This is a genomic window from Streptomyces sp. NPDC002853 (assembly GCF_053591915.1).
Genome location: NZ_JBSFUS010000005.1, coordinates 171416 through 225655 on the forward strand (window position 1 = coordinate 171416; position 54240 = coordinate 225655).

Consider the following 54240-nt stretch of genomic DNA (forward strand, 5'->3'; position numbering starts at 1 on the left):
TTCTGCAGGATGCTCGGTTCGTTGAACAGCTGGAAGCTGCCGATGATCGAGAAGATCGTCGCGATGATCAGGGCGCCGCGGATCGCCGGGAGCTTGATGGCCGTGATCACGCGGATCTGACCGGCGCCGTCGATCTCCGCGGCCTCGTACAGGGAGTGCGGGACGACGCGGAGCGCGGAGTAGAAGATCAGCATGTTGTAGCCCACGAACTCCCAGGTGACGATGTTGCCGATCGACGCGAGGACCAGGCCGGGGGAGAGCGGGTCGGGCAGTGAGACGCCCAGGGCGTCGTTGATGTCGCTCACGAGGCCGAAGCGCGTGCCGTACATGAAGCCCCACATCAGCGAGGCCACCACGGCGGGGACGGCGTAGGGCAGGAAGACCGAGATCCGGAAGAAGTCCTTGCCGTAGAGGCGGCCGCTGTCCAGGGCGAGTGCCACCAGCAGGGCGATGCCCAGCATGATCGGGACCTGGACCGCGAGGAACAGTGACACCCGGCCCAGGGACGCCCAGAACTGGCTGTCGGTCAGGGCCTGCTGGTAGTTGTCGAGGCCCACGAACGTGGTGCCGCCGATGAGTTGGTCGCGGAAGAGGCTCAGATAGACCGAGTACGCGAGGGGGGCGAGGAAGACCAGGGCGAACACCGCCACGAAGGGGCCGATGAACCCCCAGCCCGTCCAGGAACGGAGGTTCCCCGGTGCCGGGGGCCGGGCGGGACGCCGCTCGGCGGACCGCTGCAGGTGAAGCGTCGTCATGTCGTTCCTCGCTCGTCCATCTCACTCGTCCATCTCGGAGCAGGCGGGCAGGTGGCAGGTGCCGGTGGCGCGATGTTTGCGTAAACATCGCGCTGCGGCAAGGGCATCAGCCGAGCATCGCGAGGTGTTATGTTTACGTAAACATTCGGTGGCGGAATGTCTACACTGCCCCGATGGCGACGGTCAAGGGTCGTCCGGGAAGACCGGGACACGCGGCGAGGGAGACAGTGGAAGCGACACGGAACACTTCGGCGAGCGGCACCCCGGGCGGACGCGAGCGGGCCACGCGCCGCGGGCAGAGCGCGTCCATGGCCGACGTGGCCCGGCTCGCCGGCGTCTCCTCACAGACCGTCTCCCGCGTCTCCAACGGGTTCCCGGGCGTCAACGAAGAGACCCGGCAGCAGGTGCTCGCCGCCATGAAGGAGCTCGGCTACCGGCCCAACAGCGCGGCCCGCGCCCTCAAACGCGGCGAGTTCCGCACCATCGGCCTGATCACCTTCACCCTCTCCACCACCGGCAACGTACGCACCATCGACGCGATCGCCACCTCCGCCGCACAGGAGGGGTACGCCGTCACCCTGCTCCCCGTCGCCGTCCCCACCCAGGACGAGGTGCGCGGCGCCTTCTCCCGCCTCGGGGAACTCGCCGTCGACGCCGTCATCGTCATCATGGAAAAGCACCTCCTCGACGCGGCGGCCCTCTCCCTGCCGCCCCATGTCCAGGTCGTCGTGGCCGACTCGGACGCCGGGGAGCGCTACACCGTCGTCGACACCGACCAGGCGGGCGGCACCCGCGACGCCGTACGGCACCTGCTCGACCTCGGCCACCGGACCGTCTGGCACCTCGCCGGGCCCGAGGACTCCTACGCCGCGCAACGCCGCGCCGACGCCTGGCACGCGACGCTCGAAGCCGCCGGATGCGCCGTGCCGCCCCTGGTGCGCGGCGACTGGTCGGCGGAGTCGGGCTACCGGGCAGGTCTGGGGATCGCCGACCAGGAGGACTGCACGGCGGTGTTCGCGGCCAACGACCAGATGGCACTGGGCCTGCTGCGCGCCCTGCACGAGCGAGGGCGCAGGGTTCCGCAGGACGTCAGCGTCATCGGCTTCGACGACATCCCCGAGTCCGGCTCCTTCCTGCCTCCCCTGACGACCGTCCACCAGGACTTCGCCGAAGTCGGGCGCCGCTGCGTCGAGGGTGTCCTGCGACAGATGCGGCAGAGCGCCCCGGAGCGCGGCACCACGCTGGTGCCCACGCGGCTCGTCCTGCGTGAGAGCACCGCACGGCCGCCCGCCGCACCCCGCCGAGTGTGCTGATCGCGCGCTACGGGCCACATCCGGGGGAAGGTGGGGAGGCGAGGACATCGTTCGAGGCCGGAGGCTCCCATGAACAGCGGCGACGGCGGCGCGAGTGGCGGCAGTGGCGCAAGTGGCGCCGGCGGCACGGGCGCGCGGGGGTTGAGCTGTCTGGTGACCGGGGCGACCGGGTACATCGGCGGGCGGCTCGTTCCCGAACTGCTCGACGCGGGGCACCAGGTGCGGTGCATGGCCCGCTCGCCGGGGAAGCTGCGCGACTACCCCTGGGCCGGGCGGGCCGAGGTGGTGCGGGGCGATGCCTCCGACGCGGAGTCGGTCGGCGAAGCCATGCGGGACATCGACGTCGCGTACTACCTCATCCACGCGCTCGGCACCGGATCCGGCTTCGAGGAGACGGACCGGAAAGCGGCCCGGATCTTCGCCGAGCAGGCCCGCGCCGCGGGCGTACGGCGCATCGTCTACCTGGGCGGTCTGACCCCTGAGGGCATCCCGGAGCAGGACCTTTCCCCGCATCTGCGCTCGCGGGCCGAAGTGGGCCGGATCCTCATGGAGTCCGGCGTGCCGACCACCGTGCTCCGCGCCGCCGTGATCATCGGCTCCGGCTCCGCGTCCTTCGAGATGCTGCGCTACCTCACCGAGCGCCTGCCGGTGATGGTCACCCCGAGCTGGGTGCGCACCAGGATCCAGCCGATCGCCGTGCGCGACGTTCTGCGCTACCTCGTGGGCAGCGCCACCATGCCCGACGACGTCAGCCGCACCTTCGACATCGGCGGCCCCGACGTCGTCACCTACCGCGACATGATGGAGAGGTACGCGGCCGTGGCGAAGCTGCCGCACCGCCTCATCCTGCCGGTGCCCATGCTTTCCCCGGGCCTCTCCAGCCACTGGGTCGGCCTGATCACCCCCGTACCGGCCTCGATCGCCCGGCCGCTCGCGGAGTCCCTGCGCCATGAGGTCATCTGCCACGAGCACGACATCGCCCGGTACGTGCCCGATGCCCCCGGCGTCCCGATGAGCTTCGACCGGGCGCTCTCACTGGCCCTCGAACGCGTGAAGGACGCCCAGGTCAGCACCCGCTGGTCGTCCGCGTCGGTGCCCGGCGCCCCCAGCGACCCGCTGCCCACCGACCCGGCCTGGGCGGGCGGCAGCCTCTACTCCGACAGCAGGGAACGGACCGTCGACGCCTCGCCGCAGGCGCTGTGGGGCGTCGTGGAGGGCGTGGGGGGCGACAACGGCTGGTACTCCTTCCCGCTCGCCTGGGCGGTACGCGGCTGGCTCGACCGGCTCGTCGGCGGGGTCGGTCTCAGACGGGGACGCCGCGATGCCCAGCGGCTGCGGGTGGGCGACTCGCTGGACTTCTGGCGCGTCGAGGAGCTCGAACCGGGACGGCTGCTGCGGCTGCGGGCCGAGATGCGGCTGCCGGGCCTCGCCTGGCTCGAGATGCGCGCGGACGAGGACGACAAGGGCCGCACGCGCTACCGGCAGCGGGCGCTCTTCCACCCGCACGGCCTCCTCGGTCACGCGTACTGGTGGAGCGTCTCACCGTTCCACGCGCTCGTCTTCGGCGGCATGGCCCGCAACATCACACGTACGGCCGAACAGCGCACCGCCAAAATCACCCAGAAATCGTGACCCACGGGCAATCCGGCGGCGCAACGGCTCCGAATCACCTCTGAAGGCGACCAGCGTCCAGGAGGATCACCGGGTGAACGAAGTGGTGCACATCAGCGGAGCTCCCTCCGCGGGTCCCGATCTCGCCGAGCTGCTCAGCAGGGTGGCACGCGGCGACCAACAGGCTTTCGCCTCGCTGTACGACGCGATCTGCTCCCCCGTCCTCGGACTCGTGCGCACGGTGCTGCGCGACCCCGCCCAGTCCGAAGAGGTCGCCCAGGAAGTGCTGGTGGAGGTGTGGCGGTCGGCCGCCCGCTACCGGCAGGAGCGCGGGAGTGTCATGAACTGGGTCCTGACGATGGCGCACCGCAGGGCGGTGGACCGTGTGCGGTCGGTCCAGGCGTCGGCCGCACGCGACCACAAGGCGGCACTGCTCGAACGCACCCCGGCTTTCGACGAGGTGAGCGAGCAGGTGGAGACGCGCCTGGAGCGCGAGCAGGTGCGCCGCTGTCTGCGCACCCTGACCGAACTGCAGCGGCAGTCGGTGACGCTGGCCTACTACCGGGGGCTGACCTACCGGGAGGTCGGCGAGCTCCTCGCCGTGCCCCTGGGGACGGTCAAGACCCGGCTGCGCGACGGGCTCATCAGGCTGCGCGACTGCCTGGGGGTGAGCGCATGAGCGCCGCCGACCTGCACACGCTGACGGGTGCGTACGTCCTGCACGCTCTCTCGGACGAGGAGCGCACGGAGTTCGAGCGGCACCTGGAGGTGTGCGAGGCCTGCGCCCAGGAGGTGCGGGAACTGGCCGCGACGGCGGGGCGGCTCGCCCGCGCCGTCTCGGTCGCCCCGCCCGCGGACATGAGGGCCGATGTGCTGCGGCGCATCGCCACGGTCCGCCAGCAGCCGCCGCCCACGTCCGCGCCGGGAAAGACCACCGGCGGCACGAACACCGGCCGGCGTCTGTCCCGCTTCGCCCTCGCCGCGTGCCTGGCGGCCGCCGCGGGGTTCGGCGGCATCGCCGTATGGCAGCACGAGCGGGCCGACGAGGCGGGCCGACGCGAACAGGAAGCGAGGCGCCAGACCGAGCAGCTGGCCCAGGTGCTCGCGGCGCCGGACGCCAAGGCCTCGACCAAGCAGCTCTCCGACGGCGCGACCGGCACGGTCGTGGTGGCCAAGAGCAGGAACCAGGCCGCCTTCGTGGCGGCCGGGATGCCCGAGCCGCCGTCGGGCAAGGTCTACCAACTCTGGTTCAACGACGACGGATCGATGCGTTCGGCCGGTCTGATGAGTCCGGCCCGCAGCACCGAGGCGGTGCTCCTGGACGGCCCGGTCGACCAGGCGTCCGGCATCGGCATCACCGTGGAGCCGACGGGCGGCTCCGAGGAGCCGACGTCCGACCCGGTGGCCCTGATGAACTTCCCCACGGCATGAGGAGCCGCAGAAAGTGACTGTGTCGATCGTCCTGTTCACCTCCGACCTGCGCCTGCACGACCATCCGCCGCTGCGGGCGGCCCTGAACGAAGCGGACCGGATCGTCCCGCTGTTCGTGTACGACGAGGGGGTGCGGACCACCGGCTTCGCGGTGCCGAACCGGCGTGCCTTTCTCGCGGACTGCCTGGAGGACCTCGACTCGGGGCTCCGCAAACGCGGTGGCCGCCTCGTGGTCCGCAGCGGTGATGTCGTCGACCAGGTCCGCCAGGTGGTGAAGGAGACCGGGGCACGGCGGCTGCACGTCTCGGGAGGTGTGAGCCGGTACGCGACGCGGCGCGAGGAGCGGCTGCGGTCCGCGCTGGAGGACACCGACTGCGAACTGGTCGTGCACGACGCGGTCATCACGGCCGTCGCTCCGGGGGAGGTGCTCCCGACGGGCAAGGACCACTACGCGGTGTTCACCCCGTACTTCCGGCGCTGGGCGTCGGAAGGGGTACGGGACCCCCTGGGCGCCCCGCGCAAGGTGCGGGTCGCCGACGTGGAGTCGGACCCGGTGCTGCCGCGTGCGGAGATCACCGGCGTCTCGCCGGGGCTGGGCACCGGTGGCGAGGACGCCGGACGACGGCTGCTGCGGGCCTGGCTGACCGGCGGCATCGAAGGGTACGAGGACGGCCAGGACGACGTCGCCGGTGACGCGACGTCGCGGCTCTCGCCCCACCTCCACTTCGGCACCGTGTCGGCGGCCGAGGTCATCCACGGGGCGAACCGTGAAGGCTCCCCGGGGGCGCAGGCGTTCGTACGGCAGCTGGCCTGGCGGGACTTCCACCACCAGGTCCTCGCGGCCCGCCCGGACGCGGCGGGCAGGGACTACCGCCCGCACGGCGACCGGTGGCGCACGAACGAGAAGGAGATCAACGCCTGGATCGAGGGGCGCACCGGCTATCCCTTCGTGGACGCGGCGATGCGACAGCTGCGCCACGAGGGCTGGATGCACAACCGGGGGCGTCTGGTGGTGGCCAGCTTCCTCACCAAGACCCTCTACGTCGACTGGCGGGTGGGCGCCAGGCACTTCCTGAGCCTCCTGGTGGACGGCGACATCGCCAACAACCAGATGAACTGGCAGTGGGCGGCGGGCACCGGCACCGACACCCGCCCCAACCGGGTCCTCAACCCCGTCATCCAGGGCAAGCGTTTCGACCCGGGCGGCGGTTACGTACGCCGTTGGGTGCCCGAACTCGCGGAGGTGCCCGACCGGTTCATCCACGAGCCGTGGAAGCTCCCGGACCGCGACCGGGCGGATCTCGACTACCCCGACCCGGTCGTCGAACTGGCCGAGGCCCGCGCCCGTTTCGAGCAGGCCCGCGACGCCTGAGGGCCGCGGGCGCCCGGCAACCGGAGGGGTCTGACCGCCCGATCGGGTGAACGTCGATCTGTGACCAATCCCCGGCCCGCGCCGTGCCGAATTCCCTGTGTGAGCGAAGAACGCAGGACGTGGGGACGGCGCGCGGGGCCGGTGCGCCCGGAGCTCGGCGCCCGGCCCGCCGGCACCGCTCACGACGGCGCGCCCGGCCGGGCGGTGGTCCCCATGCCCTGATGCCGCCTGCCGCCCCGCCACCCCCATGCACGCACGAATCAAGGAGAAGACCATGTCCATGTACTCCACCCGAATCCGCCGTGCCGCGGTCGTCGTCGCCGCCGCGGCGGTGCTGCCGGTCGCCCTCACGGCCTGCTCGGACAGCGGTGACAAGGACACCAAGGCCGCGGACTCCACGCCCAGCGCCAAGCAGACCGAGGCGGACGACGCCATGACGGCGAACGAGCCGTTCGGGCCCGCCTGTTCGTCGGTCCCGAAGAGCGGCGCGGGCTCCTTCGACGGGATGGCGAAGGACCCGGTCGCCACCGCGGCGTCGAACAACCCCGAGCTGTCCACCCTGGTCACGGCGGTCAAGAAGGCCGGTCTGGTGGACACCCTCAACAACGCCGAGAACATCACGGTGTTCGCGCCCACCAACGACGCCTTCGCCAAGATCCCCAAGGCCGACCTGGACAAGGTGCTCAACGACAAGGCCCAGCTGACCAAGATCCTCACCTACCACGTGGTGGGCGAGAAGCTGACGCCGCAGCAGCTGGAGAACGGCTCCTTCGAGACGCTGGAGAAGAGCAAGCTCACCACCGCGGGCTCCGGCACGGAGTACAAGGTCAACGACACGTCGAACGTCGTCTGCGGCAACGTCCCGACGGCCAACGCCACGGTCTACATCGTCGACACGGTCCTGATGCCGAAGAGCTGACGAGGACCGCTGCCCCGATCGCCTCCGCCGCCCCTGCCCCGGGGCGGCGGAGGCTTCCGTGCGGCGGAGGGCTGACGTCGCTCACAGGGACGGGAGCTCAGGCCAGCGAGAGGAAGAGCTTCTCCAGGCGGGCCCGCATCTCGTCGCGGTCGCCGGGGGACTGCCCACCCTCGGCCATGCAGTGCTGGAGTCCGGTCGCGATGATCGCGAAACCGGCCCGGTCCAGCGCGCGGGAGACCGCGGCCAACTGCGTGATCACGTCCTCGCAGTCCCTGCCGTCCTCGATCATCTTGATGATGCCGGCGATCTGTCCCTGTGCCCGGCGCAGCCGGTTCAGCACGGACCTCAGCTCGTCGGCCGCCATCTCAAGCTGCACGCTGCCACCCTCCGTTAATACCCCCGGGGGTATTGTAGCCTGCGAGGGTGAGAGCCTTGGCTCAACGAAAGGACAGCACCACATGACTCCCCCCACCGATCTGGCGCCCGCGCAGGCGGCCGCACGCCTGGACCGCTACACCGTCATCGACGTGCGCACCCCCGGCGAGTACGCCTCCGGTCACCTCCCCGGCGCGCACAACATCCCCGTCGACCACCTGCACATGGCGCTGCCCGAGCTCAAGGCCGTCGCCGCCCGTGGCGAGCTCCTGATGGTCTGCGCCTCCGGGAACCGCTCCGCCTCCGCGTGCGACGAGCTGGCCGCCGCCGACATCCCCGCCGCCACCCTCGCCGGCGGCACCACGGCCTGGGCCGCGGAGGGCCACCCCCTGCACCCCTCCCAGGGGGCGCCGACAGCCTGGCCGATGGAGCGCCAGGTGCGGCTCGCCGCCGGGTCCCTGGTCGTGCTCGGGCTCGCCGCGGGCAGCCGCTTCGGGCCCGCGCGCTGGCTGGCCGCGGGTGTCGGCGCCGGCCTGGTCTTCTCCGCCGTCACCGACACCTGTGGCATGGCCGCCGTCCTCGCCAGGCTTCCGCACAACCGTCCGCGCGCCGGGGACCTCCGGACCACACTGGAAGCCCTGTAGTCCGCTCAGTGGATGCGGCGCGCCCGGTGCGCCCGGGTCGTGAGGCGCACGTCGGCCTCCAGGACGCGGGGTGCCGCCGCCGCACGTGCCTCGGCGACCGTGCCCCCGGCGAGCTCGCGCAGCACCGCCTCCGGGGAGCCGTCGGGGTCCAGGACCAGCGTGATGCGGGCGCGCAGCCGCCGGGGGCGCCCGAGCAGCCGTACGTGGGCACGGGCCACGCCGTCCACCGCTCGGGCGCGGTCGGCCATGACGGAGGCCAGCGCCTTGGCCGAGAGCGTGACGCCCGGTTGCCCGAGCGGCAGTTCGCGCGGGCGCCCGGTGCGGATCTGGGCCGCGGCCCAGCAGAGGAACAGCACGGCGCCGACCGCGAGCGCGGCGATCACGACGGGCGTCCACCAGCCATGATCGCGCCAGCGGCCGAGCACCTCCTCGTCCAGCCACACCCGGTCCGCACCGACACGGGGCACAGCCGCCGGCAGCCGCTCACGGACGGGCTCCGCCGCGGACGCCAGCGCGGCTCCCGCGAACAGCGCAACTGCCGCCGCACAGAACAAAGCTGAGCGGTTCGTGCTGTTACGGAGTCGGCTCATCGGGGGTGCTCCTCTCCGCCTCGTCGGGCCTGCTCGTGGGCTCCCTCGGGGCGCGCCAAGTGGGTTCCGGCGTCAGTCGTACGCGTAGCCGCAGTGGTCGCGCGAGGCCGAGGCCGGTGGTCGCCGTCTCGGCTGCCTCGGCCACCGCCCGCCGTGCGCCCGCCACTTCGCCGAACCCGAGCCCGGCACGCACCCGTGCCGTACGGCGGCCGACCCTGACCCGGATCCGGCCGACGCCCGGTACGTCGGTCACGGCATCCCGCAGGAGGACCGCGACCGCCCGGCGGTCCAGGACCGCGCGTACCCCCGTCAGCGGCGGCCGCATCGGCAGGACGCCTCGCCTGCCCGGTGTGACGGCGAGGACCAGCAGCCACACACCGAGCGCGAACACACCGACCGCCGCGAGAACGCCGGTGGTCGCGGCGCTGTCCGGACCGTGCGTGGAAAGCCATTCCATCGCGTCGGTCCGCCACCGCGCGGGAGCGTTCCCGGCGGCGTGCACCGACACCACGTCGTACAGCAGCACCCCGCAGACCGAGGCCGCTAGCAGTGCCAACATCCCTACGGGCAGACGGCGTTGGGACCACGGCCGGTGCGCACGAACCCCGGCGGCCTCCACCGGCTGCGCGAGCTGCCCGGCGGACAGTTCGCTGCGCGAAAGTCCCCGGACACGGATACGCGCCGAGGACACGGTGAGACCGGTGAGCCGGGCGGTGCGCTCGGCCACGTGCGAACGCACGCTTTCGCCCGACTCGTCGAGCACGGCGGGGTAGGGCAGCGTCACGGTGACGTCGACCCGGGCACGGCGGCCGCGTACGGCCGCCGACCCTTTGCCGACCTCGACCGCGCCGGGTACCCGCGCCTCCGTCGCGGCGCGCTCCGCGATGCGGCGCACCGCGCGGTCCGCGACGGTCGTCGTGCCCCGCTGCGCCGCGGGCGTGGTCATCGGCGCTCCCGGTCACGGTCGCCGATGAAGGCGCGGATGTCCGTGCCGTCGTCGACGAGACGCCCCAGGACGAAACCGACCGCGCCGAGCGCGGCGACCAGCAGGAACGCGCCGAAGCCGCCGAACCACCCGGCGAATCCCAGGGCCATGCCCGCCATCAGGCCGACCAGAGCTGTGCTCACCACTCACCTCACACCACAGAAGGGGATGTCCTGGACCACCGGCGTGTTACTCGACGCGCGTCTCGGCGCCGGATTCCGCGCTGTCGTCCTCGGGCAGATGGACGTCGTTGACGGCGACGTTCACCTCGACCACCTCGAGGCCGGTGATGCGCTCCACCGCCGAGATGACGTTCTCGCGCACGTCGTGGGCGACGTCCGTGATGGGCACGCCGTACTCCACGACGATGTCGAGGTCGATCGCCGTCTGCCGCTCGCCGACCTCGACCTTCACCCCGCGGCCGACGTTGGGGCGCCCGCCGGGCACGCGGTCGCGCACGGCGCCGATGGTGCGCGACAGGCCGCCGCCCATGTCGAACACGCCGGGGATCTCGCGGGCCGCCATGCCGGCGATCTTCACCACCACGACATCGGCGATGGACGTCTTGCCCCGCGTCGCCGCCGGCTCGGCCGCGCCGGTGACTCCGCTGACGGTGATGGCTCCCGGCGTGCTCCTGCGGGCCTCGCCGGTGAGTTCCTTCTCGGTGTTGCCGGGCGCGCCCGTATTCGAAGTGAGGTCCTGCGTCGTCATGGTGGCATCTCCTCGGAGTCGTCGGGATCGTCGGGCTCTTCTTCTGCTCCGACCCGAGTACCCCGGGTCCGTTACGCGCCTCACGGGATTTTCCTCGCCCGGGAGGTAGCTTTCCTGGGCCGCGTAACGCGGTGGGCCCTTCGTGTGTCGTACGAGCACGACCGAAGTGAGAGGAGCCGCGTGTGCCGGGCGACCGGGGCGGAACAGCCGACGAGGCGGACGCGTCCGCCAGACGTGACGACGGACTGCTCGCGGTGCGGGCGGCGGAAGGTGACGAAGAGGCCTTCGAGGCCCTCGTGCACCGGCACGCGCCGATGGCGCTGCGCCTGGCCACGCGCCTGCTCGGGAGCCGTCCGGAGGCGGAGGACGCCGTGCAGGAGTCCTTCGTCAGCGCCTGGCGCAAGCTGCCGGAGTTCCGCAGGGACGCGCAGTTCGGCACGTGGATCTACCGCATCGTCACCAATCGCTGCCTGAACGTGCTGCGCTCGCGGCGGCCTGTCGTGGCGCTCGACGGGCTGCCCGAGCCGGCCGCTCCGGAGCACGAGGTCTCGCCCGCGCGGGTGGTCGAGGGGCATGCCGCGGTGGCGGACCTGGCGCGGGCGATGGAGGGCCTCTCGCCGGAGCAGCGGGTGTGCTGGGTGCTGCGGGAGCTGGACGGCGCGTCGTACGAGTCCATCGCAGGGACGGTCGGGATCAGTACGGAGGCGGTCCGCGGCCGTGTCTTCCGGGCGCGGCGCTATCTGACGGAGGCGATGGCCGCATGGCGATGAACGGGGAATCCGTACCGGACGACGAGCGGGAGGCGGGCTTCGCGGTGCTGCCCGAGGACGAACTGCTGCCCTGCGGGCGCGCGTTGTCGCAGGTGTGGGAACAGTGGGAGGCGGGCGTGCCCGACCCCCACGCCGACGGCTGCCCGCACTGCGCGCAGGCCCTCGATGCCCTGCGGCAGCTGGAGGGGATCGTCACCGAGGCGCGTGACACCGCACCGCGCGAGCAGGACACCTCCGCGCTCACCGGCCGTGTCATGGACGTGGTGCGGCTGGAACTGCGGCCGGGCAGGACGCTGCCCCTGGGCGACGAGGACGAGGACGCCTGGATCGTGGAGGCCGCGGCGGCGAGGACGGTGCGGGCCGCCGCGGAGTCCCTGCCGGGCGTGCGTGCGGGAAGCTGCCGCATCGGCCCGCTGGACGAGGCCGCGGCCCCCGCGCCCGCGGGACGCCTCGCGCGCGGGCCGGTCAGGATCCGCGTCGAGGTGCAGGTCCCGCTCCCGTGGAACCTGCCGGAGGTCGCCGACCGGGTGCGGGCCCGGGTCCTCCAAGCGGTGGACGAGGAACTGGGGATGCGGACCGCGGTCGTCGACGTGACGATCAGCGACCTCATCGACGATGCGGATGACGACAGCGCGGAAGGGCGGCAGCGGTGAGCGATCGAGACGTTTCGCGCGGTGTGGCGAACGCCGTCATAGAGGCGGTCCTCGCCACTGCGGGGGTGGCCTTCCTGCGGCCGGGCCTCGCGGACCTCCTGCGGTCGTCCGCCGTGCTGAGGCGCGGTCTTCCGAGCACCCCGGCGGGCTCCGCGGGCGTGCAGGTCCGGCGCGAGAAGGACGGCGGCGGCTGGAGCGTGGAGGTGTACGTCGTCCTGCACCGGGGGCGCCGGACCCTGGACGTGACCCGAGCGGTGCGCGCGGCGGCGGCCGAAGCCGTCGGGCTGGTGACCGGTGATCCGGGCACGCCCCGGATCACCGTCACGGTCACCGGCCTCGTCTGAGTCACTGGGAGCCCGGGGGCTGACATTCAAGCTACTGGTGAGTAAGGTCGCGGGTCAAGGATCGGAGTTGTCATGACCCGCACGTTCACAGTGTCACGAAGCATCCAGGTCGGGGCGTCACCGCAGACGGTGTACGAGCAGGTCAGCCAGCCCGCGCTGATGGGGCGCTGGAGCCCCGAGAACCTGGGGGCGACCGTGCCCGGAGGCGACGGGCCGACCGCCGTCGGACTGGTCTTCGAGGGGCACAACAAGCGCGGCCCGTTCCGCTGGACCACCCGCTGCACGGTGACCAAGGCCGAGCCGGGGCGGCGCTTCGCCTTTCGCGTGCACGCGATCGGACTGAAGCGCCCCCGGCTGCGTGCCCCCATCGCCACCTGGGAGTACCGCTTCGAGGACAGTGACGGCGGCACCAAGGTGACCGAGACGTGGACGGACGACAGGCGTTCCTGGCCCACCTTCGTGGCCAACGCCTTCGACCGCCTGGCCACGGGCGGCCGCACCTTCGCGGTCTTCCAGGTCGGCAACATCGACCGGACGCTGAAGAACCTCAAGCGGGAGCTAGAGACGGCTCGTTGACCGCGCGGCAGCCTCTTCGTGGGCGGCGCCCGGCGGCCCGGTGATCGGGGCGATCGGCGTATCGGCCGCGCGCACCCAGCGCGGCCCCTCGGGTCCGTACACCCCGCGCGGCTCCGGGAACGCCGAGAGCAGGGCGAGGTGGACGACCGCCGCGACGGCCGCCCCCAGCGGGAGGCTGATGTCGGCGCCGTTCGCGAGGTCGCCGAGCGGCCCGACGAACTGTCCGGGGATGTTGGTGAAAAGGACACCGGTCACCGCGCCGGTCCACCAGGCCGCCATCCCGCGCCAGTTCCAGCCACGGGCGAACCAGTAGCGGCCGCCGTGCTGCCGGCGCGTGAAGACCTGCAGCGCCTCGGGGTCGTACCAGCCGCGCCGGGTGACGTAGCCGAGCATCATGACGATCATCCACGGCACGGTGCAGGTGATGATCATCGTGGCGAAGGTGGAGATCGCCTGGACCAGGTTGAAGCCGAAGCGGCCCACGAAGATGAACGTGATGGACAAGGCGCCGATCAGGACGGTGGCCCGCACCCGGCTGAGCCGCGGGAACACCGAGGAGAAGTCCAGGCCGGTGCCGTACAGCGCGGTGGTCCCGGTCGACATGCCGCCGATCAGCGCGATCAGACAGACGGGCAGGAAGTACCAGCCGGGCGCGATCGCAAGGAGACCGCCGACGAAGTTGGGGGCGGCCGGGTCCATGTACTTGGGCGCCTGTTCGGCGATGATCGCCGCCGTCGCCAGGCCGAAGCCGAACGGGAGGACCGTGGCGACCTGCGAGAGGAACGCCGCTCCCATCACCTTGCGGCGCGGGGTCTCGGCGGGGATGTAGCGCGCCCAGTCGCCCAGGAAGGCGCCGAAGGAGACCGGGTTGGAGAGCACGATCAGCGTGGCGCCGATGAAGGACGGCCAGAAAAGGTCCTGGGTGGCCTGGTCGGCGTCCGGGGTGAAGATCCCGGCGTACGAGGGGTTGAAGTCACCCGCGAAGGCGACGAGGCCGAGGACGAACAGCAGGGTCGCCGCCACCACCGCGACCTTGTTGACGAGCAGCATGAAGCGGAAGCCGTAGACGCACACGGCAAGGACGAGAGCGGCGAAGACCGCGTACGCGCAGCCGTAGGCCACGTCGCTCTCCGGCACGCCGAGCAGCCGGTGCGCCCCGCCGATGAGCGCGTCGCCCGAACTCCACACCGACAGCGAGAAGAACGCCACGGCGGTGAGCAGGGAGAGGAAGGAACCGACGATCCTGCCGTGCACGCCCAGATGGGCCGACGAGGAGACGGCGTTGTTCGTGCCGTTGCGCGGCCCGAACACCGCCATCGGGGCGAGCAGCAGCGAGCCGACGAGCAGCCCCAGGAGCATCGCCGCGAGTCCCTGCCGGAAGGAGAGCCCGAAGAGGATCGGGAACGCCCCGAGCACGCAGGTGGCGAAGGTGTTGGCGCCGCCGAACGCCAGCCGGAACAGGTCGAGCGGGCCGGCCGTACGGTCCGCGTCCGGGATGCGTTCGACTCCGTGCGTCTCGACCTCGGTGACGGACGGAGATGGCTCCTTGGGCACAGGCGGCTCCCTGGTCGACGGCAGCACGCCGTGCGCGGTGCCGTGGCGGAAATGCAGGGACCGTAAACGCCATGCGCATGGCCGCACCAGTGCCCGATTCGCACCGCGCGCGCCGACGCGGTGGACGAATCGCACACCCGCCTGCGCGCATCGCCCCTACGGTGCGTCGAGTTCGCGGACCACCGTCATGTCGTCGAAGGGGATGAGCTGTTCGCCGACGATCTGGTTCGGCTCGCTGCCCTTGCCCGCGACGAGCACGATGTCGCCTTCCCGCGCGGCGGACAGCGCGTGCGCGATCGCCGAGCGGCGGTCGGCCATCCGCCGGTAGGGCGTCCCGGTGGACGTCAGACCGGGGACGATCTGGTCCAGGATGATCTCGGGGTCCTCGTTGCGGGGGTTGTCCGACGTGAGGACGCACAGATCCGAGTGGCGGCCCGCGATCTCGCCCATCAGGGCACGCTTGGTGATGTCACGGTCGCCGCCGCACCCGAAGACGGTGATCACCGACCCGGCGGCGAAGCCGCGGATCGTGGTGAGCACCTTGTCCAGCGAGTCCGGCGAGTGTGCGTAGTCCACGACGACGCAGACGCCCCGCGCGGTGGTGAAGCGCTCAAGGCGGCCCGGCGTGGGCGGCATCCGGTCCAGGGCCTCGACCAGGGCGGGCAGTTCGTGCCCCAGCAGATGGCACGCGGCGAGCGTGGCCAGCGCGTTGGACACCGAGAAGCGGCCCGGTACCGGAATCGCGGCAGGGTATTTGCGGCCGTCGTGGTGGAGCGTGAAGCGGGTGCCCGCCGCGTCCACGACCAGGTCGCTCGCCCGGTAGTCGGCCGGTGCGTCCAGGCCGTACGTGGTCACCGCGCCGGGCATCAGGGCCATGATCTCGGCGCTGACGGGGTCGTCGGCGTTGACCACCGCGCGGTCGCACAACCCGGCGAAGAGGCGCAGCTTGGCGTTCTTGTAGTGCTCCATCGTCCCGTGGTCGTCCAGGTGGTCCTGGGTGAGATTGGTGAAGACACCGATGCCCACGGGCACGTGGTCGAGGCGCCGCTGCAACAGACCCATCGACGTGGCTTCGAGCACCACACTGCTCGCGCCCCGGTCGCGCATGTGGCCGAGAAGGTAGTGCAGGTCAGGCGACTCGGGGGTGCTCAGGACCGACGGCGGCATCGGTATCCGCTCCGTGCCGATCCGGCTTCCCGAGGTGCCGATCACCCCCACCTTCGCGCCCTCGGCCAGCCTGAGCGCCGACTCGATCATGTACGAGACGGAGGTCTTGCCGTTCGTCCCGGTGATCGCCACGACGTCCATCGCGCGGCCGGGATCTCCGTAGTACCGGGAGGCCACGAGCGAGGCGGCAGCCCGTGCGTCGGTCACCCGTACCACGCACACCTCCTGCCCGGCGGGCTCCAGGTCCGACGGCACGCCGTCCTCGGCGATGACCGCCACCGCCCCCCGTTCCAGTGCCCGGCTGATGCCCCCGGGTCCGCCCTCGTCGTGGCCGGGAACGGCGACGTACAGCGATCCTGACGTGACATGTCCGGCATGGAAGGTCACTCCGGCGGTGACCGGGACTCCCGGGTCACCGCGCAGAACGTGGTGGTCGTGGCCGTCGAGCAGTGCACTGAGCTTCACAACAGTCCCCTCGAAGGCGGCTCACGGCACACCGCGCACGCCCGGCTGAGGGGCAAGGGCGACGACGTGCCGGAGTCCGCGGTGATACGCGTAAGGCGAGCGGGGCCCCACAGGGGGATATCTGCGTGCGGGCCGAAGGGCCAAGACGGCCGAGGACGCTACCCGTGCGCCGCACGACTGGTCGCAGAGGACCTGATCCGGGTCGTGGAGGGCTGATCACGGGTGGCCGGGCGGAGCAGGGACCTGCCCGACACCGCTTCAGTGTACGGCCGCGACGGCCGGCCGCGGACGTACCGGAAGGCGCACGGCGATCTCCGCCTCGTTCGGCGGGTCAACCGGGAGCACCCCAAGGGGTATTGACGCGGACGCGTCACTCGGTATGGTCTAGTCCAACGGTAGGAGCCATTCCGGGCAGCTGCAGCTCCCGGTGCGCCGGTGCGATCACTGGTGGTTTCCCGCCGCGTCTCTTCGCGCCCCCCACCCCTCGTACGCGTTCAAGAGGCGGACCCACATCCTCCCCCCCACCACGTGCGGGCGGCCGTGCTCACGCATGCGCAGGCCCGCCAAGGAGTGATCCCCCATGCGTCCTCGTATCCTTGCCGCGCTGACCGCGACCGCGTCCGCCGCGGCCCTCGCCCTCCTGGCCCTCGCGCCCAACGCCTCCGCCGAGAAGGCGGCGCCGGGGGAGCGGGCCGCGGCCGAATTCCTGGTCAGCGAGGCCCAGTTCAACGAGATGTTCCCGAACCGGAACTCCTTCTACACCTACAGTGGGCTCACCCAGGCGCTCAGCGCCTACCCCGAGTTCACCGGGACCGGCAGCGACACCGTACGCAAGCAGGAGGCCGCGGCCTTCCTGGCGAACGTCAGTCACGAGACGGGCGGCCTGGTCCACGTCGTCGAGCAGAACACCGCGAACTACCCGCACTACTGCGACACTTCCCAGCCCTACGGCTGCCCGGCGGGCAACGACAAGTACTACGGCCGCGGTCCGATCCAGCTCAGCTGGAACTTCAACTACAAGGCCGCGGGCGACGCCCTGGACATCGACCTCCTGAACAACCCCGACCTCGTGCAGAACGATCCGGCCGTGGCGTGGAAGACCGGCCTCTGGTACTGGAACACGCAGAACGGCCCGGGGACCATGACGCCGCACAACGCCATGGTCAACGGCGCGGGCTTCGGCGAGACGATCCGCAGCATCAACGGCAGCCTGGAATGCGACGGGAAGAACCCTGAGCAGGTGCAGAGCCGCATCAACAACTACACCAAGTTCACCGGCATCCTCGGCGTCACCCCGGGCGACAAGCTCAGTTGCTGACGGCCGCGGCCGCCGGGCCCGGACTCCCCCTCGCCCCGTCGGTTCCGATCCGATGGGGCGAGGGGCGATTTTCGGCCAACGTTAGTGTAGTGCTCAACGATCGGCCGGGAGGGGCTGGTTGGCTCCGAAAGTGATCAATAGCCTGGAGCGCGTCGCCTTTCCCGACCAAGGAGCCACATGTCCACCGCGCAGCAGGTCCCTGACATCCTCTCGCCCGAGTTCGCCAAGGACCCGTACCCGGCCTACCAGGTGATGCGGGAGAACGCGCCGCTCTTCTGGCACGAGGCGACGCAGAGCTGGATCATCTCGCGGTACGCGGACGTCGAGCGCGTGTTCAAGGACAAGGCCTCGCAGTTCACCACCGACAACTACGACTGGCAGATCGAGCCCGTCCACGGCAAGACGATCCTCCAGCTCAGCGGCCGCGAGCACTCCGTGCGGCGCGCGCTCGTCGCACCGGCGTTCCGCGGCAGCGACCTGCAGGAGAAGTTCCTGCCCGTCATAGAACGCAACTCCCGCGAACTCATCGACACCTTCCGGCACACCGGCACCGTCGACCTGGTCGAGGGCTACGCCACCCGCTTCCCCGTCAACGTCATCGCCGACATGCTCGGCCTCGACAAGTCCGACCACGCCCGCTTCCACGGCTGGTACACCACCGTCATCGCCTTCCTCGGCAACCTGGCGGGCGACGCCGAGGTCGCGGCGGCCGGTGAACGCACCCGGGTGGAGTTCGCCGAGTACATGATCCCGATCATCCGGGAGCGCCGCGACAACCTCGGCGACGACCTGCTCTCCACGCTGTGCGCCGCCGAGGTGGACGGCGTACGCATGAGCGACGAGGACATCAAGGCCTTCTGCAGCCTGCTGCTCGCGGCCGGCGGCGAGACCACCGACAAGGCCATCGCCAGCATCTTCGCCAACCTCCTGATGCACCCCGAGCAGCTCGAAGCCGTCCGGCAGGACCGCAGCCTGATCGCCCGCGCCTTCGCCGAGACCCTGCGCTACACGCCGCCCGTCCACATGATCATGCGGCAGTCCGCGACCGACGTGGAGGTCACCGGCGGCACCATCCCCGCCGGCGCCACCGTGACCTGCCTGATCGGGTCGGCCAACCGTGACGAGGAGCGCTACCGCGAGCCGGACCGCTTCGACATCTTCCGCGACGACCTGACCACGACGACCGCGTTCTCCGCCGCCGCCGACCATCTGTCCTTCGCCCTCGGCCGGCACTTCTGCGTGGGCGCGCTGCTTGCCAAGGCCGAGGTGGAGATCGGCGTCGACCAGCTCCTGGACGCGATGCCGGACGTGCGGCTCGCGAAGGGCTTCGACCCCGTGGAGCAGGGTGTGTTCACCCGGGGGCCGCAGTCGCTGCCGGTGGAGTTCACGCCCACCTCCGCCTGAGCCGGCGGGGCGCCGCCCGAAGGCGGCGCCCCGGCACCGGCTCAGTGCGCCACGGGTGTGAACTGCACCGGCAGCGACGTCAGACCGCGCATCCAGATGGACGGCCGCCAGGTCAATTCGTGCGGCTCCACCGCGAGAACCAGGTCGGGCAGCCGCTCCAGGAGCGTCTCGACCGCGGTCCTCGCGATGACGTCGGCGAGCAGCGGGGCCGGGTAGGGGCAGCGGTGCTCGCCGTGGCTGAAGGACAGATGCGCGGAGTTCTCCGGGCCGACGTGCGACTCGGGCCAGATCTGCGGGTCGGTGTTGGCCGCGGCGAGGCCGAGCACCAGACAGTCGCCCGCCCGGATCTGCCGCCCGCCCAGCTGGGTGTCGCGCACCGCCCAGCGGCCGATGAAGTTCTGCGTCGGCGTGTCGAGCCACAGCACCTCGTTGAGCGCCTCGCCCACGCTCAGCCGCCCGCCGGACACGTTGAGCGCGAACCGCTCGTCGGTCAGCATCAACCGCAGGGTGTTGCAGATCCAGTTGGCCGTCGGCTGCTGGGCCGCCGCGATGATGGAGATCAGGTCCTGGACGATCTCCTCGTCGGTGAGGCCCGCCGAGTGCGTCAGCATCCGCGAGGTGACATCCGCGCCGGGCTTCTCGCGCTTCTCCTTGACCAGGAGCTGGATCCGCTCCGCGACGCGCGTGTAGGCCGCCACGGGGTCGTCGCCCTCACGCGCGTCGAGCGAGATCCGCAGGTCGTCCACGAGCTGCTGCGTGTCCGTGCCCTCGTGCGGCATCCCGCACATCTGCACCGCGGCCACCATGGGCAGCGCGTGCGCGTACGCGTCCATCAGCTCGGCCTGGCCGCTGCCGGCGAACCCGGCGATCAGCCGGTCGGCGATCCGGGCGCTGTCCCGGGCGAGTTCGAACTGGTCGACCCCTTCGAGGGCCTCCGTGATCACTCCGGCCCGCCTGCGGTGCTCCGCGCCCTCGGTGAACAGGACCGAGGGCTGGTAGCCGACGAACGGCAGCAGCGGCCAGTCGGCGGGGATGTGCTCCCACTGGTTCCAGCGCCGCGAGTCACGGGCGAAAAGCTCGTCGTGGCCGGTCACATAGCTGACCTCGGAGTAGCCGAGCACCAGCCACGCGGGCACGTCACCGTCGAGGAGCACCGGCGCCACCGCGCCGTGCTCCCTGCGCAGGCTGCGGTACAGCTGTGACGGCGTCTGCTGGTACTCCAGACCGCCCAGGCGCACCGCGCCCGTACCCGCGTGTGCCGGGCAGCCGGGCGGCGGGCTCTGTTCGAAGGGGGAACCGGTCGGCTCGGTCACGGTGTCATCTCCTGGGCCATGGCCAGTGCGTAGAGGTGGTCCACGAGGGTGATCAGGACGTCCTTGCCCGACGACCTCACCCGTGCGTCGCAGTCGATCAGCGGCACGTGGTCGGGCAGCGCGAGGGCCTGCCGGATCTCCTCCAGCGAATGGGTCGAGGTGTCGTCGTCGAACCGGTTGACGGCCACCACGAACGGCGTCTTGTGGTGTTCGAGCCGGTCGATCGCGTACCAGGAGTCGTCCATCCGCCGCGTGTCGACCAGGACGACCGCCCCGAGCGTGCCGGAGAAGAGCCGGTCCCACAGGAACCAGAAGCGCTCCTGTCCGGGAGCACCGAACAGGTAGAGGACCACGCGCTCGTTGAGGCTGATCCGGCCGAAGTCGAACGCCACGGTCGTCGTGGTCTTGGCGGCCACGTCGGCCGTCTCGTCGACGCCGACACCGGCCTGCGTCATCACCTCTTCGGTGTTCAGCGGACGGATCTCGCTGACCGAGCGGACCAGCGTGGTCTTGCCGACCCCGAAGCCGCCCACGACGACGATCTTCAGGCCGGTCTCGGCAGTGTCGGACAGCGGCGTCCGGGAGGGCAGCTCAGATGTTGCGGAGCCCATGGAGCACCTCCTTGAGAAGGGCGGAATCGGGGATCGCGGCGGCCGAGCCGGCCGCGCGGGGGTGGCGGGCGGTGATCCGGCCCATCGCGAGCAGGTCACCGAGAAGGATCCGCACCACCGTGATCGGCAGCTTCATCTCCGCCGCGATCTCCACCACGGCCGTCGGATGCCGGCACAGTTCAAGGATCCGTACGTGCTCCGACTGCATCCCGGCAGTGGGCTCGCACTCGCTCACCACCAGGGTGACCAGGTCGAACGAATCGTCGTCGGCGCGGCTGCGACCGCCGGTGACCGTGTAGAGCCGGTCCGGATCACCGATGTCCACGGGCCTGCGCGGCGTCACGAGGATCCGCTGCCTTCGGTCTGGGCGCGCGGCTCGGCGCGCAGGTGCTCACCGATCTGTTCGACCAGTTCGGTCATCTGATGCCCCACCACTCCGGGATCGGCGTTCTCCTCCGCCACCACCGCCAGATGCGCTCCCTGGCCGGCCTCGACGATGAAGAGCAGTCCGCCGTGGAACTCGGTCATGGAGTGCCGGACGCCGCCGGTCCCGTCGCCGAACTCCATGGAGGCGCCCTGGGCCAGCGCCTGGATGCCGGAGCAGATCGCCGCCAGCTGGTCAGCCTGGTCCAGCGTCAGATGCTCGCTCCAGCACAGCTTCAGGCCGTCCCGGGAGAGCACCAGGGCGTGCCGCGTACCGGGGGTGCGCTTCAGGAGGCTCTGCAGGAGCCAGGTCAGGCTGTTGTCAGTGGTCTGCATGGTAGGCGGGGCGAGATGCGCGGGTCGTCCGGTCACCTGCCCGTCCCTCCAATCTCACGAATTTCGAGCGGGGAAGGGGGCGCCAGAGCCCGGGCGCCGTGCGGGTGGCTTCGGTCTACTCGGCGGGCGGCGGCCCGGATTCGGCAGGGGACTCGGGTGCCGCGGGGGAGCCGGGCACGTCGCCCGCCGCCCGCCGACCGCGGTGGAAGGCACCGAAGCGGGAGCCGGCGTCGCGCGGCGGCAGCCCCGCGTCGCCGGAGAGCGCCCCGGATCCGGCCGCGGCGTCGGACGCCGCCCTGCGCTGCTCGCGCTCGCGCTCCGCCTCGGCCATGGTGCGCCCGGGGGCGCGCACGGGCAGGCCGTTGGCCGTGGCGGCCGCGGGACGCGCGTGCTCCGGCCCGGGCTCCGCCTGCGCGGCCGCGGGCTGCGCCTGAGCGGCACCCGCGGGCTGTGCGGCACCCGCGGGCTGTGCGGCACCCGCGGGCTGTGCGGCACCCGCGGGCTGTGCGGGAGCGGCGGGCTGCTCCGGGACCGCGGGGATCTCCGCGGCCGCCGGTGCGGGGGCCGCCGGGAGCGGCGTGGGCGCCGGCTCGACGCCGCGGGGGGCGAGCTGCTGGGGAGCGGGGTCGCGCTGCTGGGCCAGGAGCTGCGGGGGCAGGAGCACCACGACGCCCGTGCCGCCGCGCGAGGACGGACGGAAGTTGACGCTCATGCCGTACTTGGCGGCGAGGCGCCCGACCACCGCGAGACCGAGGCGGGTGCCCTGCAGCGAGGCCAGGTCCGTGACGTGTCCCGAGACCGACTCCTCCGCGCGGCGCATCGCCGCGTCGGCCATCTTCAGGCCGCTGTCCTCGATCGTCACGACGATCCCGGCGCTGCGCTCCTCCACATAGACGTGCACCTCGTCGATGGGCGGAGAGAAGTTCGCCGCGTTGTCCATGAGTTCGGCGAGGACGTGCATGACGCCCTCGGCGGCGAAACCGGCGATGGCCACCGTCGTCGAGCAGTGCAACCGCACTCGCTGGTACGCGGAGATCCGGCCCACCGCACCCCGCAGGATGCTCTCCATGACGATCGGCTTGTTCCAGGCGCGGCTGGATCGGCCGCCCATCAGCAGGGCGAGACGGTCGGTCATCAGACCAAGCTGGGAGGTGCTGTGGTCCAGGCGCAACAGGTCGCCGAAGACCTCCACGCCGTGCCGCTCCTGCATGTCCCGCAGGTCGGCGAGCATGCTCACGGACTTGGCCTGTACACGGCTCAGCGCCTTGGCGGAGGCGGCCTGCGCGGCCGCGGCGCGCCGCTCGCTGTAGGCGAGCTCCCGGACGAACGATTCGGCGGGCACGCGCAGCAGGGGATTGCGCGGCCAATCCAGGCCGGCGAGGACCGTGTCGGCGGAGGCGCCCTCGCGCAGCCGCTCGATCGCGGTGGGCAGCGTCACCGCCGTCAGCTGGTCCAACTCCGTGGCGGCCTGGGCGAGTTGGCCCTGGGCGTGGTCACGCCGCGAGTCGACGTCGGCCGCGTGCCGCACGGTCTCCTCGACCACGGACGCGAACTCGTGGATGATCTGGCGCAGTTGCGGATCCGACGGCGGCGCCGTCTGCGCCAGGGTCTCGCTCGCGCTGGTCCCGTCGCGCAACCGCTTCAGCACCGTCGGCAGCGTGACGGTCAGCAGGTGCGCGGACTCGGCACCCTGGCGCGCGAGCTGCGCCTTGAGGGCGGCGGCCTCGGCGTGGTCCGCGTCAGCGGCCCCACGGACCCGCTTGACGTGCAGGGACGTCGTCACGAGCGCGATCGCCAGACACACCCAGCCGGCCAGGACCGAAGCCACCGTCCAGACCCGGGCGTTGTCCGGTGCCATGACGCCCGCCACGGCACCGGCCAGGGCGGTCACCACCAGCACGACCACGGGCAGGGTCGACGCGGGCCGGCGCGCCTTCGCTATTCGGTGCGGGCTGGGAGGAGCAGGCACGGGCATTCAGCGGTCCCTCGGTCCTTGAGTGCAGGTAAGCAACGAGCCGACCGATATACGCATCGGCCGTGGGCCCGGCGGAAACGCCAAAGAGGACGGCGATCTTCCGGACCACACATCGCGCCATGCTAGCCACCCCGCGAGGCGCGTAGGACAGGGAGGCGGAACAGGCTGCCCGGAAGAGGCTTTCGTCGTGATCTGACCTCTCGAACATGGCACCGTGATAATGGAGTTCGACTCTACGACGACGATGAGGCGGCGGATCAGTCGACCGGCGAGGTCTCCGTGATCTCGTACGCCTCGAGGCCCGGAGCCGCGAGGAGATCCGCGACGCAGGCCGCCGATCCGCCGACGTACGTGCTCACCAGGTCGACGTCCCCGGCCACGCACCAGGCACGGTCCTCGGGCCACCAGAGGTCGGGGAGCTCGGGTGCCGCCTCGTCAGGTTCGCCCCCGGGAACGGGGAACGCGGGTGAGTCGGCGTCGTCCAGCGGCCCGGAGAGCAGGATCTCGTGCCGGCCCGGTGTGCGGAACACCGGATACCCGTCCCAGTTGTACTGGCCGTAGCCCTCCCAGAGCCCGTACCAGCAGCGGTCGGGGGTGCGGGTGTGCCCGGACAGCACCGAGATCAGGGCGCGGGCCACGGAAGCGGGGGTCGGGCCCTCGTCGGGGTGCTCGTCCCAGACACCGGGGACGGCCGGGGTGTCCTCGTTGCGGTAGAGAAGCCGGTCGCCCCCGAGACCGATCAGCTCGTGCCAGCGTGTCCCCGCCGACACCGGCCGGCCGTACACGGCGGCCACCTCGTCCCACCGCACCGGCTTCGTGCCGAGCCAGGCCGGGTGCAGGATCCGCGCATAGGCGTCGAAGCCGGGGGCGCAGACGCCCGCGACGGTGCCGAAGCCGTCATCGTGGGCCGGGCGTTGCTCCAGCCAGCGGGCGGGCGAGAGGTCGTGCCGCTCGACGCGGAGACGGCCGTAGGCGGACGGGGGCTGGCATTGGTCGACGAGGCGCATGTCACCAGTGTCGCCCGCGCCGTGACGCCCCACGGCCCACACACGCATGGCCGATTGAGGCGGGCGGGGCGGGGCACTCGGACAGCCGTGGGGCGGCCGGCCGAGCGGCCGCCCGCCTCCATCCCGATGCAATCCGATGCAATCCGATCCATGCCGACTTGATGCCGACCGAAGAGGGACCCCATGGGTGTGAAGAAGACCGCCGTCATCGTCCTGGACTGCGCGAAACCCGAGGAGCTCGCGGAGTTCTACGCGGGGTTGCTCGGAGGCACGGCCGGCATGGGCACCGACCCCGACTACGTCGAGGTGTACGACGAGCAGGGCCTCTGCATGGCCATCCACCGCGACTACGGCTACGCGCCTCCGAGCTGGCCGCGCCCCGAGGACTCCCAGCAGGCGCACCTCAGGATCCTGGTGGACCGAGGCGACATCGACGAGGCGGAGCGCGAGGCCATCGGCCTGGGCGCCCGGCCCGTGGACACCAAGGACAACTCCGGCCCGCGGGACACCCGCACCTACAGCGACCCGGCAGGGCACTCGTTCACCCTTGCCGTGTCCGCCGAGCCGAGGGTGACCCGCTGAGCGTGCTGCCTCCCGCTCAGCCGGAGGGCTCGTCCGGCACCGGCTGGTCCGGTCGGACGCCGCCCGAGTGCGGCGCGCCGCGCCGGCCGGTGCCCGCCTCGTCCGTGTCCGGTACGTCGTCGTCGGCGTCCGGGGCGTTGCCCGTGGCGGCCGAGTCGTCGTCCGGCTCCCAGCGGTCCTCCTCGTCCGACGCCTGCTGATCAGGTAGATCCCTCGGTACGGGTGTCTCGTCCCCGCCCCGGGTCTCGGGCAGTTCCTCGCTCACGGTGTTCCCTCCAGTCCTTGTCACTTCGTCCCGCGCGGTCTCACGGCGGTTTCCGCTGCGCAGGCGCGGTTACCCGCCGCGCTCGCGGCGACACCTCGTACTGCTTCACGGTGGACCGCCGGGGCCGGGTCGGCCACACGAGCGGGGCCGGTTGCCGGGCCGGTGCCGCACCGAGAGGGCCAGGGCGAGGGCGGTCGTCGCCGACAGCAGCCCCCAGGCCGGCACGAAGCTGTCGGTGACGTCCTTGAGCAGGCCGAGCACCGGCGGCGTCACCACGATGGCGACCTGGTTGACGGACATCGCGAGGCCGAGCGCGAACCCCGTGCGGCCCGGCGGAGCCGATTCGGTCACGTGGGCGACCCAGGGGCCGTACCAGCCGAAGCCGAAGAAGCCGAGCCACACGAAGGCGCAGCAGGCCACCGCGGGTGACCGGCCCAGCGGTGTCATCAGGACGGCCATCGCCGCGAGGACGGCCATCATGCACAGGGCGAGGGAGCCCTGGCGCCCGGACCGGGCGCGGTCGCTCCAGGCCGCCAGGGCGACACGGCCGACGACACCCGCGCCCTGGGCCGCCACCAGGACGAGGGCGGCGGGACCGGCGCCGACGGAGGCCGTCTCGTACAGGTACAGGACCGTCAGGATGCCCACGCCGCACTGCACCGAGATCAGGCTCGCCCCGGAGAGCATGATGCGCACCATGGACGGTTCGCGGAGCATGCGCAGCCGTGCGCCGAGCCGCGTCCCGAGGGAGGCCCGCGGCCCGCTCGCGAGGGGAGCGGCAGGCGCGGGGGCGCCGGGTGGCCTGCGGTAGACGCCCGTGAAGGCCCCGGCCCCCAGCAGCGCGACGAGGCCGCCCGCCACGAGCGTGGCCCGCCAGCCGAAGGCTCCGGCCACGACAGGCAGCGTGGCCGAGGCCAGCGCGGCGCCCAGCGGCAGCCCCGCCTGCCGGATGCCCATGGCCAGGCCCCGCCGGGACGCGTCGAACCACGACGCCACCGATTTGCTGCCGCCGGGCTGAACGGTGCTGTATCCCGCACCCACGAGCAGCAGCACCAGGAGCAGCGACATGTACCCCGGCGCCGCGCTCCCCACGAGCAGGGCCGCCCCGACCAGACCGGCGCCCGCCCCGACGACCCAGCGCTCGTCGCACCGGTCGAGCAGCTCGCCTGCCACCAGTAGCCCGGCCAGCGGGACCAGTTGGGCCGCCGAGACCAGCAGCCCCAACTGGACCGTGCTCAGGTGCAGGTCGCGCTGCAGGTGGATGCCGAGGGCTCCGATGCCCTGCACGAAGAAGCCCGCCGCGGCCTGGGTGAAGGTGGCGACGCCGAGGACGGCCCACCGGTACCGCCACGCGCCGTGCGCCACCCCGGCGGCCGTCACGGGCGCCGATACAGGGCGGGGTCGGGGTGGTCGACGAAGCCGAGGTCCCGGTAGAGGGGGGCGCCCTCGGGGGAGGCGTACAAGTCCACGCGGGCCACCTCGCGTTCCCGGAACCAGTCGAGCAGGTCCCGCATCAGTGCGCGGCTGTGGCCCCGCCGCCGGTGTGCCGGGTCGGTGACCACGCCGATCACCAGGCCGACCCGGCCGTTGCGCAGATGCGGGCCCGGCAGCCGCTGCTCGACCGAGCCGATGGCGCAGGCGGCAAGGCCCCCTCCGCTCCCGGCGCCCCCATCGCCGTCCACCACGAGGATCCGCATGCCTTCCGAGGTCAACTGCCCCTTCAGGACAAGGGCCAGGTCGTCCTGCCAGCCGGTGCCTCCCGAGGGCGGGTTGAAGTACTCGCCGCCGAGGTTCTCGAACAGCAGCGCCCGCAGGCGTACGAGTTCGGCGACGTCGTCCCGCGTCGCCGGGCGCACTGCCGGGCCGACGGATGGGCCTACGGATGGGCGAGCGGGAGCGCGGTGTTCGGTGCTTTGTTCGGTGCGTTGTGACATGCCGATCAGCCTGATGTAATGGTCTTGTGCACCTCAACCCTTACGGCGAGGCGGTCGTGAATCTGGCCGCCGACCTCGCCAACCGGCGCCCGGAGACGGTCGGTGAACTCGCGGACCGCTGCCGCGCCGCCGGGCTCTTCCTGGAGCGTCCCGTCACGCCGGGGGACCTCGACCGCGCGCAGGAGGCGCTGGACCGGTGGGAGAAGGTCGTCGACGCGGGCGACGAGGACGAGCGTGCCGAGCTGCTCAATCAGATGCTGGCGGCATCCGCCGCCTACCCGCGGCTGACCGACCACGCGGGTTCGGGCTGGCACCTGCACTACCGCGACGACCGGCAGCCGCTCGGCGCCCTGTTGTATCAACTGATCTCCGTGGGCACGGCGCTGCACCTGGCGGGGCGGGGGATGCACCGGCTGCGGCGGTGCGCCGTCAGTGAGTGCGTCACGAGCTTCGCCGACACCTCACGCACCGGGCGGCAGCGTTACTGCTCCCAGCGGTGCGCCAACCGGGACGCGGTCCGCCGGCACCGGGCGCGCTCCACGGGCCGGGACGACTGAATCCGATCGCACATGCGCGGAGCGGGGCCTGTTCTCCGGGCGGACTGGTATTCACTCCTGGGATCGGCCGCCGTCCGCGCGCTCGCGTTCGCTGCGTGTCGACGCGCGTTCCGAGCGCTCCGCGCCTGCGCCCGCAGGTGCGCCCACGTGCCCGCAGGTGTACCTACGCGATCCAGGAGTCCCCGTGGCCCTCGCCCGCCGCCCTTTCAGAGCCGCCGCGAAGGCGTCGGTGGTCACCGTCGCCGCCCTGGGGCTCCTCGCCCCCGGTGTCGTCGCCGACCGCCACGGGTACACCGCGGCGGCCGCCGCCCCAACTGCCGCCGTCCCCGCGCCGATCGGCGACTGGCCACGTGAGCGCCTCGCCCCCGGCGTCGATCTCTACCAGGGGAGCATCTCGGGCCGTCCCGGCGCCGACCACTGGACGGTCACGGTGCGTGCGAACGGCGCACACCTGGTCGCGGAGCGGGACGCGCGGGCGCTGGCCCGGAAGGTGCGCGGGGCCGGGTTCGACGCGCGTGCCGAGACGGTCGGGTGGCCGCGCGGTTCCGACCGGCAAGGGGTGGTCGGGGTGCGGGTGCGGGTGGGGGAGTACGGCACGCGGGCCGAGGCCGACTCCCGGCGCCGGGCTCTCGCCGACGCCGGGTTCGACGCGGTGAGCGAGTGGACCGGCGCCGATGGCGTGCCCGGCACGGGAGTTGCCCGGGTCAAGGTGGCGATCGTCGACCCGAAGCGCTACCGCGGTGCGATGAAGGGCACGTACGGCACCGGTGTCGCGGGCCGCGAGACGGTCAGTGCCATGGCCGCGGGCGACGACGCCCTCCTCGGGGTCAACGCGGGCTTCTTCGTCATGGAGTCCAAGGACGGCGTGCCGGGCGCGGCAGCAGGCATCGCCGCGTACGACGGGGAGTTGCAGAGCGCGGCGACCGGCGGCCGGATCGCCGCGGTGCTGCGCGGCGACGGCCTGCGCCCCGAGTTCAAGAAGCTCAGGACCGGGCTCCGGGTCCGCGCGGGGGCGGCCTTCGCGGTCGTGGACGGCGTCAACCGCGTGCCGGGTCTGATCCGCAACTGCGGCGGTGTCGGCGGCGATTCCCCGACCGAGCGCCCGCAGCACGACGTGACCTGCACCGACCCCGACGAGATCGTGCGGTTCACCGACGAGCTCGGCGCGGACACCCCGGCGGGCGAGGGAGTCGAGGCGGTGCTCGACGCGCGCGGGCACGTACGGGAGGTACGCGCGCGCGGTGGCGCGGTGCCGGCGGGCGGCAGCGTCCTCGCGGGCATCGGCTCGGGCGCCGCCTGGCTGCGTACGCACGCCAAGCCGGGCGGCGCGTTGACCGTGGACCAGCGGATCACCGACGAGCGGGGCCGGCAGCTGAAGCTGGGCCCGCAGGACGACATCGTCAACGGCGGGCCCGAGCTGGTGCGCGACGGCAAGGTCGCGGTCAACTACGCCGCCGACGGCATCGAGCGCACCGGTGACCGGTCCTTCGCGTACACCTGGGGGATCAAGCGCAACCCGCGCATGCTCCTGGGCGTCGACCGGCAGGGACGTCTGCTCCTGGTGGGTGCGGACGGCAGGCAGCCCGGCCTCAGCGACGGCCTCGGCCTGGGTGAAGGGGCGGAACTGATGAAGTCGCTCGGCGCGGTGCAGGCCATGGCCCTGGACGGCGGCGGCTCCGTCACCATGACAGTGAACGGCAAGGTCATCAACTCCCCCTCGGACGGCACCGAACGCCCGGTGGGTGACGCTCTGTTGCTCACACGCTGACGGGGAGATGGCGGGGGCCCCGGACCAACAGGCCAGGGCGGTAGGGAAGTTGGGACGGCTCGGCCGTCAGGCGGAGCGTGGGGAAGGCCGTCAGGAGCCGGGGGAGTGCGATCGTCGCCTCCAGGCGGGCGAGCCGTGAGCCGACGCAGAAGTGCGGTCCGTGGCCGAAGGCGGCGTGGGGCGCCGTGCGGGTGCCTTCGGGCGCCGCACCCGGGAGGTGGCGGTCCGGGCGGAAGGTGTCCGGGTCGGGGAAGTGGCGCGGGTCGCGGTTGGCGGCGGCGAGTACCGCGAGGACGGAGGCGCCCGCGGGTATGACCACGCCATCGCCGAGGTCCACCTCCTCGGTCGTGTGCCGCCAGGTGGTGCCCTCCAGCGGGCTGGCGTGGCGCAACGTCTCCTCGACGACCGCGGGCCAGCGCCCGGGATCGCGGCGGGCCGCCGCCAGCTCCTCGGGATGGGTGAGCAGCAGCAGCGACGCCGATGCCAGCAGGTTCATCGTGGTCTCGTAACCCGCGAAGAGGAGGAGGAAGGCCATGGCGAGCAGTTCCCCGTCGTGGAGCCCGCCCTCCTGCCCGGTGCCCGCGTCGTGCGTCAGCGCGCTGAACAGGTCGGGTCCCGGCGCGCGCCGCTTGCGGGCGATGAGCTCGGTGAAGTAGCCGTACAGACCGGTCCACGCCTCGTCCACCGCCCCCGGCTCCAGCGCGTCGGCGGGCGAGCCGACCCGGTAGGTCCAGTCCCGCAGATCCGCCCGGTCGGCCTCCGGCACCCCGAGCACCTCGCCGATGACCAGTACGGGCAGGGGAAAGGCGAAGGCGTCGACGAGGTCCACGCTCCCCTCCTGCCGGAGCCGCCGCGCCATCTCCCGCAGGAGTCCGGCGGTCAGCTCCTCGATCCGGGCCCGCAGCGCGTCGACGCGGCGCGGGGCGAACGCCGCCGTGGTCAGGCGGCGCAGCCGGGTGTGGTCGGGGGCGTCGGAGTTGAGCATGTGCCGGGCCAGGCAGGCGCGGGCGTGCCGGCCGGGCGTATCCGCGTCCTTCCTGGGCCGCCCGGCGCCCCGCGGGGGCACGTTCGAGAAGCGGGGGTCGGCGAGGACGGCCCGCGTCCGCTCGTAGCCGGTGACGAGCCAGGCGTACGTCCCGTTGGCGAGCGGGACCCGCGCGGCGGGCCCCTGGTCGCGCAGGCGGGCGTAGTACGGGAACGGGTCGCGGGCGAAGGCGGGGTCCGCGGGGTCCAGGGGAGCGATCATCCGCTCATCCTCGCCGCGCGGGCCCGGCGGCGAAGGCCCTGTCACCGCCAGGAACAGCGGACCGGACCTTGTGGGAACCGGACAGCAACCATCCGTGGCAGGCAGGACCACGGAGCGTGACGGGGGCTACGGGCCGTGACGTCCGCAATGCGGGGCCGCTTCGTGGAAGCGTGCGATCACGAGATATCTTGATGTCGAGCAATGTTGCAGACGTGGAGCGGAGCACCCGGTGACTGACTCGACCATCATCTACACCCAGACCGACGAGGCCCCGGCCCTCGCGACCTATTCGTTCTTGCCGGTGGTCAGGGCCTACGCCTCGACGGCCGGGGTCGCCGTGGAGAGCCGTGACATCTCCCTGGCGGGGCGCATCATCGCTCTCTTCCCCGAGTTCCTCGAGGAGAGCCAGCGCATCGATGACGCCCTCGCCGAGCTGGGCGAGCTGGCCAAGACGCCCGGCGCGAACATCATCAAGCTGCCGAACATCTCGGCCTCGATCCCGCAGCTGAAGGCGGCCGTCGCCGAGCTCCAGTCGCAGGGCTACGCGCTGCCGAACTACCCGGACGACCCGAAGACCGACGCGGAGAAGGACATCCGCGCCCGTTACGACAAGGTCAAGGGCAGCGCCGTCAACCCGGTCCTGCGCGAGGGCAACTCCGATCGCCGCGCCCCCGCCTCGGTGAAGAACTACGCCAAGGCGCACCCGCACCGCATGGGCGCCTGGACGGGCGACTCGAAGACGAACGTCGCCACCATGGGCGTCGACGACTTCCGCTCCACCGAGAAGTCCGCGACCATCGCCGACGCCGGCACGCTGCGCATCGAGTTCACCGGCGAGGACGGCAGCACCGCCGTGCTGCGCGAGTCCGTACCGGTCCTCGCGGGCGAGGTCGTCGACGCGGCCGTGCTGCGGGTCGGTCCGCTGCGTGAGTTCCTCACCGCGCAGATCGCCAAGGCCAAGGCCGACGGCGTGCTGTTCTCCGTGCACCTCAAGGCCACGATGATGAAGGTCTCCGACCCGATCATCTTCGGCCACGTCGTGCGTGCCTTCTTCCCGAAGACGTTCGCCGCGTACGGCGAGGCGCTCGCCGGTGCGGGCCTGAGCCCGAACGACGGTCTCGGCGGCATCCTGAGCGGCCTCGGCGCGCTGCCCGAGGGCGAGCAGATCAAGGCGTCCTTCGAGGCCGAGCTCGCCGAGGGCCCGGAGCTCGCGATGGTCGACTCCGACAAGGGCATCACGAACCTGCACGTGCCCTCCGACGTCATCGTCGACGCCTCGATGCCCGCGATGATCCGCACCTCCGGTCACATGTGGGGCCCGGACGGCGGCGAGCACGACACCCTCGCGGTGCTTCCCGACTCCAGCTACTCCGGCGTGTACCAGGTCGTCATCGACGACTGCCGCGCCAACGGCGCCTTCGACCCGGCGACGATGGGCTCGGTGCCCAACGTCGGTCTCATGGCGCAGAAGGCCGAGGAGTACGGCAGCCACGACAAGACCTTCGAGCTCGCCGCGCCCGGCACGGTGCGCGTGCTGAACGAGGCCGGCGACGTCGTCCTTGAGCAGGCCGTCTCCACCGGTGACATCTTCCGGATGTGCCAGGCCAAGGACGCCCCGATCCGCGACTGGGTCAAGCTGGCCGTCAACCGCGCCCGCGCGACCGGTTCGCCGGCCGTGTTCTGGCTCGACGAGACCCGCGCGCACGACGCGCAGCTCATCGAGAAGGTCAAGGCGTACCTGCCCGAGCACGACACCGACGGTCTGCAGATCGAGATCATGTCGCCGGTCGACGCGACCGCGTTCTCCCTGGAGCGCATCCGTCGCGGCGAGGACACCATCTCGGTCACCGGCAACGTGCTCCGTGACTACCTCACGGACCTGTTCCCGATCCTGGAGCTCGGCACCAGCGCCAAGATGCTCTCCATCGTTCCGCTCATGAACGGCGGCGGCCTCTTCGAGACGGGCGCGGGCGGCTCCGCCCCCAAGCACGTCCAGCAGCTGGTCCGCGAGAACTACCTGCGCTGGGACAGCCTGGGCGAGTTCCTCGCCCTCGCCTCCAGCTTCGAGCACCTCGCGCAGACCACGGACAACGCCAGCGCCCAGGTCCTGGCCGACACCCTCGACCGCGCGACGGCGACGTTCCTGGAGAAGGACAAGTCGCCGACCCGTCGCGTCGGCGGCATCGACAACCGCGGCAGCCACTTCTACCTGGCCATGTACTGGGCCCAGGAGCTGGCCACGCAGACCGCGGACGCCGAGCTCGCCAAGGAGTTCGCCCCGCTGGCCAAGACGCTGGTCGAGCAGGAGCAGACCATCGTCGACGAGCTGAACGGCGTCCAGGGCTCGCCCGCCGACATCGGCGGCTACTACCAGCCCGACGAGGCCAAGGCCGCATCGGTGATGCGCCCGTCCCCCACCCTGAACAAGGCCCTGGCCCTCCTCGGCTGAGTGAGCTTCGCCTGACACAGGCCCGCCCCGGCAGCTGCCTCGCTGCCGGGGCGGACCCGTTCCTCGGGCCGGGGGCCTAGCCGAAGGTCACTGAGCTGGTCTTGTTGTCGAAGCCGATGGTGTTCAGATCGGCCACGTCGCCGTTGATGACCTTGGACGTGCCCTTGCAGTTGGGGGACGACCAGAGCTTCATCGAGCCGCTGACGGAGATGGACGACGTCACCTTCGGGCGGGCGACGTTCTGGCAGCCCTCGCCCGCGACGCCCTGCGCGGGGCCGTTGTCCGAGAAGTTGGCGTCGTCGAAGAGGATGGCGCTGCTCGCCGGCGCCGCCTGTGCCTGGTCCGGGGGCTCGGTCGCGCCGCCGCCCTGCGCCCCGGACTTCTGGCCGTCGGGCTGAACGCCGAACCATGTGCCGCCCACGCCCTGGCCGTTGGTGTCGCCGGGCTTGAGGTCCTTGCTGAAGCGGTAGACCGGCCAGCCGCCGACCGTGACCTGGCGGGTGCCGTCGTCCCGCCTGACGACGCCCACGTCCGACGCCCGCACGCCGTCGACGAAGATCTTGCTGCCTCGGTCCACGAGAACGGGCGGCCACGTGGTGGCGCAGGCGCCGTTGCAGGTGGACTTGGACGGTGACGCGGTGTCCTTGTCGAAGCGGTAGAGGGTGAATCCGGAGCCATTGACGACGACCGGGTCCAGGGCGCCCGCCCTGGACGCCGACAGCTGGACCCACTTGCGCTGCACGGGCTGTGACGCCGCCTCTCCAGGAGGGTTGGCCCAATCCCCGGTCTTCTTGGGCGCGTTGTTCTGTTCCGCGGTGCCGGACTTCAGCGCCAGGTCCATGGAACCGTCGGCCGCGGGCGCCGAGGCGGCGGGCTTGGAGTCCGGGGTCTTCGCGGCGTCGGCGCCGTCGTCACCCCCGCCACAGGCGGAGAGCAGCAGAGCCCCCGCAGTGGCGAAGGAGGCGAAGAGGGCGGTGGTCTTGCCGGTGGTTTCACGGGCGGCGGTCTTGGTCGTCTTGCTGAGCATCGGAGATCTCCCTAAATCGGTTTTCGGATCACTACAGGTCGCTTCAGATCACTTCGAGTCGCTTTGGTGCATTCGAAGCGTGAGTACGGACGCCGCTCAGCCCGGCACTCATCGATTTCGCGACCGAGACCAAACCGAGACAATGTCTAAGGTGCGATCACGTCCGGACGCCACCTGTGTCGCCGCCATTCCCTATTTCTGAAACGCGTTCTACTGTGTGCGCCGTCAAGCCCGAGCCCGGGGGAGCCAGCCAGAGCAGGAGGGGTCGTGCACCTCGAATACACGCCTGAGCAGCGGCAGTTGCGCACCGAGCTGCGGTCCTACTTCGCGGATCTCGTGCCCGACAACGCGTATGCGCGGTACGCCGATCCGGCCACGCAGAAGCAGTTCTACCGGGAGACCATCCGCCGTCTCGGCGGTGACGGGTGGCTCGGTGTCGGGTGGCCCGAGGAGTACGGCGGCCGGGGGCTGTCGCCGATGGAGCAGTTCATCTTCTTCGACGAGGCCGCGCAGGCCGGCGTCCCGCTGCCGCTGATGGCCCTGAACACCGTCGGGCCGACCCTGATGCGGTTCGGCACGGAGGAGCAGAAGGCGTACTTCCTGCCGAAGATCCTCTCCGGAGAGCTCGACTTCGCGATCGGCTACAGCGAGCCGGACGCGGGGACCGACCTCGCGGCGCTGAAGACCAGGGCGGTCAAGGACGGCGAGGACTACGTCGTCAACGGACAGAAGATCTGGACCACGAACGGCGACACCGCCGACTGGGTCTGGCTCGCCGTCCGCACCGACCCGGACGCCCCGCCCCACAAGGGCATCACCATGCTCCTCGTGCCGACGAGCGACCCCGGCTACTCCTGCACCCTCATCAACACCCTCGCCTCGCACGACACCACGGCGAGCTACTACGAGAACATCCGCGTCCCGGCCTCGCGCCGCGTGGGCGAGGAGAACAAGGGCTGGCGGCTCATCACCAACCAGCTCAACCACGAACGCGTCACACTCGCCGCCCACGGCACGATGGCCATCCGCGCCTTCCACAACGTGCAGCGCTGGGCGGCCGACACCAAGCTCGCCGACGGCCGCCGCGTCATCGACCTCGGCTGGGTCCGCCGGCGCCTGGCCAGGACGCACACCAAGCTGGACGCGATGAAACTCCTCAACTGGCAGATGGTGAACGCCGTCCAGGAGGGCACCCTCACCCCGCAGGACGCCTCCGCCGTGAAGGTGTACGGCTCCGAGGCGCGCAGGGACGCGTACGCCTGGCTCATGGAAGTGGTCGGCTCGGCGGGCTCACTCAAGGAGGGCTCCGCGGGCGCCGTGCTGCACGGCGAACTCGAACGCGGCTACCGCAGCGCCGTCATCTTCACCTTCGGCGGCGGCAACAACGAGATCCAGCGCGAGATCATCTCCTGGATCGGCCTGGGGATGCCGCGGGTGCGCCGCTGACGCCGCGCCCCGAGGAGCAGGTGCCGATGCCCTTCCCCGCGGCCTCCCCGGCCTACTGGTATCGGGTGTACGTTACCGTCCCCCCGACACACGAGGCTCCGAATGTGCAAGCATCGTCAGCATGGCTGAGGAACGAATGGCTGGCAGCGAACGAGCCCGGCGGACCGAGCAGTTCTCGGTCGTCTCCACGCCTCTCGACGACGTCACGGTCCTGACGCTCGCCGGTGAGATCGACCTGGACACCAGCGCCGACGTACGCCGGGCGCTCGCGGCCGTCACGGCGCCCCATGCCCACGTCGTCGTCGACCTGCGCCGCGTCACCTTCATCGACTCCAGCGCCATCAACGTCTTCATCGCCGCCCACCGGGATCTCACCGAGGCCGGCGGCCGGCTGCGCCTGGCCGGCCCCGCGGAGTCCGTGGCCCGGACCCTGGAGATCGTCGGCATCGACACCTTCATCGAGATCCTCTCCACACTCGATGAAGCCCTCGACGAGTGACTTCTCCTCCCGTGCCTCGCCGGCTCGGACCTTCCCGTATCAGTGCAGATCCGCGGCGAGCAGCGCGATGTCGTCGTCCTTCCCTCTGCCGAACCTGTCCAGGAGATGGTCGCTGAGGTCCTGCAGCCCGGGCGGACCGGCCGTGACCGCCTCCATGAAGGCGGTGAGCGTGACGCTCAGGGAGATGTTGCGCACCTCGACCAGACCGTCGGTGACGAGCAGCAGCCGGGTGCCCGGTGGTGTGGACACGGCCGTCGGGGCCGGGTGGGGCGCACGCAGTCCGAGGATCGGTCCGTGGGGGGTGTGGAACCGCGCGTGGCCGTCCGGCCCGACGACGAGCGGGGGGATGTGGCCGGCGTTGGCGACCTGCAGACGCCGCCCCCCTGGTTCGACGAGGACCAGACAGAGCGTGGCCGTCACGGTCGGCTGTGAGTGGGCGAGCAGTGTTTCGAGGTGGCCGAGGATCCGCTGTGGCGGGTGCCCTTCGATGGCGTAGGCGCGCAGCGCGTGGCGCAACTCGCCCATCACGGTGGCCGCCCTGAGCGAGTGGCCGAGCACATCGCCTATCGCCAGCAACAGGCCGCCCGCGGTGGGAATCGCCTCGTAGAAATCCCCGCCGATCTCCGCGTTCTCGGAGGCGGGCAGATAGCGGAAGGCCAGGTCGATGCCGTCGACGGAGGGGAGGTCGCTCGGCAGGAAGGAGCGCTGCAGGGCCAGGGCGAGCGTGTGTTCCTCGTTGTACGTGCGCAGCGCCTCGAGTGCCAGCGCGCAGGCGTGGGCCAGCTGTTGGAGGAGATGCTCGTCGTCCGTTCCGGTGAGCGCGTCGGAGGGGACGGCGAGGCAGACAGGGGGGCGTCCGCGTTTGGTCCGCGCCACCGCCATGGCGATGGGCCCGTCGTCGAGGTGGCCCGCGGGCAGCAACGCCTGCCACTGTCCCCGTGAGACCTGGGCGATCGTCGCGCCGGTCCCCTCGCCCAGGCCTCCTTGGAGCAGCCGGTCGAGCACGTCCGGCCGTGCCGCGTACGCCCGGGTCGTCGCGTCCGGGCCGTCGCTCGTGCTGTGGACCGCCTGCCCCTCGGGCGAGAGGAAGACCGCGTCGGCCGGGGACGACAGCAGCCGGGCGGTGCCCCCGGTGGCCGCCGAGGCGAAGGAGTGGAAGCCGATGGCGCTGTAGACGGACATGGTCGCTTCGTTGAGGGTGAGGAGCCGTTCGGCGAGCCGCTCCGCCCGGCGCCGCGCTCTGGCGTAGCGCAGCGTCGCCGTGACCGTGGCGAGCAACTCATCGGGATCGAGGGGCTGGTTGAGGTAGGTGTCCGCGCCTCGTCGCAGCCCTTCGGCGTGATCCTCCGCGCTGACGGCCGACGCGGAGATGTGGATGACGGGCAGGGCCGCCGTACCGGCGTTGCTCTTGATCTTCTCGCTCAGCTCGAACCCGCTCATGTCCGGCAGGCGCACGTCCACGATGGCGATCTCCGGCAAGGGCGTGTCGGTCGAGGCGAGATGTCTGAGGCCCTCGCCCGCGTTCTTCGCGCCGATCACGACGTGTCCCGCACGCTCCAGCCAACTGGTGAGGAGGTACAGGTTGGTCTCACTGTCCTCGACGACCAGGATGCTGGCGTGAGTGGCGTCCTGAGTGCTGTCGATCACTGTGCGCCTCCACCGGCTTCCTCGCCGCGTTTGCCGGGTGTGTGAACCGGGACGAGCACTTCGACCCGTGTGCCGACCCCGAGCGTGCTGGTGAGCCCGAGTGTGCCCCCGAGGAGCTCGGTCAGGGTGCGGGCGTAGGGCAGCCCCAGCCCGGTCCCCGCATGCCCGCTCTGGTGGGGGCCCCGGACCTGGTAGAACTCCTCGAAGACGCGGCTGAGTTCCTCTGCCGGGATGCCGACTCCCGTGTCGGTGATCGTGACGCGCAGGGACGGCGACCGCTCGTCGTGCACGTCGATGTCCAGCCGCACTTCGCCCTCGTCGGTGAACTTGCAGGCGTTGGACATCAGGTTGCGCAGGACGTGGGTGAGGAGTTTCTCGTCCGTGACCACCGTGGGGAGGCTCTTCAGGTCCGGGGTGACGATCGAGACGCCCTTCGCCCCGTAGGTGCCTCGGAACGTGGCGCTCAACTGTGTCACCAGCAGGCGCAGGTCGACCGGCGCGTGCTGGACCTCGAGCAGCCCCGATTCGGCCTTGGCGACGTCGAGGAGGTCGCTGACGAGTGACAGGACCGTCTGCCCCGACGCCTCGATCAGCGTGATCTGCCGGCGTTGCTCCGCCGACAGCGGCTCCGAACCCGGGTCAAGGAGCAGGCGGACCAGTGCGACGACGGCATTGATCGGTGCGCGCAGCTCGTGGCTGATGTTGGTCCAGAACCGCGTCTTCGCCTCGCTGGCCTCGCGGAGCTGCCGGGATTTCTCGTCCAGTTCCGAATGCAGGGCGAGTACACCGATGTTGGTGGTCTCGAGTTCCTTGGTGAGTTCCGAGTAGAGGGCGAGCACCCCCTGGTTGGTCTCCTCCAACTCCGTGTTGAGCCGCCGCAGTTCCTCGTTGAGCCGCCGCAGTTCTTCGCGCTGGGCCCGTGTCTCCTCCAGCGTCGTGATCAGATCGCGCGTCTGGGTCCTGAGGAAGTCGGTCTCCGTGGTCGGGCCGGCCTGGCCGAGGGCCTGGGTCAGGCGCTCGGCCATCTCGGTGGCCGTGAGGTGGTTCACCGGCAGCGACTGGCGGACGGTGACGCGGCCGCCCGTCTCATGGGGCGCGAACTCGCTCACGACGAGCCGGGAGACCAGTTGCAGGGTTTCGGGTGTCGGCTGCCGGTCGCGGCCCCACTCGAGCGTCACGACGAGGGTGGGCTGCTCGCCCGACTCGGCACGGAAGGTGACGGTGCTCGCACCGCAGCCCAGGCGGTCCCGGCCCAACTCGCTCAGCGCGGTCGCCAGTCGGACCTGGTCCTGATGCTCCAGGCCGAGAGCCGCGGCAGCACGCTGTGCACCGCGTCTGAGGCGGAACACGTCCTGCGCGGAGGCAAGGCCGAGGGAAGCCGCCGTGTGCGGTCCGTGGCGCGCGTCGGCGACGCGACGTCCGGGGATGCCCCGGGAGGAGTCAGCAGGCACGGCCGTCCCGCCCTTCGCTGGTCACCAGACCCCCTTGACCGCCACCACGCCGGCATCGTCCCGGCGCACGCCGGCTTCACGCAACAGCTGCCCGGCCATGACGAGCGGCGAATGGTGAAGAAGCCCGGGCAGAGCCATGTGATCCCACCGCTCGGTGAGCCCGTCGGAGTGCATGATCAGGGCTCCGCCTTCGGGCAGTTGCTCCTCGAACGTCCGAAGACGGCGCACGTTCGCGCCGACGATTCCGGGCACCGACAGGAGTGTCCTGCGGCTGCCGTGGCCGATGAGGAAGCCGCTGATGTTGCCTATGCCGCAGTACCGCACCTGTCCTCTCGCGGGCTCGATCCTGGCGACCGCCGCCGCGCCGCCCCGGGTTCCCCGGAGCGCGTGGTGGATCGCGTTCATGATGTCTTCCGGGTCGGTGGCGGGGGTGTCGTGGAAGGCGTTCACGGCCGCCGTACTGGCGCGGGCCGCCAGCGGGCCGTGCCCCAGGCCGTCGCACATCATGACGAGAACGGCGGGCTGGTGGGGGCCGGTCGCGGAGTCCTGCCCCGTGCCGGTGTCGGCCCCCGTGCCGGTGTCGAGTCGGGCACTCCAGGCGTCACCGCAGGTCATCTCGCCACTGATGGGCCGGGTGACACCGGAGACACACGGCCGCCCGGCCGACATCGCCGCCGTCACGCCGTCGTCGTCCGCGCGGCGCGACCAGAACTGTGCCGCCATGACCGTTCCCTTGCCGGGCACGGAGTGGATGTCGAAGTGGTCGGCGAGCCTGGCCACGGCGCCGAGCCCGATGCCGAGCGTGCCGGCGCCGGAGGTTCCGTCGGCCAGCGCGGCGGACACGTCGACCATGCCGGGCCCCGAGTCGACGGTGACGAACTCCACCGCGGCTTCTTCCTCCGTGTGCAGCGTCCGGAGCAGCAGCGCCCCGTCCGTGGCGTGGCGCTGGATGTTGGTGGCGGCCTCGGTGACGGCAAGGGCGACCTCCGCGGCACGATGCGTGTCGAGGCCGATGCGCCGGGCCAGCGCGGCCGCCGCCCCGCGTGCCGAGGCCGGCAGGGACGGACCGTCCCGGAACCAGCTCATGTCACGGCTGGCCAACAAGATCCGGGTTCTCACCGGGCCCACTTGATGATGGTGACCGCGGTGCCCACGCCGACCTCCGTCACGAGTTCGAACTCGTCGACGAGGCGCCGGGCACCGCTGAGCCCCAGGCCCAGACCGGCGCCCGAGGTCCAGCCGTCCGTCATCGCCCGTGCCACGTCCTCGATGCCCGGCCCCTCGTCCTCGAAGACCGCCGCGACTCCCTGGCGGCCGTCCTTCTCGACGATCCCCGCCGTGACGGACCCGCCGCCCCCGTACACAAGGGTGTTGCGGGCCAGCTCGCTCGCCGCCGTGATCATCTTCGTCTGGTCCACGAGCGAAAGGCGACACCGCTGTGCCAGGACGCGGATGGTCTGCCTGATGCCCACCACGTCCCTGTTGTGCGTGATGGCGTACACCTGCGGCGCCTCATCAGGCAGCCAGGGGGCTGTCACGCCTCGTCCGCAGAGGAGGAGCGCCGCAGCCGCGCCAGGCCTTTCTCGAGGTCGAGTGCCGTGCTCACTCCGCCGAGTGACAGTCCGAGTTCGACGAGCGTGATGGCGACGGCGGGCCGCATCCCGACCACCACGGTGCGGGCGTCGAGCATGCGGGAGATGTCAGCGATCGTCGCCAGCATGCGCCCCACGAAGGAGTCGACGATCTCCAGCGCCGTGATGTCGATGATGACGCCCCGGGCGGACCGGTTCACGATCTGCTCGGCCAAGTCCTCCTGCAACTGCAGGACCGTCTGGTCCTCCAGGTCGAACTGGATGGACACCACCAGCACCTCGCCGATCCGCAGGATCGGCACCCGCTCGGTCACAGTTGCCCGGCCTTGCGGGCGACCATCTCGACGCCCGACTTCTTCAGGGCCAGCTTGAGCGCATCCGCGAGGCTCGCCTTGGTGACGATGCCGTCGAACTCGATGCCCAGTGCCACGATCGTCTGCGCGATCTGCGGCCGGATGCCCGAGATGGTGCATTCGGCGCCCATGAGGCGGGCCGCGACGATGGTCTTCAGCAGGTGCTGTGCCACCTGCGTGTCCACCGCGGGTACGCCGGTGATGTCGATGATGGCCTGCTCGGAACCGGTGTCCACCAGCGCCTGGAGCAGTTTCTCCATGACGACCTGGGTCCGTGCGGAGTCCAGCGTGCCCACCAGGGGCACGGCGATGACGCCGTCCCACAGCCGCACCACGGGCGTGGACAGCTCCATGAGTTGTTCGGCCTGCGCGGAGATGAGCTCCTCACGGGTCTGTGTGTACGTCTCGATCGTGAACAGGCCGAGGCCGTCCAGTACGCGGCTGAGACGGCCGAAGGCGCGGATCTCGTCGACCGAGCCGTCCTGGAGCACGGGTTCAAGGACCTGCTTCAGCGCGAAGACGCTCGACGCCGTCTCCGTGGGCGAGAAACCCTGCCGTGCCCTGTTCCTCGACAGCTCCATCAGAAGGGCCCGTACTTCTGACATCTGTTCGCCGTGCACATCGCTCGTGCCCTGGCCGAGTGCTTGCACCAGCGCTTCGTGCAACTCGTTGAGTTCACGGCTCAGTTCGGCGACGCTCACACGGCCTTTCAGTGTGCCCGAGACCTGTTGAACCCACTCGCCGGCCAGGTCCCGGTCCTTGGCCGACAGCAACCTCACCAGCTCGGCCACACTGCCTTGTTCAGCCACGTGACTGCTCCCCATTTTTTGTCATTTTCGGCCTAGCGCCGCAGCGTACGGCACCGTGACAAGGCGGGTGAGCCGATCCGGCGAAGCTCACCGATCCGGGTCCGGGAGCGCCGACCGTCTGTTGGTGCCGGATGTATTGACACGGCCCGAGGGGCGGGGCGAGCATCTCACCCAAGTTAATTAACTATCTAGTGCGTTAACTACGTCCCTCGCGTCCTGCCCCCGCTCGTGGCCAGGCCGCTCTCCCCGAGGAGTTCACGTGTCCGCTCACCCGCAGGCCGATCAGCCACCGGCCGCGCCGCCCCAGGGCAGGCCACGCAAGGCCGCCTTCGCCGCCTGGATCGGCAGCGCGCTGGAGTACTACGACTTCTTCATCTACGGCAGTGCCGCCGCCCTCGTCTTCCCCAAGGTCTTCTTCGACCCGGACGACCCGGCCACCGCCACCCTGATCTCCCTGGCCACCTTCGGCGTCGCGTACGCCGCCCGCCCCCTCGGTGCTCTCGTCCTCGGCCACTTCGGCGACCGCCTCGGCCGCCGGAAGATCATGGTCTGGACGCTGATCCTGATGGGGCTCTCCACCTTCCTCATCGGCTGTCTGCCCACGTACGCCCAGGTCGGGACCATCGCCCCCGTGCTGCTCGTGCTGATGCGGGTGTTCCAGGGTCTGTCCGCGGCCGGCGAGCAGGCCAGCGCCAACGCCATGACGCTGGAGCACGCGCCGGAAGGCCGGCGCGGCTACTACACGAGCTTCACCCTCAACGGCACCCAGGCCGGTCAGCTCCTGGCGACCCTGGTGTTCCTGCCGGTCGCCGCACTGCCGGACGAGCAGCTCTACAGCTGGGGCTGGCGCATCCCGTTCCTGCTGAGCGCCCTCGTCGCCGTCGCCGGATACGTCATCCGCCGCACCCTCGACGAGACCCCCGTCTTCCAACAGGTCTCCGCCGACCGGGAGGTGGCCAAGATGCCGCTGGCGGATCTGCTCAGGAATCACTGGGCCGACGTGCTGCGGGTGGTCGCCGCCGCGCTGATCGCGACGGTCAGCACGATCTTCTCCGTCTGGGCCCTCTCGTTCGCCACGAGCGACGCGGTCGGCCTCGACAAGACCGCCATGCTCTGGGTCGCGGGCAGCGCCAACGCCGTGGCCCTGCTCGCCATCCCGCTCTGGGCCAGGCTCTCCGACCGGATCGGCCGCAAGCCCGTCTTCCTCATCGGGGCGATCGGCAGCGGAGTGATGATCTTCGTCTACCTGTGGGCGATCTCCACCGGCGACTACCCACTGGTCTTCGTGACCGGAGTGCTGCTCTTCGGTGTCGTCTACAGCGCGGCCAACGGCATCTGGCCCTCGTTCTACGGCGAGATGTTCCCCGCCAGGGTCCGGCTCTCCGGCATGGCCATCGGCACCCAGATCGGCTTCGCCATCGCCGGTTTCGCGGTGACCTTCGCGGCCCAGATCGACGGCCCCGACGGCGACGGCTGGCTCGGCGTCGCGATCTTCACTGCCGCCTTCTGCGCGATCTGCGCGATCGCCGTGGCCACCGGGCGCGAGACGCACCGCGTGCCCACCGGCGACCTCGGGCTGCGTGCCGGCGAAGCGAAGGAGCCGCGGGCGACGCCCGAGGCCGCCGCCCTTTGAACCGGCCGCGCGTCACCGCGCCCGCGTGAACGACCGTGCCAAGACGACCACAGGAAGCATCGATGACCTCGTACCTCACCGGCCTGATCGGCTCCGGCATCGGCCCCTCCCTGAGCCCCGCCCTGCACGAACGCGAGGCGGACCGGCACGGTGTCCGCCTCGTCTACCGCACCCTCGACATCGACGTCCTCGGCGTCGCGCCCGAGGCCGTGGGCGACCTCGTGCACGCCGCCCACCGCCTCGGCTTCGACGGCCTGAACATCACCCACCCCTGCAAGCAGCTGGTCATCGAGCACCTGGACGAGCTCGCCCCCGACGCCGCCGAGCTCGGCGCCGTCAACACCGTTGTCTTCAGGGACGGTCGCGCCATCGGGCACAACACCGATGCCACCGGCTTCGCCCAGTCCTTCGCCCGCGGCCTGGCCGACGCGTCCACCGGTGACGTCGTACAGCTCGGCGCGGGCGGCGCGGGCGCGGCGGTGGCACACGCCCTGCTGAACCTCGGCGTCGACCGGGTCACCCTCATCGACACCGACCCGGCCCGCTCCGCCGGCCTCGCCACCGCGCTGACCGCACGCTTCGGCCCCGGCCGTGCGGCGTCCGCGCCCACCGCGGCGATGGCCGAGCGGCTCCTGGCCGCGGACGGGCTCGTCCACGCCACCCCGACCGGCATGGTCGCGCACCCGGGCCTGCCCCTGCCGGCCGCGCTCCTCAGGCCAGGACTCTGGGTGGCCGAAGTCGTCTACCGGCCGCTGGAGACCGAGCTGTTGCGCGAGGCCCGCGCGATCGGCTGCCGCACCCTCGACGGCGGCGGGATGGCCGTCTTCCAGGCAGCCGACGCCTTCCGGCTCTTCACCGGGCTCGAACCGCACACCGGACCGATGCTCGCCGACCTCGGCGATCTGGCCGCCTTCCCGGCCTGACAGGAGGACAGAGAACATGCGCAAATCGATCGCCACCGTCTCGCTCAGCGGCCCGCTCTCCGAGAAGCTCACCGCCATCGCCACCGCCGGATTCGACGGCGTGGAAATCTTCGAGAACGATCTGCTCGGCGCTCCGCTCAGCCCCGAGGACGTACGGCTGCGCTGTGCGGACCTCGGCCTGAGCATCGACCTCTACCAGCCGTTCCGCGACTTCGAGGCAGTCCCCGCCGACGTTCTCGCCCGCAACCTGCGGCGCGCGGAACGCAAGTTCGCGGTGATGGAGCGCCTCGGCGCCGACCTGCTCCTCGTCTGCTCCAGCGTCGCCCCCGAGTCCGTCGACGACGACAAGCTCGCCGCCGAGCAGCTGCGGCTTCTCACCGACCGGGCGGCGGAGCACGGCATCCGCATCGCCTACGAGGCCCTGGCCTGGGGCCGCCATGTCAGCACGTACGACCACGCCTGGCGGATCGTCGAACAGGCGGATCACCCGGCTCTCGGCACCTGCCTCGACAGCTTCCACATCCTCTCCCGTGGGTCCGACCCCAAGGGCATCGCGGCCATCCCCGGCGAGAAGATCTTCTTCCTGCAGCTGGCGGACGCGCCCCTGATGGCGATGGACGTCCTCCAGTGGAGCAGGCACTACCGCTGCTTCCCCGGCCAGGGCGGTTTCGATGTCGCCGCCCTGGTGTCCGCCGCCGTGCGGGCCGGCTACCAAGGGCCCCTGTCCCTGGAGGTGTTCAACGACGTCTTCCGGCAGGCGGGGGCGGCCTCCACCGCCGTCGACGCGCTGCGCTCGCTGCTCCTCCTGGAGGAGCAGGCAGGCCTGTCCACGCTCCCCGCCGCGGCCGTCCCCTCCGGCTTCGCCTTCGCCGAGCTGACGGCGGCCGACACCGAACCGCTGCGCGGAGTCCTCGAGGCACTCGGCTTCGCCCACACCGCACGCCACAACTGGAAACCGGTAGAACTGTGGGAACAGGGCGAGGCCCGGATCCTGCTCAACACCGGTGTCAGCGGCCGCCGTCAGGGCCCCGCGCTGACCGCCGTCGGCGTGGAGACCCCCGACCCGGGCCGGGCCGCACGGCGTGCCGAGGAGGTGCTCGCCCCTGTCGTGCCGAGGCGCAGGGCGCCGCAGGACGCACCCCTGGACGCGGTCGCGGCACCCGACGGCACGGAGTTCTTCTTCTGCCGCACGGAGCGGTCCGACCACCCGAGCTGGACCGGTGACTTCACCGGCGTCGGGTCGCGCTCGCTGCCGGGAGAGGGGGCGGGCGAACAGGCCAGGTTCGTCCGCCGCATCGACCACATCGCCCTCACCCAGCCCTGGCACCAGTTCGACGAGGCATCCCTGTTCCACCGGGGGGTGCTCGGCCTGGAGGCGGACGACAGCCTCGATCTGGCCGACCCCTACGGCCTCGTGCGCAGCCGGGCCGTCGCCTCCCCCGACGGCGGTCTGCGCATCGTCCTCAACGTCGCGCCGGCGCCGGACGCCGAGGGAGTCCGCCTCCAGCACATCGCCCTGGCCACCGACGACATCGTCGGCGCGGCCCGGCGCGTCCGCGAGAGAGGCACGAGCCTGCTCCCCATCCCCGCCAACTACTACGACGACCTCGACGCCCGCCACGAACTGGAGCCACAGCACCTGGCCACCCTCGCGGATCTCGGCATCCTCTACGACCGTGACGAGAACGGGGGGTTCCTGCACTGCTACACCGCCACGGTCGGACGCGTCTTCTTCGAGCTGGTGCAGCGGACGGGCGGCTACCGGGGATACGGGGCACAGAACGCGGCCGTACGCCTCGCCGCGCAGCATCTTCACCAGCAGGGGGTGTGACCTGCCGGCCGGGATCCTGCCCGCGGTGACAAAAGCCCCGAGAAGGCCCGCGGTTAGACTGACCGGCGCCGATGAGTCCGCCCTGAGGAGCCGCATGGCCGCCGCCGTCCCCCCGTCGCCCCCGCCCGTCAAACGCACCCGGGACGCGGCCCGTACGCAGGGGGAGATCCTGGACGTGGCCACCGAGGAGTTCGCCCGCATGGGCTTCGCGGGGGCCAGGGTGGACGAGATCGCCGCCCGCATGCGGACCACGAAGCGGATGATCTACTACTACTTCGGCAGCAAGGACCAGCTGTTCACCGCGGTCCTGGAGCGGGCGTACAAGGTCATCCGGCACGAGGAGCAGCAGCTGGACGTCGGGCACCTGGATCCGGTGTCCGCCATCCGCCGCCTGGCCGAGCTCACCTTCGACCACCACGAGGCACATCCGGACTTCATCCGTCTCGTCAGCATCGAGAACATCCACGAGGCCCAGCACATCGGCGCCTCGCCCAGCCTCGGCTCCCTCAGCTCCCCGGCGATCGACGTCATCGCCTCGATCCTCGAAGCAGGGCGCGAGCAGGGTGTGTTCACGGCCGAGGTGGACGCCGTCGACCTGCACGCGATGATCAGCTCGTTCTGCTTCTTCCGCGTCTCCAACCGGCACACCTTCCGCACGCTCTTCGGCCGCGACCTCACGGAATCCTCGCGCCGCGAGCACTACCGGACGATGCTGGGCGACATGGTCATCTCCTACCTGACCTCGGATCGCCCGCGCACGCAGGGGAGTTGAACCTCCCACGGTCGCGGAGGCGTAGCCTGCGGCCAGGAGGTGGTTGTATGCGCGAGACATCCTCACCGGGGCGCCCGGCCGCACCGGACCCGGGACTCTTCGGCCCCTCGTCCGTGACCTGGCAGATGCACGGCGACCCGATGATGTGGGTCGCCGGGATCCGCGCCCTGTACCTGCAGGCGCTGCACCCCCGCGCGGTCCGCGGCGTCATGCAGAACTCCGACTTCCGCAAGGCTTTGAGTGCTGACGGACGCTTAACCTGTATGTACACGGCGATCAGTTCGCCCGAAGGGGCCCGTGGGGAGGATCTGGGGAGATCTATAACTGTCAGTTCTCGTCAGGCACTTCAGGCCCCGAAGGCACTGGCGTCTCTGCCTGCCTAGCAGTATCCAGCAGGCGCCCCAGCGCCGCCACTGCACGCTTTCCCGACTTCGGCATGAAGTGGACGTAGGTCCTTAGGGTGAAGGCAGGGTCGCCATGCCCCAGCCAGTCTGCCAGCTGGCCGATCGTCTCCCCTTCGGCGAGCACCACGCTGGCAAACGTATGCCTCAGCACATGGAAGCCCTCCTCGCGAGGCATCTCCCACGTCGTCCGACGCCACGGCTTCTTGCCCTTGCCAGGCACGCGCTCCACGACCGGCCTGGGGATGACGCCAGCCTCGGCGAGCGCAGGCTTCCACTGGGTGTTGTTGAAGGTGTCCCGGTAGACAGAGTCCGCCGAGGAAGGTGTCGTCACATACAGACGAACCGTCCGCAGCTCCCGATCGGCCCAGGGAAGATTCGGCCGGTCGGGATCGATCCACGGCAAGGTGACCTGCACCGAGGGAAACCGCTCCGCGTACTCCGTCAACGCGTGTCCCAGCTCGGGCGGGCAGGGAGCCTCACGTGTCTTGTTGCCCTTGGGTGGCGCGAACCCCATCTTGCCGCCCACCACTACGACTTGCCGAGTCACCTTGATCACGTCGTCAGTGCCGCCGGTGATCTCGACGTCGTCGGGCGAAAGGCCGAACGTCTCGCCCTGGCGCAGCCCGGCCGTAACAGCCTCGTCCAACAGGATGCGGTAGCGGTCGTCCAGACAATTCCTGACAGCCGTGACTGTCTCCAACGGCCACGCCTTGGCCCGCGACTTCGGCGGCCTGGGCGCCTTCAGCTCCGGGTCCCTGAACGGATTCTCAGGAACCCGCTTGGCCTTGTAAGCGGCCTGCAGGATTGACGAGAAATGTGCCCACGTGGCCGCGAGGGTACTGACGTCCAGGCTGCGCTCTGCCCTGGTTGACCAGCTCTTGATCTCGTCGTGACCGATGCGGCTGAGTGGAAGCGCACCCACGTGGGGCAGGATGTGGTTGAAGACCCGGCGCTTGACGGTCTCCCTGGTCGTCGGCGGCATCCGGACGTTCGGCCACCAGTGCTTGCGCACATACTCATCCAGCGTGATCTTGCCGTCGCGAGGGTCGTAGAACGCGCCGCGGGTCGTGTCGGTGGCCGCTTCCTTCAGCCACGCCTTGGCCCCGCCGTCTCCTTCGAGCTTCGTGAAGGACCGGCTGCGAACCCCGGGGATGCCGGCGACCTTCCACCGCTTGCCCTGATTACATCGGGCCGTCGGCGCGCGTGTGGCCTTGCCCGTCTTGGGGTCGGGCGGCCCCTTCTTGTACCAGCGGTCCTCGATGTACCCCGGCATGGAACCCCCTCGAACAAGCCGTCAGACAGGGACAATCTCAGGGGAGTCCATCGTGACGATCTCCCCACGCCACAGCTGGAACCAGCATCCCCCGGCCAGGAACTCTTCTATGGCCGGATTGATGGCGTTCACGAGCACATCGACTGACGCGAGGGGGGAGATGTGCAGGGCGACCAAGCCCTTGTCCTCGCGTATGTCCAGCAGAGGTGCTGGCCGGAGGCGGGACAGTTCGAAGGTGCAGCTGAGCGGACTGCCGGGGGACTTGGCGGATATGACCTCGCCCTCCCAGATCTGATACCACTCCGCCTGCGAGAGGAAGTCGGCGAGGGTGCGGTTGAGGGAGGGGATGAACTGGCGGGGCGAGGCGCGTCGGGCGACGGAGATCTCCACGAGCCCCCGATCTTCCCGCCAGTCGGAGAACGCGCCTCCCGCAAGGTCATCAGTGGCTCTGTACACAACACGCAGCATGGATGCCTCCCCACGTTCGGTACACCTGTGGCCAAAAGGTCGCAAGTGCACGGTTGTGGAAGAGTACGACCCGTGCATAGTCATCGACAATCGGTTGTCGAAAATGCCTACTTGAGAATCTTGTCGATCAACCATCCGGGCGGGGCGGGGTGTTGTGCTACTCCTCGCGGCGTGACCGTTGGTCGGCTTCGATCATCGCGAGCCAGCGCTTCTTCTCCTGCTCCGACATCTCTCCCAGGTGCGAGACGATGATGCGCGTCGTGTCCCCGTAGCCGGTTAGCTCGGTTGCCCGGTACTCCAGCCACTGCTCGGCGGCAGCTTCTTTGACGCGTCGCTCGGACTTGCCGATCGCGGCGGCGATGGCGCGCATCTGCAGCGGGGTGGGGGCACTCGCAGGCGGATTCTTGATCAGCTTCTGGAAGTACTGCCAGGAGATCTGCTCGCCCGACTCCGGGTCGACGGCGACCTTGCCGAGCTGGCGCAGGCTCTTGCCGGCGTCGAGAGCTTCCTGGATGAGCTTGGAGAGTGCGCCTGCGGGGGAGGGGTCGGCCGCGCCGGGGTCCGGGGCGGTGGCCGGAGCCGTCATGTCCTCGTCGTCCTCTCGGTTCACTCTTCCACCTGCTGTTTCTATCTGTCGGAGGGGGCGCCGGAAAAATAGCAGGTCAACCCGTACAACCATCCCCGTTTGTAGACGGATCGTCTACAGATCGATGCTATCCGGCCGGAAACTTTGCCGATACTCGACACTGGGGCGACCCAATCTGTAGACACGATGACTACAGAGGTGCTCTACTAGAACCAGTCAAAGCCACTCCGTACCACTGGAGATCCACTTGAGCCACGCCCGCTATCCACTGAAAAGTCCAGCGATCTTCAAGTGGGCTATGGAGAACCCCGGCAACGGGATCCCCTACTCGGTTCGGAAGCTGGCCGCCGCCAGTCAGTGCGACGCAGGGACTATCCAGAAGCTGCGTGACGGCAAACAGCAGACCGTGAGCGTCTCCGATGCTCACGCCCTCGTGGAGGCCCTGGGTTACCCCCTCCTCGGCCTTTTCGCGCCCCCAGTGACGCCGAATCGCGTCACTTCGACTACGGATCAAGAAAAGGAGTGATCGTGCCGCGTACCCCCCAGTACGACCGACCGGCACCGCCGGGCTACGTCTACGCGGATGAAGCGTCCCGCCTCACCGGGCGCGCCATCGAAACCCTCTACAAGGACCGACAGAAGGCCCCCGAGGACAACCCGGGCCCGAAGTCCGAGACGCTCAACCGCAAGGCCGTCTGGAGTCTCACCGCCATCGACGAATGGCTGGCAGAGCAGATGAGCCCGAAGGTCGACGCCAATCGCGAAGCGGAGAACCGCCCGCCGGAGCCCCGCAGGCCGCGCAAGAAGGCCGCCGCCCGCACTGCGAAGCGTTCCACCGCCGCGTTCGACCCCGCCGCCTAGAGCGGCATGCGGCCCCACCCTCCAGACCCGCGCACCACTTCGAGATCGGATCGCCGTGACCATCGACTCTCTCGCCGCCCGCATCCTCACTCTTGCTGCCGACAACCTGCGCCCTTACGCGACCGCTCAGGACTGGCGGGGTGTCGAGTTCGACCAGTGCATGACCGAGGGACTGCGTGACATCGAGATCAGCCGGGCGAGGCAGTCCGTCCTGATCCCTGTTGCCAGGTTGTCGACGGTCGACGGGGCTCGCGCCTTGGTGGCGACGCTGATCCCGCCGGTCGCGGGGACGGTCGCCGAGTACGCGGACCGGCTGTATGAGGCCGCCGCGAAGTGCGGCGCCCGCACCACCGCCGTTCAGTCCGCCGCCTAGAGCGGCATGCGGCCCCGACGCCGGGGGCTACCGGCAGACGGGGCCTACGAGATCCACCTTCACCATCTCCAGAAGAGAAAGGCAGAAGCTCGTGCCTTCATCATCTCCCACTCCGAGTGCTCCGACTCCCGGCGGGTCTCCGCTGGTTGAGTTGATCGACTCCTCCGTCACCGAGATCAAGATCATGCCCGGGTTTGGTGCCCGGCTGCAGGTCGTGGTCTGCGGCAACGAGGGCATGCCCGAGGCGATGCCTGGCGCGGTGGCTGCGGTCACCGTGTACGGCGACGGCCGCATCGAATACCACCCCGTCCCGGTCGCCGAGGGCGGTGCCGGCGATGAGTGACCGCCTGTCGCCGCAGCGCGAAGCCGAGATCCGCAACCGCATCCCCTCCGTGTACGACGGTCCCTGGGACTACCAGTGGGACGACAGCGAGGGCGCCCGGTACAGCGGCTGGGTCATCTCATACCCCACCGACAACCCACTCGCTGGTCTTGTCGCGGAAGTTCCCGACTACGGGGAGCAGCTCGCCGACTTCATCGCCCACGCCCGCACCGACGTGCCCGCCCTCCTCGCCGAGTTGGCTGCGGTCCGCGCCGAACGCGACGAGGCGCGGGCCGAGGTCGAGCGCCTGAAGGGTCAGCGGTCCTTCCTGCTGAAGCAGATCCAGAAGAAGGACGCTCGGTCCGGCGATGGTGACGCGGCACTCCGGCGATTCCTCGCCCCGACGCCCCTGGAAGACCAGGCGGCCCGCGAGACGGACCCGGCTCGGCGGTCCGCAATGCGGATGATCCTCCGTCGTCCGCCCGAGGACGAGGGGGCCGAGCGATGACCACCATCGGTATCCCGCCGCGCACCCCGAAGTCCTGGGACGTGGACCCCGGCACGGTGGCTGCTGAGGCTGCGTGCATCACGCTCCGGCAGGCCGCCGCCCACTCGCACTCCCCGTCCGACCGCATCGCCTACGCGCTCGACGAGCGGCTCGTCGCCCACATGGACGAAGAGCCCACCGAGGCCGACTACCCCGGATGGGCCGAGCACATCGCCGCCCTCACCGCCAGCAACAAGCAGCCCAGGGAGGGCTCCTGATGCGCGCCTACGACTTCTGGACTGAGACCGGCACAGTCGATTTCGGCCCGTACTCCGTCGCCACCCTGACCCTACGGCCGAGCAGTGACGTGACGGCCAACGAGTTGCAGATGCTGTTCCCAAGCGCGATGCCGGTGGAGAAGCAGCTGGTCGTCGCCGACCGTGTGCTGCGCCAGGTGACGCGGTGGCGCGACAACATCGCCGAGGCCGCCGACCGGCAGCGCACCGCCGCTGATGAGCTCGCCGAGGCCCGCGCCGAGATCGAGCGTCTCAAGGCGGAGCGCGAGGGTGGTGACGAGTCATGACCGCTCGCATCCTCGGCCCGATCACCGTCGACCTCGCTGACGGCCCGGTCCGCACCCGCTACGACCGTGACCCGGACGGCAAGCAGCGCGCCACGCTAGTCCTCGGCGAGGGCAGCAACGAGATCGGCATCACCGTGACCGGCTCCAGCCCCGAACTCCTCGACAAGCTGGTAGCTGCCGCAGCTGAACTCCGCGACTGGGCGCTTCGGCAGGAGCTGCTCGCGGACCTCCCGGAGGTGGCGTGATGGCGACGGCGATCGACCGCCGCCCGCTGGCGGACCGTGAGGAAGACGCCTTCGTCGCCGTGTACCGCGACGCGCACCGGGCGTTCGGCGACAACGAAGCCCTGTGGACGCCCGCCCAGTGGGACGCCGTACAGATCGCTCTCGCCACCGTGCACACGGACTTCGAGGAGGCGGCCTCATGACCGCGGTCCTGCCCGAGCGGCCCACCGTCCTCGATGAGCTGCCGCTCATGCCGGTCACCGCCCCGCCGGTTGTCCTGCCCAGCCTCCTGGTCGGCGTCGGGATCACCGTCCGCCACGTCCCCCGATGGATTACCGACCCGGACCTCATCGAATCGATCCTCGCCGGATTCATCGACATCCCCGACGACCTCAACCCGCAGGAGGCCCGCAATGCGTGAGCAGACGAAGGCCTGGCCCTACGGCGGGGACGCGGACCGTGACGACCCGCTGACCGCGCTCCGTATCCCGGTCACCGGCACCCATCCGCGCTGGCGGTACATCGCCACCTTTGACCGCCAGTCGGAGGTCCGGCCCACGGACGCGGAGGCGCTGATGCTGGCCTCCTACATCGAGGAGTACAAGGTCTACTTCTTCGGCGCCGACGGCTGGTACAAGGCCAAGCTCGAAGAGCAGCCCCTCGACACCGACGCCGTCACCCGCATCTTCCACAAGTGGGCCGACGACGACTGGTCCTACCGGGTCGTCACCTGGGAGCGCGGCCCGTTCTGGGTCCCCTGCAGCCCCGTCCTGCGCGGCGGCTTCTACGACGACACCGACCTCGGATCGCACAGCCTCGTGCAGGTCATGGACCGCGCCCACACGATCGCCAGCGACGAGCCGATGACGCACTGGCTGGAGTGGAAGGCCGCGCACCCGGAGGTGTTCGGGCCGTGACCCTCGAACTCGGAACCGAAGACCCCCGCCGCCGCAAGGCCACACCGCGGCAGCAGCGCTGCGCCGCCATCCGTATCGCCGACGCCATCGCCGCCGAATACCCGCAGGAGCCCGACGGCCGGCGGCTCGGCCAAGACCCCGTCATCGCGGCTGGACTGCGTGAACTCCTTGCCGCACTCGGCCTCGACACCAAGACCAGCAAGGAGGCGCCGTGACCGACAAGCCCCCGCGCTCGACGTTCGCCGAGCGGGTCAAAGGCCGCGGCGAACTGGCCGCCACACTCCGGCGGATCGCTGAGCGCATCGAGCAGCGCCGCGACGACGACACCTACGACGA

At 70.9% G+C, this 54240-nt stretch carries 63 protein-coding genes and 1 pseudogene (2 of these 64 only partly in view); 36 read left to right on the forward strand and 28 right to left on the reverse strand.

Annotated elements, in window-relative coordinates; translation table 11 throughout:
- Positions 1-755 carry the 5' portion of a carbohydrate ABC transporter permease gene (locus ACWD02_RS15060; protein WP_451209637.1) on the reverse strand. Its footprint begins 172 nt before the window's first position, so only the first 755 of its 927 coding nucleotides appear in the window; its start codon is at positions 753-755; its stop codon lies off the left edge, out of view.
- A 308-nt stretch (positions 756-1063) separates the two neighbouring features.
- Here ACWD02_RS15060 and ACWD02_RS15065 point away from each other — a divergent pair, with 308 nt between their 5' ends.
- The 6 genes from ACWD02_RS15065 to ACWD02_RS15090 all read left to right on the forward strand — a co-directional run bounded on the left by ACWD02_RS15065 (position 1064) and on the right by ACWD02_RS15090 (position 7401).
- Entirely contained in the window at positions 1064-2068 is a 1005-nt protein-coding gene (locus ACWD02_RS15065; RefSeq protein WP_451210775.1) for a LacI family DNA-binding transcriptional regulator, read from the forward strand.
- Between the two features lie 69 nt (positions 2069-2137).
- Positions 2138-3700, forward strand: coding sequence for an SDR family oxidoreductase (locus tag ACWD02_RS15070; RefSeq protein WP_451209639.1), 1563 nt, complete (start codon positions 2138-2140; stop codon positions 3698-3700).
- Positions 3701-3773: 73 nt separating this feature from the next.
- Entirely contained in the window at positions 3774-4358 is a 585-nt protein-coding gene (locus ACWD02_RS15075) for a sigma-70 family RNA polymerase sigma factor (protein WP_451209642.1), read from the forward strand.
- Entirely contained in the window at positions 4355-5110 is a 756-nt protein-coding gene (locus ACWD02_RS15080; RefSeq protein WP_451209645.1) for an anti-sigma factor, read from the forward strand. The genes ACWD02_RS15075 and ACWD02_RS15080 overlap by 4 nt, the downstream gene beginning before the upstream one ends.
- Positions 5111-5123: 13 nt before the next feature.
- Positions 5124-6482, forward strand: a complete 1359-nt coding sequence (locus tag ACWD02_RS15085) for a cryptochrome/photolyase family protein (protein WP_451209648.1) — start codon at positions 5124-5126, stop codon at positions 6480-6482.
- Between the two features lie 280 nt (positions 6483-6762).
- A complete protein-coding gene (locus tag ACWD02_RS15090) occupies positions 6763-7401 on the forward strand; it encodes a fasciclin domain-containing protein (protein ID WP_451210778.1) in 639 nt (212 codons plus the stop codon).
- Between the two features lie 97 nt (positions 7402-7498).
- On the opposite strand, the gene ACWD02_RS15095 is transcribed toward ACWD02_RS15090, so the two are convergent.
- Positions 7499-7777 (reverse strand): metal-sensitive transcriptional regulator, encoded by a 279-nt coding sequence (locus ACWD02_RS15095; protein ID WP_451209651.1) that lies wholly within the window; start codon positions 7775-7777, stop codon positions 7499-7501.
- Positions 7778-7859: 82 nt separating this feature from the next.
- Here ACWD02_RS15095 and ACWD02_RS15100 point away from each other — a divergent pair, with 82 nt between their 5' ends.
- Positions 7860-8420 (forward strand): rhodanese-like domain-containing protein, encoded by a 561-nt coding sequence (locus ACWD02_RS15100; RefSeq protein WP_451209654.1) that lies wholly within the window; start codon positions 7860-7862, stop codon positions 8418-8420.
- 5 nt (positions 8421-8425) lie between these two features.
- On the opposite strand, the gene ACWD02_RS15105 is transcribed toward ACWD02_RS15100, so the two are convergent.
- From ACWD02_RS15105 to ACWD02_RS15120, 4 genes are read right to left on the reverse strand one after another with little or no spacing between them, the layout of a single operon-like run.
- The gene (locus tag ACWD02_RS15105; protein WP_451209657.1) at positions 8426-9010 is read right to left on the reverse strand and encodes a hypothetical protein; all 585 of its coding nucleotides are present in this window, start codon (positions 9008-9010) and stop codon (positions 8426-8428) included.
- Positions 8994-9956, reverse strand: a complete 963-nt coding sequence (locus ACWD02_RS15110) for a DUF6286 domain-containing Asp23/Gls24 family envelope stress response protein (protein ID WP_451209660.1) — start codon at positions 9954-9956, stop codon at positions 8994-8996. Before ACWD02_RS15110 ends, ACWD02_RS15105 begins: the two co-directional genes overlap by 17 nt.
- Positions 9953-10138, reverse strand: coding sequence for a hypothetical protein (locus tag ACWD02_RS15115; RefSeq protein WP_451209662.1), 186 nt, complete (start codon positions 10136-10138; stop codon positions 9953-9955). Before ACWD02_RS15115 ends, ACWD02_RS15110 begins: the two co-directional genes overlap by 4 nt.
- A 46-nt stretch (positions 10139-10184) precedes the next feature.
- Entirely contained in the window at positions 10185-10706 is a 522-nt protein-coding gene (locus tag ACWD02_RS15120) for an Asp23/Gls24 family envelope stress response protein (protein WP_451209665.1), read from the reverse strand.
- Positions 10707-10888: 182 nt separating this feature from the next.
- Between ACWD02_RS15120 and ACWD02_RS15125 the strand changes: the two genes are divergently transcribed.
- From ACWD02_RS15125 to ACWD02_RS15140, 4 genes are all read left to right on the forward strand, one after another.
- Complete coding sequence (locus ACWD02_RS15125) at positions 10889-11476, forward strand: RNA polymerase sigma factor (protein ID WP_451209668.1); 588 nt, start codon at positions 10889-10891, stop codon at positions 11474-11476.
- Complete coding sequence (locus tag ACWD02_RS15130; RefSeq protein ID WP_451209670.1) at positions 11467-12129, forward strand: Asp23/Gls24 family envelope stress response protein; 663 nt, start codon at positions 11467-11469, stop codon at positions 12127-12129. Before ACWD02_RS15125 ends, ACWD02_RS15130 begins: the two co-directional genes overlap by 10 nt.
- Positions 12126-12473: a hypothetical protein gene (locus ACWD02_RS15135; RefSeq protein ID WP_451209673.1), complete on the forward strand. Its 348-nt coding sequence runs from the start codon at positions 12126-12128 to the stop codon at positions 12471-12473. The genes ACWD02_RS15130 and ACWD02_RS15135 overlap by 4 nt, the downstream gene beginning before the upstream one ends.
- Before the next feature lie 72 nt (positions 12474-12545).
- Entirely contained in the window at positions 12546-13049 is a 504-nt protein-coding gene (locus ACWD02_RS15140; protein WP_451209676.1) for an SRPBCC family protein, read from the forward strand.
- Here the strand turns inward: ACWD02_RS15140 and ACWD02_RS15145 are convergent.
- Entirely contained in the window at positions 13032-14603 is a 1572-nt protein-coding gene (locus ACWD02_RS15145) for a purine-cytosine permease family protein (protein WP_451209678.1), read from the reverse strand. The genes ACWD02_RS15140 and ACWD02_RS15145 overlap by 18 nt on opposite strands.
- 156 nt (positions 14604-14759) lie before the next feature.
- A complete protein-coding gene (locus ACWD02_RS15150; RefSeq protein WP_451209681.1) occupies positions 14760-16235 on the reverse strand; it encodes a UDP-N-acetylmuramoyl-L-alanyl-D-glutamate--2,6-diaminopimelate ligase in 1476 nt (491 codons plus the stop codon).
- A 580-nt stretch (positions 16236-16815) separates the two neighbouring features.
- Between ACWD02_RS15150 and ACWD02_RS15155 the strand changes: the two genes are divergently transcribed.
- Together ACWD02_RS15155 and ACWD02_RS15160 are read left to right on the forward strand one after the other, a co-directional pair.
- Positions 16816-17553, forward strand: coding sequence for a chitinase (locus ACWD02_RS15155; protein WP_451209684.1), 738 nt, complete (start codon positions 16816-16818; stop codon positions 17551-17553).
- A gap of 177 nt (positions 17554-17730) precedes the next feature.
- The gene (locus ACWD02_RS15160) at positions 17731-18957 is read left to right on the forward strand and encodes a cytochrome P450 (RefSeq protein ID WP_451209687.1); all 1227 of its coding nucleotides are present in this window, start codon (positions 17731-17733) and stop codon (positions 18955-18957) included.
- Between the two features lie 41 nt (positions 18958-18998).
- On the opposite strand, the gene ACWD02_RS15165 is transcribed toward ACWD02_RS15160, so the two are convergent.
- From ACWD02_RS15165 to ACWD02_RS15190, 6 genes are all read right to left on the reverse strand, one after another.
- Entirely contained in the window at positions 18999-20270 is a 1272-nt protein-coding gene (locus ACWD02_RS15165; protein ID WP_451209690.1) for a cytochrome P450, read from the reverse strand.
- Positions 20267-20881, reverse strand: a complete 615-nt coding sequence (locus tag ACWD02_RS15170; protein WP_451209692.1) for a GTP-binding protein — start codon at positions 20879-20881, stop codon at positions 20267-20269. The genes ACWD02_RS15165 and ACWD02_RS15170 overlap by 4 nt, the downstream gene beginning before the upstream one ends.
- Positions 20862-21224, reverse strand: coding sequence for a DUF742 domain-containing protein (locus ACWD02_RS15175; RefSeq protein ID WP_371530840.1), 363 nt, complete (start codon positions 21222-21224; stop codon positions 20862-20864). The genes ACWD02_RS15170 and ACWD02_RS15175 overlap by 20 nt, the downstream gene beginning before the upstream one ends.
- Complete coding sequence (locus ACWD02_RS15180) at positions 21221-21640, reverse strand: roadblock/LC7 domain-containing protein (protein ID WP_363206274.1); 420 nt, start codon at positions 21638-21640, stop codon at positions 21221-21223. Before ACWD02_RS15180 ends, ACWD02_RS15175 begins: the two co-directional genes overlap by 4 nt.
- Before the next feature lie 115 nt (positions 21641-21755).
- Positions 21756-23615, reverse strand: a complete 1860-nt coding sequence (locus ACWD02_RS15185; RefSeq protein ID WP_451209695.1) for a sensor histidine kinase — start codon at positions 23613-23615, stop codon at positions 21756-21758.
- A 257-nt stretch (positions 23616-23872) separates the two neighbouring features.
- Positions 23873-24622 carry a hypothetical protein gene (locus ACWD02_RS15190; RefSeq protein ID WP_451209698.1) on the reverse strand — a complete coding sequence of 250 codons (750 nt, stop codon included), beginning with the start codon at positions 24620-24622 and terminating at the stop codon, positions 23873-23875.
- Between the two features lie 183 nt (positions 24623-24805).
- On the opposite strand from ACWD02_RS15190, the gene ACWD02_RS15195 reads away from it, so the two are divergent.
- Positions 24806-25204 carry a VOC family protein gene (locus ACWD02_RS15195; protein ID WP_451209700.1) on the forward strand — a complete coding sequence of 133 codons (399 nt, stop codon included), beginning with the start codon at positions 24806-24808 and terminating at the stop codon, positions 25202-25204.
- Positions 25205-25220: 16 nt separating this feature from the next.
- On the opposite strand, the gene ACWD02_RS15200 is transcribed toward ACWD02_RS15195, so the two are convergent.
- From ACWD02_RS15200 to ACWD02_RS15210, 3 genes are all read right to left on the reverse strand, one after another.
- Positions 25221-25469, reverse strand: coding sequence for a hypothetical protein (locus tag ACWD02_RS15200; protein ID WP_451209703.1), 249 nt, complete (start codon positions 25467-25469; stop codon positions 25221-25223).
- A 105-nt stretch (positions 25470-25574) separates the two neighbouring features.
- Positions 25575-26849 carry an MFS transporter gene (locus ACWD02_RS15205; protein WP_451209705.1) on the reverse strand — a complete coding sequence of 425 codons (1275 nt, stop codon included), beginning with the start codon at positions 26847-26849 and terminating at the stop codon, positions 25575-25577.
- Positions 26846-27403 (reverse strand): GNAT family N-acetyltransferase, encoded by a 558-nt coding sequence (locus tag ACWD02_RS15210; protein ID WP_451209707.1) that lies wholly within the window; start codon positions 27401-27403, stop codon positions 26846-26848. Before ACWD02_RS15210 ends, ACWD02_RS15205 begins: the two co-directional genes overlap by 4 nt.
- A gap of 26 nt (positions 27404-27429) precedes the next feature.
- Here ACWD02_RS15210 and ACWD02_RS15215 point away from each other — a divergent pair, with 26 nt between their 5' ends.
- A complete protein-coding gene (locus ACWD02_RS15215; RefSeq protein ID WP_451209710.1) occupies positions 27430-27960 on the forward strand; it encodes a CGNR zinc finger domain-containing protein in 531 nt (176 codons plus the stop codon).
- A gap of 184 nt (positions 27961-28144) precedes the next feature.
- Positions 28145-29728, forward strand: coding sequence for a phosphodiester glycosidase family protein (locus ACWD02_RS15220; protein ID WP_451209713.1), 1584 nt, complete (start codon positions 28145-28147; stop codon positions 29726-29728).
- Here the strand turns inward: ACWD02_RS15220 and ACWD02_RS15225 are convergent.
- Positions 29718-30974 (reverse strand): cytochrome P450 family protein, encoded by a 1257-nt coding sequence (locus tag ACWD02_RS15225; protein ID WP_451209716.1) that lies wholly within the window; start codon positions 30972-30974, stop codon positions 29718-29720. The genes ACWD02_RS15220 and ACWD02_RS15225 overlap by 11 nt on opposite strands.
- A gap of 229 nt (positions 30975-31203) precedes the next feature.
- On the opposite strand from ACWD02_RS15225, the gene ACWD02_RS15230 reads away from it, so the two are divergent.
- Positions 31204-33423, forward strand: a complete 2220-nt coding sequence (locus tag ACWD02_RS15230) for an NADP-dependent isocitrate dehydrogenase (RefSeq protein WP_451209719.1) — start codon at positions 31204-31206, stop codon at positions 33421-33423.
- A gap of 76 nt (positions 33424-33499) precedes the next feature.
- On the opposite strand, the gene ACWD02_RS15235 is transcribed toward ACWD02_RS15230, so the two are convergent.
- Positions 33500-34450 (reverse strand): hypothetical protein, encoded by a 951-nt coding sequence (locus ACWD02_RS15235; RefSeq protein WP_451209721.1) that lies wholly within the window; start codon positions 34448-34450, stop codon positions 33500-33502.
- A 267-nt stretch (positions 34451-34717) separates the two neighbouring features.
- Between ACWD02_RS15235 and ACWD02_RS15240 the strand changes: the two genes are divergently transcribed.
- Complete coding sequence (locus tag ACWD02_RS15240; protein ID WP_451209724.1) at positions 34718-35896, forward strand: acyl-CoA dehydrogenase family protein; 1179 nt, start codon at positions 34718-34720, stop codon at positions 35894-35896.
- A gap of 121 nt (positions 35897-36017) precedes the next feature.
- Positions 36018-36395 (forward strand): STAS domain-containing protein, encoded by a 378-nt coding sequence (locus ACWD02_RS15245; RefSeq protein ID WP_451209727.1) that lies wholly within the window; start codon positions 36018-36020, stop codon positions 36393-36395.
- Positions 36396-36434: 39 nt separating this feature from the next.
- On the opposite strand, the gene ACWD02_RS15250 is transcribed toward ACWD02_RS15245, so the two are convergent.
- From ACWD02_RS15250 to ACWD02_RS15275, 6 genes are read right to left on the reverse strand one after another with little or no spacing between them, the layout of a single operon-like run.
- A complete protein-coding gene (locus tag ACWD02_RS15250; protein WP_451209730.1) occupies positions 36435-38042 on the reverse strand; it encodes a SpoIIE family protein phosphatase in 1608 nt (535 codons plus the stop codon).
- Positions 38039-39469, reverse strand: a complete 1431-nt coding sequence (locus ACWD02_RS15255; RefSeq protein WP_451210780.1) for a sensor histidine kinase — start codon at positions 39467-39469, stop codon at positions 38039-38041. The genes ACWD02_RS15250 and ACWD02_RS15255 overlap by 4 nt, the downstream gene beginning before the upstream one ends.
- A gap of 45 nt (positions 39470-39514) precedes the next feature.
- Positions 39515-40621, reverse strand: a complete 1107-nt coding sequence (locus ACWD02_RS15260) for an ATP-binding protein (RefSeq protein ID WP_451209732.1) — start codon at positions 40619-40621, stop codon at positions 39515-39517.
- Complete coding sequence (locus ACWD02_RS15265; protein WP_451209735.1) at positions 40609-41031, reverse strand: ATP-binding protein; 423 nt, start codon at positions 41029-41031, stop codon at positions 40609-40611. Before ACWD02_RS15265 ends, ACWD02_RS15260 begins: the two co-directional genes overlap by 13 nt.
- Positions 41028-41399 (reverse strand): STAS domain-containing protein, encoded by a 372-nt coding sequence (locus tag ACWD02_RS15270; RefSeq protein WP_363206258.1) that lies wholly within the window; start codon positions 41397-41399, stop codon positions 41028-41030. The genes ACWD02_RS15265 and ACWD02_RS15270 overlap by 4 nt, the downstream gene beginning before the upstream one ends.
- Positions 41396-42247: an STAS domain-containing protein gene (locus ACWD02_RS15275; protein ID WP_451209738.1), complete on the reverse strand. Its 852-nt coding sequence runs from the start codon at positions 42245-42247 to the stop codon at positions 41396-41398. The genes ACWD02_RS15270 and ACWD02_RS15275 overlap by 4 nt, the downstream gene beginning before the upstream one ends.
- A gap of 259 nt (positions 42248-42506) precedes the next feature.
- On the opposite strand from ACWD02_RS15275, the gene ACWD02_RS15280 reads away from it, so the two are divergent.
- The 5 genes and pseudogenes from ACWD02_RS15280 to ACWD02_RS15300 all read left to right on the forward strand — a co-directional run.
- Complete coding sequence (locus ACWD02_RS15280; RefSeq protein WP_451209741.1) at positions 42507-43880, forward strand: MFS transporter; 1374 nt, start codon at positions 42507-42509, stop codon at positions 43878-43880.
- 62 nt (positions 43881-43942) lie between these two features.
- Positions 43943-44803, forward strand: coding sequence for a shikimate dehydrogenase (locus ACWD02_RS15285; RefSeq protein WP_451209744.1), 861 nt, complete (start codon positions 43943-43945; stop codon positions 44801-44803).
- 16 nt (positions 44804-44819) lie between these two features.
- The gene (locus ACWD02_RS15290; protein ID WP_451209746.1) at positions 44820-46634 is read left to right on the forward strand and encodes a bifunctional sugar phosphate isomerase/epimerase/4-hydroxyphenylpyruvate dioxygenase family protein; all 1815 of its coding nucleotides are present in this window, start codon (positions 44820-44822) and stop codon (positions 46632-46634) included.
- A gap of 94 nt (positions 46635-46728) precedes the next feature.
- Positions 46729-47406, forward strand: coding sequence for a TetR/AcrR family transcriptional regulator (locus ACWD02_RS15295; protein ID WP_451209748.1), 678 nt, complete (start codon positions 46729-46731; stop codon positions 47404-47406).
- 47 nt (positions 47407-47453) lie between these two features.
- Positions 47454-47663 (forward strand): annotated as a pseudogene (locus tag ACWD02_RS15300) (oxygenase MpaB family protein); the annotation flags it as partial.
- Positions 47664-47733: 70 nt separating this feature from the next.
- Here the strand turns inward: ACWD02_RS15300 and ACWD02_RS15305 are convergent.
- From ACWD02_RS15305 to ACWD02_RS15315, 3 genes are all read right to left on the reverse strand, one after another.
- The gene (locus ACWD02_RS15305) at positions 47734-49083 is read right to left on the reverse strand and encodes a tyrosine-type recombinase/integrase (RefSeq protein ID WP_451209751.1); all 1350 of its coding nucleotides are present in this window, start codon (positions 49081-49083) and stop codon (positions 47734-47736) included.
- Between the two features lie 21 nt (positions 49084-49104).
- Entirely contained in the window at positions 49105-49551 is a 447-nt protein-coding gene (locus ACWD02_RS15310; protein WP_451209754.1) for a hypothetical protein, read from the reverse strand.
- A gap of 157 nt (positions 49552-49708) precedes the next feature.
- Positions 49709-50161, reverse strand: a complete 453-nt coding sequence (locus ACWD02_RS15315; RefSeq protein WP_451209756.1) for a hypothetical protein — start codon at positions 50159-50161, stop codon at positions 49709-49711.
- Between the two features lie 504 nt (positions 50162-50665).
- Here ACWD02_RS15315 and ACWD02_RS15320 point away from each other — a divergent pair.
- From ACWD02_RS15320 to ACWD02_RS15375, 12 genes are all read left to right on the forward strand, one after another.
- A complete protein-coding gene (locus ACWD02_RS15320) occupies positions 50666-50998 on the forward strand; it encodes a hypothetical protein (protein ID WP_451209758.1) in 333 nt (110 codons plus the stop codon).
- Positions 50999-51053: 55 nt separating this feature from the next.
- Positions 51054-51371 (forward strand): hypothetical protein, encoded by a 318-nt coding sequence (locus ACWD02_RS15325; protein WP_451209761.1) that lies wholly within the window; start codon positions 51054-51056, stop codon positions 51369-51371.
- A 151-nt stretch (positions 51372-51522) separates the two neighbouring features.
- Entirely contained in the window at positions 51523-51714 is a 192-nt protein-coding gene (locus tag ACWD02_RS15330) for a hypothetical protein (protein ID WP_451209763.1), read from the forward strand.
- Positions 51707-52201, forward strand: a complete 495-nt coding sequence (locus tag ACWD02_RS15335) for a hypothetical protein (protein WP_451209766.1) — start codon at positions 51707-51709, stop codon at positions 52199-52201. Before ACWD02_RS15330 ends, ACWD02_RS15335 begins: the two co-directional genes overlap by 8 nt.
- Positions 52198-52458 (forward strand): hypothetical protein, encoded by a 261-nt coding sequence (locus ACWD02_RS15340; protein ID WP_451209769.1) that lies wholly within the window; start codon positions 52198-52200, stop codon positions 52456-52458. The genes ACWD02_RS15335 and ACWD02_RS15340 overlap by 4 nt, the downstream gene beginning before the upstream one ends.
- A complete protein-coding gene (locus ACWD02_RS15345) occupies positions 52458-52763 on the forward strand; it encodes a hypothetical protein (protein WP_451209772.1) in 306 nt (101 codons plus the stop codon). The genes ACWD02_RS15340 and ACWD02_RS15345 overlap by 1 nt, the downstream gene beginning before the upstream one ends.
- The gene (locus ACWD02_RS15350; RefSeq protein ID WP_451209774.1) at positions 52760-53008 is read left to right on the forward strand and encodes a hypothetical protein; all 249 of its coding nucleotides are present in this window, start codon (positions 52760-52762) and stop codon (positions 53006-53008) included. The genes ACWD02_RS15345 and ACWD02_RS15350 overlap by 4 nt, the downstream gene beginning before the upstream one ends.
- Entirely contained in the window at positions 53008-53190 is a 183-nt protein-coding gene (locus ACWD02_RS15355) for a hypothetical protein (RefSeq protein WP_451209777.1), read from the forward strand. Before ACWD02_RS15350 ends, ACWD02_RS15355 begins: the two co-directional genes overlap by 1 nt.
- On the forward strand, positions 53187-53408 hold the full coding sequence (locus tag ACWD02_RS15360; protein WP_451209780.1) for a hypothetical protein: 222 nt from the start codon (positions 53187-53189) through the stop codon (positions 53406-53408). The genes ACWD02_RS15355 and ACWD02_RS15360 overlap by 4 nt, the downstream gene beginning before the upstream one ends.
- On the forward strand, positions 53401-53904 hold the full coding sequence (locus ACWD02_RS15365; protein WP_451209784.1) for a hypothetical protein: 504 nt from the start codon (positions 53401-53403) through the stop codon (positions 53902-53904). Before ACWD02_RS15360 ends, ACWD02_RS15365 begins: the two co-directional genes overlap by 8 nt.
- Positions 53901-54119 (forward strand): hypothetical protein, encoded by a 219-nt coding sequence (locus tag ACWD02_RS15370; RefSeq protein WP_451209787.1) that lies wholly within the window; start codon positions 53901-53903, stop codon positions 54117-54119. The genes ACWD02_RS15365 and ACWD02_RS15370 overlap by 4 nt, the downstream gene beginning before the upstream one ends.
- On the forward strand, positions 54116-54240 hold the 5' portion of the coding sequence (locus ACWD02_RS15375) for a hypothetical protein (RefSeq protein ID WP_451209790.1). 31 nt of this gene lie beyond the right edge of the window; the window shows 125 of its 156 coding nt (coding positions 1-125); its start codon is at positions 54116-54118; the stop codon falls past the right edge of the window. The genes ACWD02_RS15370 and ACWD02_RS15375 overlap by 4 nt, the downstream gene beginning before the upstream one ends.

What these genes read in the sequence shown, in the direction of transcription:
- ACWD02_RS15065 (WP_451210775.1), top strand. Translation starts at nt 1,064, where the DNA reads ATGGCCGACGTGGCCCGGCTCGCCGGCGTCTCCTCACAGACCGTCTCC.
- ACWD02_RS15070 (WP_451209639.1), top strand. Translation starts at nt 2,138, where the DNA reads ATGAACAGCGGCGACGGCGGCGCGAGTGGCGGCAGTGGCGCAAGTGGC.
- ACWD02_RS15080 (WP_451209645.1), top strand. Translation starts at nt 4,355, where the DNA reads ATGAGCGCCGCCGACCTGCACACGCTGACGGGTGCGTACGTCCTGCAC.
- ACWD02_RS15090 (WP_451210778.1), top strand. Translation starts at nt 6,763, where the DNA reads ATGTACTCCACCCGAATCCGCCGTGCCGCGGTCGTCGTCGCCGCCGCG.
- ACWD02_RS15100 (WP_451209654.1), top strand. Translation starts at nt 7,860, where the DNA reads ATGACTCCCCCCACCGATCTGGCGCCCGCGCAGGCGGCCGCACGCCTG.
- ACWD02_RS15105 (WP_451209657.1), bottom strand. Translation starts at nt 9,010, where the DNA reads ATGAGCCGACTCCGTAACAGCACGAACCGCTCAGCTTTGTTCTGTGCG.
- ACWD02_RS15110 (WP_451209660.1), bottom strand. Translation starts at nt 9,956, where the DNA reads ATGACCACGCCCGCGGCGCAGCGGGGCACGACGACCGTCGCGGACCGC.
- ACWD02_RS15120 (WP_451209665.1), bottom strand. Translation starts at nt 10,706, where the DNA reads ATGACGACGCAGGACCTCACTTCGAATACGGGCGCGCCCGGCAACACC.
- ACWD02_RS15130 (WP_451209670.1), top strand. Translation starts at nt 11,467, where the DNA reads ATGGCGATGAACGGGGAATCCGTACCGGACGACGAGCGGGAGGCGGGC.
- ACWD02_RS15140 (WP_451209676.1), top strand. Translation starts at nt 12,546, where the DNA reads ATGACCCGCACGTTCACAGTGTCACGAAGCATCCAGGTCGGGGCGTCA.
- ACWD02_RS15155 (WP_451209684.1), top strand. Translation starts at nt 16,816, where the DNA reads ATGCGTCCTCGTATCCTTGCCGCGCTGACCGCGACCGCGTCCGCCGCG.
- ACWD02_RS15160 (WP_451209687.1), top strand. Translation starts at nt 17,731, where the DNA reads ATGTCCACCGCGCAGCAGGTCCCTGACATCCTCTCGCCCGAGTTCGCC.
- ACWD02_RS15170 (WP_451209692.1), bottom strand. Translation starts at nt 20,881, where the DNA reads ATGGGCTCCGCAACATCTGAGCTGCCCTCCCGGACGCCGCTGTCCGAC.
- ACWD02_RS15180 (WP_363206274.1), bottom strand. Translation starts at nt 21,640, where the DNA reads ATGCAGACCACTGACAACAGCCTGACCTGGCTCCTGCAGAGCCTCCTG.
- ACWD02_RS15185 (WP_451209695.1), bottom strand. Translation starts at nt 23,615, where the DNA reads ATGCCCGTGCCTGCTCCTCCCAGCCCGCACCGAATAGCGAAGGCGCGC.
- ACWD02_RS15190 (WP_451209698.1), bottom strand. Translation starts at nt 24,622, where the DNA reads ATGCGCCTCGTCGACCAATGCCAGCCCCCGTCCGCCTACGGCCGTCTC.
- ACWD02_RS15195 (WP_451209700.1), top strand. Translation starts at nt 24,806, where the DNA reads ATGGGTGTGAAGAAGACCGCCGTCATCGTCCTGGACTGCGCGAAACCC.
- ACWD02_RS15210 (WP_451209707.1), bottom strand. Translation starts at nt 27,403, where the DNA reads ATGTCACAACGCACCGAACAAAGCACCGAACACCGCGCTCCCGCTCGC.
- ACWD02_RS15225 (WP_451209716.1), bottom strand. Translation starts at nt 30,974, where the DNA reads ATGATCGCTCCCCTGGACCCCGCGGACCCCGCCTTCGCCCGCGACCCG.
- ACWD02_RS15235 (WP_451209721.1), bottom strand. Translation starts at nt 34,450, where the DNA reads ATGCTCAGCAAGACGACCAAGACCGCCGCCCGTGAAACCACCGGCAAG.
- ACWD02_RS15245 (WP_451209727.1), top strand. Translation starts at nt 36,018, where the DNA reads ATGGCTGAGGAACGAATGGCTGGCAGCGAACGAGCCCGGCGGACCGAG.
- ACWD02_RS15285 (WP_451209744.1), top strand. Translation starts at nt 43,943, where the DNA reads ATGACCTCGTACCTCACCGGCCTGATCGGCTCCGGCATCGGCCCCTCC.
- ACWD02_RS15290 (WP_451209746.1), top strand. Translation starts at nt 44,820, where the DNA reads ATGCGCAAATCGATCGCCACCGTCTCGCTCAGCGGCCCGCTCTCCGAG.
- ACWD02_RS15295 (WP_451209748.1), top strand. Translation starts at nt 46,729, where the DNA reads ATGGCCGCCGCCGTCCCCCCGTCGCCCCCGCCCGTCAAACGCACCCGG.
- ACWD02_RS15305 (WP_451209751.1), bottom strand. Translation starts at nt 49,083, where the DNA reads ATGCCGGGGTACATCGAGGACCGCTGGTACAAGAAGGGGCCGCCCGAC.
- ACWD02_RS15310 (WP_451209754.1), bottom strand. Translation starts at nt 49,551, where the DNA reads ATGCTGCGTGTTGTGTACAGAGCCACTGATGACCTTGCGGGAGGCGCG.
- ACWD02_RS15335 (WP_451209766.1), top strand. Translation starts at nt 51,707, where the DNA reads ATGAGTGACCGCCTGTCGCCGCAGCGCGAAGCCGAGATCCGCAACCGC.
- ACWD02_RS15340 (WP_451209769.1), top strand. Translation starts at nt 52,198, where the DNA reads ATGACCACCATCGGTATCCCGCCGCGCACCCCGAAGTCCTGGGACGTG.
- ACWD02_RS15345 (WP_451209772.1), top strand. Translation starts at nt 52,458, where the DNA reads ATGCGCGCCTACGACTTCTGGACTGAGACCGGCACAGTCGATTTCGGC.
- ACWD02_RS15350 (WP_451209774.1), top strand. Translation starts at nt 52,760, where the DNA reads ATGACCGCTCGCATCCTCGGCCCGATCACCGTCGACCTCGCTGACGGC.
- ACWD02_RS15355 (WP_451209777.1), top strand. Translation starts at nt 53,008, where the DNA reads ATGGCGACGGCGATCGACCGCCGCCCGCTGGCGGACCGTGAGGAAGAC.
- ACWD02_RS15360 (WP_451209780.1), top strand. Translation starts at nt 53,187, where the DNA reads ATGACCGCGGTCCTGCCCGAGCGGCCCACCGTCCTCGATGAGCTGCCG.
- ACWD02_RS15365 (WP_451209784.1), top strand. Translation starts at nt 53,401, where the DNA reads ATGCGTGAGCAGACGAAGGCCTGGCCCTACGGCGGGGACGCGGACCGT.